Source organism: Mesorhizobium sp. M0062 (assembly GCF_040323125.1).
Lineage (GTDB): Bacteria > Pseudomonadota > Alphaproteobacteria > Rhizobiales > Rhizobiaceae > Mesorhizobium.
Map to the genome: position 1 here is coordinate 56,578 of NZ_JAMYUO010000013.1, position 53,038 is coordinate 109,615.

General features: G+C 61.4%; 69 protein-coding genes (1 of these 69 cut by a window edge). 26 read left to right on the top strand and 43 right to left on the bottom strand.

Annotation, left to right across the window (positions count from 1 at the left end; all coding sequences use genetic code 11):
- Nucleotides 1–112: 112 nt before the first annotated feature.
- A complete protein-coding gene (locus NKJ64_RS17050) occupies nt 113–721 on the bottom strand; it encodes a TetR/AcrR family transcriptional regulator (RefSeq protein ID WP_023697706.1) in 609 nt (202 codons plus the stop codon).
- A 101-nt stretch (nt 722–822) separates the two neighbouring features.
- Between NKJ64_RS17050 and NKJ64_RS17055 the strand changes: the two genes are divergently transcribed.
- From NKJ64_RS17055 to NKJ64_RS17065, 3 genes are read left to right on the top strand one after another with little or no spacing between them, the layout of a single operon-like run.
- A complete protein-coding gene (locus NKJ64_RS17055; RefSeq protein ID WP_352463011.1) occupies nt 823–1,833 on the top strand; it encodes a zinc-dependent alcohol dehydrogenase family protein in 1,011 nt (336 codons plus the stop codon).
- A gap of 41 nt (nt 1,834–1,874) precedes the next feature.
- Entirely contained in the window at nt 1,875–2,321 is a 447-nt protein-coding gene (locus tag NKJ64_RS17060) for an OsmC family peroxiredoxin (protein ID WP_023689922.1), read from the top strand.
- Nucleotides 2,322–2,336: 15 nt separating this feature from the next.
- Nucleotides 2,337–2,723 (top strand): nuclear transport factor 2 family protein, encoded by a 387-nt coding sequence (locus NKJ64_RS17065; protein WP_023828901.1) that lies wholly within the window; start codon nt 2,337–2,339, stop codon nt 2,721–2,723.
- A 71-nt stretch (nt 2,724–2,794) separates the two neighbouring features.
- Here the strand turns inward: NKJ64_RS17065 and NKJ64_RS17070 are convergent, their stop codons facing one another.
- Both NKJ64_RS17070 and NKJ64_RS17075 read right to left on the bottom strand, forming a co-directional pair.
- A complete protein-coding gene (locus NKJ64_RS17070; RefSeq protein WP_023684308.1) occupies nt 2,795–3,310 on the bottom strand; it encodes an OsmC family protein in 516 nt (171 codons plus the stop codon).
- Nucleotides 3,311–3,369: 59 nt separating this feature from the next.
- Nucleotides 3,370–3,795, bottom strand: a complete 426-nt coding sequence (locus NKJ64_RS17075) for a GFA family protein (RefSeq protein WP_023715197.1) — start codon at nt 3,793–3,795, stop codon at nt 3,370–3,372.
- 182 nt (nt 3,796–3,977) lie between these two features.
- On the opposite strand from NKJ64_RS17075, the gene NKJ64_RS17080 reads away from it, so the two are divergent.
- Entirely contained in the window at nt 3,978–4,970 is a 993-nt protein-coding gene (locus tag NKJ64_RS17080) for an AraC family transcriptional regulator (protein ID WP_023828900.1), read from the top strand.
- Nucleotides 4,971–4,993: 23 nt separating this feature from the next.
- Here NKJ64_RS17080 and NKJ64_RS17085 read toward each other — a convergent pair whose 3' ends face one another.
- The 8 genes from NKJ64_RS17085 to NKJ64_RS17120 form a co-directional block, all read right to left on the bottom strand.
- On the bottom strand, nt 4,994–5,605 hold the full coding sequence (locus NKJ64_RS17085) for a LysE family translocator (RefSeq protein ID WP_023689918.1): 612 nt from the start codon (nt 5,603–5,605) through the stop codon (nt 4,994–4,996).
- 69 nt (nt 5,606–5,674) lie between these two features.
- Nucleotides 5,675–6,055 carry a YkgJ family cysteine cluster protein gene (locus NKJ64_RS17090; RefSeq protein ID WP_023715196.1) on the bottom strand — a complete coding sequence of 127 codons (381 nt, stop codon included), beginning with the start codon at nt 6,053–6,055 and terminating at the stop codon, nt 5,675–5,677.
- A 4-nt stretch (nt 6,056–6,059) separates the two neighbouring features.
- Nucleotides 6,060–6,224 carry a hypothetical protein gene (locus NKJ64_RS17095; RefSeq protein WP_023671505.1) on the bottom strand — a complete coding sequence of 55 codons (165 nt, stop codon included), beginning with the start codon at nt 6,222–6,224 and terminating at the stop codon, nt 6,060–6,062.
- A gap of 1 nt (nt 6,225) precedes the next feature.
- Nucleotides 6,226–6,633, bottom strand: coding sequence for a hypothetical protein (locus NKJ64_RS17100; RefSeq protein WP_023671504.1), 408 nt, complete (start codon nt 6,631–6,633; stop codon nt 6,226–6,228).
- Nucleotides 6,633–6,857 (bottom strand): hypothetical protein, encoded by a 225-nt coding sequence (locus NKJ64_RS17105; RefSeq protein WP_023671503.1) that lies wholly within the window; start codon nt 6,855–6,857, stop codon nt 6,633–6,635. Before NKJ64_RS17105 ends, NKJ64_RS17100 begins: the two co-directional genes overlap by 1 nt.
- A 293-nt stretch (nt 6,858–7,150) precedes the next feature.
- Nucleotides 7,151–7,360 carry a cold-shock protein gene (locus tag NKJ64_RS17110; protein WP_023671502.1) on the bottom strand — a complete coding sequence of 70 codons (210 nt, stop codon included), beginning with the start codon at nt 7,358–7,360 and terminating at the stop codon, nt 7,151–7,153.
- Between the two features lie 464 nt (nt 7,361–7,824).
- The gene (locus NKJ64_RS17115) at nt 7,825–8,154 is read right to left on the bottom strand and encodes a YciI family protein (protein WP_023715194.1); all 330 of its coding nucleotides are present in this window, start codon (nt 8,152–8,154) and stop codon (nt 7,825–7,827) included.
- Between the two features lie 30 nt (nt 8,155–8,184).
- On the bottom strand, nt 8,185–8,838 hold the full coding sequence (locus tag NKJ64_RS17120; protein WP_023821198.1) for a glutathione S-transferase family protein: 654 nt from the start codon (nt 8,836–8,838) through the stop codon (nt 8,185–8,187).
- 173 nt (nt 8,839–9,011) lie between these two features.
- Between NKJ64_RS17120 and NKJ64_RS17125 the strand changes: the two genes are divergently transcribed.
- Nucleotides 9,012–9,191, top strand: coding sequence for a CsbD family protein (locus NKJ64_RS17125; protein ID WP_023671498.1), 180 nt, complete (start codon nt 9,012–9,014; stop codon nt 9,189–9,191).
- A gap of 50 nt (nt 9,192–9,241) precedes the next feature.
- Here the strand turns inward: NKJ64_RS17125 and NKJ64_RS17130 are convergent, their stop codons facing one another.
- Complete coding sequence (locus NKJ64_RS17130) at nt 9,242–10,366, bottom strand: metallophosphoesterase (RefSeq protein WP_352463012.1); 1,125 nt, start codon at nt 10,364–10,366, stop codon at nt 9,242–9,244.
- 129 nt (nt 10,367–10,495) lie between these two features.
- Between NKJ64_RS17130 and NKJ64_RS17135 the strand changes: the two genes are divergently transcribed.
- A complete protein-coding gene (locus NKJ64_RS17135; RefSeq protein WP_352463013.1) occupies nt 10,496–11,089 on the top strand; it encodes a hypothetical protein in 594 nt (197 codons plus the stop codon).
- Between the two features lie 18 nt (nt 11,090–11,107).
- On the opposite strand, the gene NKJ64_RS17140 is transcribed toward NKJ64_RS17135, so the two are convergent.
- Nucleotides 11,108–11,794: a TetR/AcrR family transcriptional regulator gene (locus NKJ64_RS17140; protein WP_023755902.1), complete on the bottom strand. Its 687-nt coding sequence runs from the start codon at nt 11,792–11,794 to the stop codon at nt 11,108–11,110.
- Between the two features lie 85 nt (nt 11,795–11,879).
- On the opposite strand from NKJ64_RS17140, the gene NKJ64_RS17145 reads away from it, so the two are divergent.
- The 6 genes from NKJ64_RS17145 (at nt 11,880) to NKJ64_RS17170 (ending at nt 17,831) form a co-directional block, all read left to right on the top strand.
- Nucleotides 11,880–12,641, top strand: coding sequence for an NIPSNAP family protein (locus NKJ64_RS17145; protein ID WP_023756413.1), 762 nt, complete (start codon nt 11,880–11,882; stop codon nt 12,639–12,641).
- 128 nt (nt 12,642–12,769) lie between these two features.
- Complete coding sequence (locus NKJ64_RS17150) at nt 12,770–13,606, top strand: SDR family NAD(P)-dependent oxidoreductase (protein WP_245270241.1); 837 nt, start codon at nt 12,770–12,772, stop codon at nt 13,604–13,606.
- Between the two features lie 26 nt (nt 13,607–13,632).
- On the top strand, nt 13,633–14,619 hold the full coding sequence (locus tag NKJ64_RS17155; protein ID WP_023828897.1) for a glycosyltransferase family 10 domain-containing protein: 987 nt from the start codon (nt 13,633–13,635) through the stop codon (nt 14,617–14,619).
- Nucleotides 14,620–15,206: 587 nt separating this feature from the next.
- Nucleotides 15,207–16,604: a class II fumarate hydratase gene (gene fumC, locus NKJ64_RS17160; protein WP_023828896.1), complete on the top strand. Its 1,398-nt coding sequence runs from the start codon at nt 15,207–15,209 to the stop codon at nt 16,602–16,604.
- A gap of 258 nt (nt 16,605–16,862) precedes the next feature.
- Complete coding sequence (locus NKJ64_RS17165) at nt 16,863–17,285, top strand: DoxX family protein (RefSeq protein ID WP_023827233.1); 423 nt, start codon at nt 16,863–16,865, stop codon at nt 17,283–17,285.
- Between the two features lie 138 nt (nt 17,286–17,423).
- Nucleotides 17,424–17,831 carry a DoxX family protein gene (locus NKJ64_RS17170; RefSeq protein ID WP_023828895.1) on the top strand — a complete coding sequence of 136 codons (408 nt, stop codon included), beginning with the start codon at nt 17,424–17,426 and terminating at the stop codon, nt 17,829–17,831.
- A gap of 258 nt (nt 17,832–18,089) precedes the next feature.
- On the opposite strand, the gene ppx is transcribed toward NKJ64_RS17170, so the two are convergent.
- Both ppx and NKJ64_RS17180 read right to left on the bottom strand, forming a co-directional pair.
- Nucleotides 18,090–19,622, bottom strand: coding sequence for an exopolyphosphatase (gene ppx / locus NKJ64_RS17175; RefSeq protein ID WP_023827231.1), 1,533 nt, complete (start codon nt 19,620–19,622; stop codon nt 18,090–18,092).
- Nucleotides 19,622–21,814 (bottom strand): RNA degradosome polyphosphate kinase, encoded by a 2,193-nt coding sequence (locus tag NKJ64_RS17180; RefSeq protein WP_023827230.1) that lies wholly within the window; start codon nt 21,812–21,814, stop codon nt 19,622–19,624. The genes ppx and NKJ64_RS17180 overlap by 1 nt, the downstream gene beginning before the upstream one ends.
- Nucleotides 21,815–22,047: 233 nt before the next feature.
- Here NKJ64_RS17180 and NKJ64_RS17185 point away from each other — a divergent pair, with 233 nt between their 5' ends.
- Nucleotides 22,048–22,293, top strand: coding sequence for a zinc-finger domain-containing protein (locus NKJ64_RS17185; protein WP_023705697.1), 246 nt, complete (start codon nt 22,048–22,050; stop codon nt 22,291–22,293).
- 19 nt (nt 22,294–22,312) lie between these two features.
- Nucleotides 22,313–23,551, top strand: coding sequence for an FAD-dependent monooxygenase (locus NKJ64_RS17190; protein WP_352463014.1), 1,239 nt, complete (start codon nt 22,313–22,315; stop codon nt 23,549–23,551).
- A 223-nt stretch (nt 23,552–23,774) separates the two neighbouring features.
- Here NKJ64_RS17190 and NKJ64_RS17195 read toward each other — a convergent pair whose 3' ends face one another.
- The 6 genes from NKJ64_RS17195 to NKJ64_RS17220 form a co-directional block, all read right to left on the bottom strand.
- Entirely contained in the window at nt 23,775–24,440 is a 666-nt protein-coding gene (locus tag NKJ64_RS17195; RefSeq protein ID WP_023820019.1) for a TIGR02117 family protein, read from the bottom strand.
- A 105-nt stretch (nt 24,441–24,545) separates the two neighbouring features.
- Complete coding sequence (locus NKJ64_RS17200; protein WP_023671483.1) at nt 24,546–25,349, bottom strand: amino acid ABC transporter ATP-binding protein; 804 nt, start codon at nt 25,347–25,349, stop codon at nt 24,546–24,548.
- Between the two features lie 22 nt (nt 25,350–25,371).
- A complete protein-coding gene (locus NKJ64_RS17205; RefSeq protein ID WP_023684325.1) occupies nt 25,372–26,529 on the bottom strand; it encodes an amino acid ABC transporter permease in 1,158 nt (385 codons plus the stop codon).
- A gap of 4 nt (nt 26,530–26,533) precedes the next feature.
- A complete protein-coding gene (locus NKJ64_RS17210) occupies nt 26,534–27,721 on the bottom strand; it encodes an amino acid ABC transporter permease (RefSeq protein ID WP_023684326.1) in 1,188 nt (395 codons plus the stop codon).
- A gap of 62 nt (nt 27,722–27,783) precedes the next feature.
- Nucleotides 27,784–28,812 (bottom strand): amino acid ABC transporter substrate-binding protein, encoded by a 1,029-nt coding sequence (locus tag NKJ64_RS17215; RefSeq protein WP_023684327.1) that lies wholly within the window; start codon nt 28,810–28,812, stop codon nt 27,784–27,786.
- Between the two features lie 89 nt (nt 28,813–28,901).
- Complete coding sequence (locus NKJ64_RS17220) at nt 28,902–29,093, bottom strand: hypothetical protein (RefSeq protein ID WP_352463015.1); 192 nt, start codon at nt 29,091–29,093, stop codon at nt 28,902–28,904.
- Between the two features lie 178 nt (nt 29,094–29,271).
- Between NKJ64_RS17220 and NKJ64_RS17225 the strand changes: the two genes are divergently transcribed.
- From NKJ64_RS17225 to NKJ64_RS17245, 5 genes are all read left to right on the top strand, one after another.
- Nucleotides 29,272–30,441, top strand: a complete 1,170-nt coding sequence (locus tag NKJ64_RS17225) for a cystathionine beta-lyase (RefSeq protein ID WP_023820021.1) — start codon at nt 29,272–29,274, stop codon at nt 30,439–30,441.
- A 226-nt stretch (nt 30,442–30,667) separates the two neighbouring features.
- Nucleotides 30,668–31,756 carry an HPP family protein gene (locus NKJ64_RS17230; protein WP_023727878.1) on the top strand — a complete coding sequence of 363 codons (1,089 nt, stop codon included), beginning with the start codon at nt 30,668–30,670 and terminating at the stop codon, nt 31,754–31,756.
- A 103-nt stretch (nt 31,757–31,859) separates the two neighbouring features.
- Nucleotides 31,860–32,528 carry an RNA polymerase sigma factor gene (locus NKJ64_RS17235; protein ID WP_050588467.1) on the top strand — a complete coding sequence of 223 codons (669 nt, stop codon included), beginning with the start codon at nt 31,860–31,862 and terminating at the stop codon, nt 32,526–32,528.
- 115 nt (nt 32,529–32,643) lie between these two features.
- Nucleotides 32,644–33,168: a DUF4142 domain-containing protein gene (locus NKJ64_RS17240; protein ID WP_023697729.1), complete on the top strand. Its 525-nt coding sequence runs from the start codon at nt 32,644–32,646 to the stop codon at nt 33,166–33,168.
- Nucleotides 33,169–33,178: 10 nt separating this feature from the next.
- Nucleotides 33,179–33,490 (top strand): cupredoxin domain-containing protein, encoded by a 312-nt coding sequence (locus NKJ64_RS17245; RefSeq protein WP_352463016.1) that lies wholly within the window; start codon nt 33,179–33,181, stop codon nt 33,488–33,490.
- Here NKJ64_RS17245 and NKJ64_RS17250 read toward each other — a convergent pair.
- Nucleotides 33,466–34,350, bottom strand: coding sequence for a crotonase/enoyl-CoA hydratase family protein (locus tag NKJ64_RS17250; protein ID WP_352463017.1), 885 nt, complete (start codon nt 34,348–34,350; stop codon nt 33,466–33,468). The two genes, NKJ64_RS17245 and NKJ64_RS17250, sit on opposite strands and share 25 nt — an antisense overlap.
- 81 nt (nt 34,351–34,431) lie before the next feature.
- On the opposite strand from NKJ64_RS17250, the gene NKJ64_RS17255 reads away from it, so the two are divergent.
- Nucleotides 34,432–35,022 carry a TetR/AcrR family transcriptional regulator gene (locus tag NKJ64_RS17255; protein ID WP_352463018.1) on the top strand — a complete coding sequence of 197 codons (591 nt, stop codon included), beginning with the start codon at nt 34,432–34,434 and terminating at the stop codon, nt 35,020–35,022.
- Nucleotides 35,023–35,120: 98 nt separating this feature from the next.
- On the opposite strand, the gene NKJ64_RS17260 is transcribed toward NKJ64_RS17255, so the two are convergent.
- Both NKJ64_RS17260 and NKJ64_RS17265 read right to left on the bottom strand, forming a co-directional pair.
- A complete protein-coding gene (locus tag NKJ64_RS17260; protein ID WP_352463019.1) occupies nt 35,121–36,347 on the bottom strand; it encodes an anion transporter in 1,227 nt (408 codons plus the stop codon).
- A gap of 767 nt (nt 36,348–37,114) precedes the next feature.
- The gene (locus NKJ64_RS17265; RefSeq protein WP_023671471.1) at nt 37,115–37,351 is read right to left on the bottom strand and encodes a hypothetical protein; all 237 of its coding nucleotides are present in this window, start codon (nt 37,349–37,351) and stop codon (nt 37,115–37,117) included.
- Nucleotides 37,352–37,621: 270 nt separating this feature from the next.
- On the opposite strand from NKJ64_RS17265, the gene NKJ64_RS17270 reads away from it, so the two are divergent.
- From NKJ64_RS17270 to NKJ64_RS17290, 5 genes are all read left to right on the top strand, one after another.
- Nucleotides 37,622–37,948 carry a hypothetical protein gene (locus NKJ64_RS17270; RefSeq protein ID WP_023727873.1) on the top strand — a complete coding sequence of 109 codons (327 nt, stop codon included), beginning with the start codon at nt 37,622–37,624 and terminating at the stop codon, nt 37,946–37,948.
- A gap of 767 nt (nt 37,949–38,715) precedes the next feature.
- Nucleotides 38,716–38,883, top strand: coding sequence for a Thivi_2564 family membrane protein (locus NKJ64_RS17275; protein ID WP_023694668.1), 168 nt, complete (start codon nt 38,716–38,718; stop codon nt 38,881–38,883).
- A 13-nt stretch (nt 38,884–38,896) separates the two neighbouring features.
- Nucleotides 38,897–39,190 (top strand): hypothetical protein, encoded by a 294-nt coding sequence (locus NKJ64_RS17280; RefSeq protein ID WP_352463020.1) that lies wholly within the window; start codon nt 38,897–38,899, stop codon nt 39,188–39,190.
- A 161-nt stretch (nt 39,191–39,351) separates the two neighbouring features.
- A complete protein-coding gene (locus NKJ64_RS17285) occupies nt 39,352–39,822 on the top strand; it encodes a GFA family protein (protein WP_023828889.1) in 471 nt (156 codons plus the stop codon).
- Nucleotides 39,823–40,392: 570 nt separating this feature from the next.
- The gene (locus NKJ64_RS17290) at nt 40,393–40,587 is read left to right on the top strand and encodes a hypothetical protein (protein ID WP_023697737.1); all 195 of its coding nucleotides are present in this window, start codon (nt 40,393–40,395) and stop codon (nt 40,585–40,587) included.
- A gap of 36 nt (nt 40,588–40,623) precedes the next feature.
- Here NKJ64_RS17290 and waaF read toward each other — a convergent pair whose 3' ends face one another.
- Nucleotides 40,624–41,673 (bottom strand): lipopolysaccharide heptosyltransferase II, encoded by a 1,050-nt coding sequence (waaF, locus tag NKJ64_RS17295; RefSeq protein ID WP_023697738.1) that lies wholly within the window; start codon nt 41,671–41,673, stop codon nt 40,624–40,626.
- Nucleotides 41,670–42,611, bottom strand: a complete 942-nt coding sequence (locus NKJ64_RS17300; protein WP_023808296.1) for a glycosyltransferase — start codon at nt 42,609–42,611, stop codon at nt 41,670–41,672. Before NKJ64_RS17300 ends, waaF begins: the two co-directional genes overlap by 4 nt.
- Nucleotides 42,612–43,104: 493 nt before the next feature.
- Here NKJ64_RS17300 and NKJ64_RS17305 point away from each other — a divergent pair, with 493 nt between their 5' ends.
- On the top strand, nt 43,105–43,941 hold the full coding sequence (locus NKJ64_RS17305; protein ID WP_023755885.1) for a glycosyltransferase family 25 protein: 837 nt from the start codon (nt 43,105–43,107) through the stop codon (nt 43,939–43,941).
- 19 nt (nt 43,942–43,960) lie between these two features.
- Here the strand turns inward: NKJ64_RS17305 and msrA are convergent, their stop codons facing one another.
- The 17 genes from msrA to NKJ64_RS17390 form a co-directional block, all read right to left on the bottom strand.
- A complete protein-coding gene (gene msrA, locus NKJ64_RS17310) occupies nt 43,961–44,479 on the bottom strand; it encodes a peptide-methionine (S)-S-oxide reductase MsrA (protein WP_023694663.1) in 519 nt (172 codons plus the stop codon).
- 68 nt (nt 44,480–44,547) lie between these two features.
- On the bottom strand, nt 44,548–44,871 hold the full coding sequence (locus NKJ64_RS17315) for a hypothetical protein (RefSeq protein ID WP_023671460.1): 324 nt from the start codon (nt 44,869–44,871) through the stop codon (nt 44,548–44,550).
- 3 nt (nt 44,872–44,874) lie between these two features.
- Complete coding sequence (locus NKJ64_RS17320) at nt 44,875–45,066, bottom strand: hypothetical protein (protein WP_023671459.1); 192 nt, start codon at nt 45,064–45,066, stop codon at nt 44,875–44,877.
- The gene (locus NKJ64_RS17325) at nt 45,051–45,290 is read right to left on the bottom strand and encodes a hypothetical protein (RefSeq protein ID WP_023684348.1); all 240 of its coding nucleotides are present in this window, start codon (nt 45,288–45,290) and stop codon (nt 45,051–45,053) included. Before NKJ64_RS17325 ends, NKJ64_RS17320 begins: the two co-directional genes overlap by 16 nt.
- 96 nt (nt 45,291–45,386) lie before the next feature.
- On the bottom strand, nt 45,387–45,590 hold the full coding sequence (locus tag NKJ64_RS17330) for a Pam3-gp28 family putative phage holin (protein WP_023755883.1): 204 nt from the start codon (nt 45,588–45,590) through the stop codon (nt 45,387–45,389).
- A 25-nt stretch (nt 45,591–45,615) separates the two neighbouring features.
- On the bottom strand, nt 45,616–46,275 hold the full coding sequence (locus NKJ64_RS17335) for a glycoside hydrolase family 108 protein (RefSeq protein ID WP_023755882.1): 660 nt from the start codon (nt 46,273–46,275) through the stop codon (nt 45,616–45,618).
- Nucleotides 46,276–46,648: 373 nt separating this feature from the next.
- On the bottom strand, nt 46,649–48,658 hold the full coding sequence (locus tag NKJ64_RS17340; protein ID WP_352463021.1) for a pyocin knob domain-containing protein: 2,010 nt from the start codon (nt 48,656–48,658) through the stop codon (nt 46,649–46,651).
- Nucleotides 48,659–48,767: 109 nt separating this feature from the next.
- The gene (locus NKJ64_RS17345) at nt 48,768–48,920 is read right to left on the bottom strand and encodes a hypothetical protein (protein ID WP_023734801.1); all 153 of its coding nucleotides are present in this window, start codon (nt 48,918–48,920) and stop codon (nt 48,768–48,770) included.
- A complete protein-coding gene (locus tag NKJ64_RS17350) occupies nt 48,911–49,213 on the bottom strand; it encodes a hypothetical protein (RefSeq protein WP_352463022.1) in 303 nt (100 codons plus the stop codon). The genes NKJ64_RS17345 and NKJ64_RS17350 overlap by 10 nt, the downstream gene beginning before the upstream one ends.
- Nucleotides 49,214–49,583: 370 nt before the next feature.
- Nucleotides 49,584–49,841, bottom strand: coding sequence for a hypothetical protein (locus tag NKJ64_RS17355; RefSeq protein ID WP_156936355.1), 258 nt, complete (start codon nt 49,839–49,841; stop codon nt 49,584–49,586).
- A gap of 453 nt (nt 49,842–50,294) precedes the next feature.
- A complete protein-coding gene (locus NKJ64_RS17360; RefSeq protein ID WP_023734799.1) occupies nt 50,295–50,501 on the bottom strand; it encodes a hypothetical protein in 207 nt (68 codons plus the stop codon).
- A complete protein-coding gene (locus tag NKJ64_RS17365; protein ID WP_352463023.1) occupies nt 50,498–50,929 on the bottom strand; it encodes an SMI1/KNR4 family protein in 432 nt (143 codons plus the stop codon). The genes NKJ64_RS17360 and NKJ64_RS17365 overlap by 4 nt, the downstream gene beginning before the upstream one ends.
- Nucleotides 50,930–51,074: 145 nt before the next feature.
- Entirely contained in the window at nt 51,075–51,311 is a 237-nt protein-coding gene (locus NKJ64_RS17370) for a hypothetical protein (protein WP_023734797.1), read from the bottom strand.
- A complete protein-coding gene (locus tag NKJ64_RS17375) occupies nt 51,308–51,541 on the bottom strand; it encodes a hypothetical protein (RefSeq protein WP_023694654.1) in 234 nt (77 codons plus the stop codon). Before NKJ64_RS17375 ends, NKJ64_RS17370 begins: the two co-directional genes overlap by 4 nt.
- A gap of 85 nt (nt 51,542–51,626) precedes the next feature.
- Complete coding sequence (locus NKJ64_RS17380) at nt 51,627–51,941, bottom strand: hypothetical protein (protein ID WP_084558240.1); 315 nt, start codon at nt 51,939–51,941, stop codon at nt 51,627–51,629.
- 3 nt (nt 51,942–51,944) lie between these two features.
- Nucleotides 51,945–52,232: a hypothetical protein gene (locus NKJ64_RS17385; protein WP_352463024.1), complete on the bottom strand. Its 288-nt coding sequence runs from the start codon at nt 52,230–52,232 to the stop codon at nt 51,945–51,947.
- A 417-nt stretch (nt 52,233–52,649) separates the two neighbouring features.
- A protein-coding gene (locus NKJ64_RS17390; protein WP_352463025.1) for a Coat protein crosses the window boundary here: on the bottom strand, nt 52,650–53,038 show its final stretch. The gene runs 439 nt beyond the window's last position; 389 of the gene's 828 nt are visible here — the last part of the coding sequence; its start codon lies off the right edge, out of view; the stop codon is at nt 52,650–52,652.

Genomic DNA, 53,038 nt, shown 5'->3' on the forward strand with positions numbered 1-53,038 from the left:
CAATCCCGCAAGCGGGCTTGAGTGGCGGCATCGATTTCTAATCCAAGCTATCTGGCTTATGCATACGGAAAGGGCGCCGAGAGGCGCCCTTTTTGTTTTGGAAAGCGGATGGTTAGGCGGCGCTGTCCGCCTGCCGCGCAACCTTGCCTGCAAGCACCGCCTGCTCGACAAGCGCCGCGACCTCGTCGGCCACCACCAGCACCGGGCCACGATCGCGGGTGGCCCTCGCAATCACCATCAGCCCTTCCAGCGAGGATTCGACCAGCAGTGCCAGGGCATGCGCCCGGCGTTCGGGCACTCCTGCCCTGACAAAGGCCTGTCGCAGCAAGCCGATCCATTGCTCGAAAGCCGATCGGCAGAGTTCCGCCAGTTCCGGCACATCGGTGGGTGAATCCAGCACCACCGGCGCGATGGGGCAACCCAGCGAAAAATCATTGTCCTCCAGCATGCGCCCGACCGACTGGTAGATGTGATGGACGGCCACTGCAGGATCGCTCTCGGCTGCCAGTGCTTCGCCCAGCCTTTTCGTGACGTCGGCAACGCTGTTGCGCGTCACCTCGATGACCAGTTGGTCCTTGCCGCCTGGGAAATGAAAATAGAGCGAGCCGCGCGGCGCCCCGCTGGCGCCCAGAATGTCGTTGAGCGAGGTGCCGTGATAGCCGCGCTGCCTGAGCAACAGGCCTGTGGTCTCGAGTATGCGGGTGCGGGTGTCGTTGGCCATGTCAACCTCTGTCAGCAGTGACGCATTATACGCCTTGCCAAGAATATGACAATCGGTCTATATAATATGTAGATCAGTCTATAGATTATAAGGAGAATGACATGCGCAGCTACCGTCTTGAAGGGTTTGGTGGAACCGAATCCCTGGCGATGCGCGACGAGGCGCGGACGGAACCGAAACCGCATGAGATCGTGGTGCGAGTCCGCGCCGCCTCGCTCAATCGGCGCGACACGATGATCCTTGGCGGCACCTATCCGTTGCCGCCGCGGCAAGGCATCGTGCCGCTGAGCGACGGCGCCGGTGACGTCGTCGCAATCGGCGATGCCGTCACCCGTTTTGCCGTCGGCGACCGCGTCACCGGCAGCTACTTCGCCCGCTGGATCGATGGCCGCATCAATGCCGGTCTGATCGACCAGCTCGGCTGTACGCTGGACGGCATGCTGACTGAGTTTGCCGTGCTCGACGAACAATGGGCGGCGCGACTGCCCGATCATCTGAGCTGGCACGAAGCGGCGACGCTGACCTGCGCCGGCGTGACGGCCTGGAACGCGGTGACCGGGACCCGGATTCCGAAGCCTGGTCAATGGGTTCTCACCATCGGTTCGGGTGGCGTTTCGCTGTTTGCTCTGCAGTTCGCCAAGTTGCTCGGCTGCCGGGTTATCGCCATCACATCGCGCGCGGAGAAGGCCGACAGGCTGCGGGCGCTGGGCGCCGACCTCGTTGTCTCCAGCACCGACATACCGGAATGGGGCGGCTGGGCGCGCGAGCAGACAGGCGGCATCGACCTCGTCGTCGAAACCGGCGGCCCGGCCACCTTCGCGCAGTCGCTGATTGCCAGCACGCTTTATGGACACATCGTGCTGCTGACGCTGCAGGACGCCAGTGGCAGATCGATCGAGATGCCGGCAGCGCTTTATCAGCGCAGCCTCGCCACCATCAGCCGCCTGTTCGTCGGCAGCCGCAGCAATCTCAAGGCCATGCTGCGCGCCGTGTCGCAGCATCGCCTCAAGCCCGTTGTCGACAGGGTCTTCCCCTTTGCCGAAGCCCCCGAAGCGTACCGCCACTTCCAGCAGGGCGACGTGTTCGGGAAGGTTGTCATCGACTGCGCCTGACCCAATTGCCCGCTTTTCAACCCCGAACCAGGAGAACGACCATGACCATCCGTGAAGCTTCCGCAGAATGGCAAGGCACGCTGAAGGAAGGCGGCGGCCGTCTGCGGCTTGGCAGCGGCGTCTTCGAAGGCGCCTATTCCTTTCCGTCGCGGTTCGAGAACGGTCCGGGCACCAATCCCGAAGAGCTGATCGGGGCAGCACATGCCGGCTGCTTCTCGATGGCGCTGACCTTCATCCTCGGCCAGGAAGGCCACGTCGCCCGCACCATCCGCACCGTCGCCAAGGTGCATCTCGGCGCGACCGCCGCCGGGCCGACGATCACCCGCATCGAGCTCGAAACGGAGGCGGAGGTCACGGATCTCGCCGAAGACGAGTTCGAACGCCTGGCGCAGTCGGCCAAGGCGACTTGCCTCGTCTCGCGCGCCTTGGCCGGCGTGCCTCAGATCACCCTAAAGGCCGTGCTGGTCAAAGCCGTCAAAGATCAATGAAACCGGGAGAATATGATGAAACAGGAGCTTATCATGGACGCAGCCGGGAATGATTTGTCCCGGCAGACGGCCGAGATCATGCATCGCTTCAACGATGTGTTCCAGCTGCACGATCCGTCCGCGCTTGCCGAGTTGGTGGCGCAGGATTGCGTTATCGAAAACACCGTGCCGGCGCCGGACGGCGCCCGCCATGCCGGCAAAGAGGCGTGCATTGACCTATGGTCGGCGATCGCCACCCAGCCCGGCACGCGCTTCGACCTCGAGGAAACCTTCGTCGCCGGTGAACGGGCGACGATCCGCTGGCGCTACTTCATGGCCGACGGCAACTCCATCCGCGGCGTCAACCTGATGCGTGTCGCGGACGAGCTGATCGTCGAGGCGATGGGTTACGTCAAAGGATAGAAGCGTTGCCCGGCACTCCCGTTCCCAGCCCGGAATCTCGCTCAAGTCGAGTTTCCGGGCCGGTTTTCTGGTCACTGGATGACGCGGTGCAGCTTCACCGTGGTGCTGGGACTGTTCTGGATGGTCTGGAAGATCACGCAATAGCGATCCGTGAGTTCGAGCAGTTGGTCGAGCTGACTTTGGGGAGCGTCGGTGTCGATGTCGAACCGCAAGCGGATTTCCTTGAAGCCGACTGGAACACCCGCAGTCACGCCGAGCGTGCCGCGAAGATCGACGTCACCTTCCGCGGAAACTTCGGCGGACCTGATCGGAATTTCGAGCACGGCCGCCGCCGCGCGCATCGAGACACCGGCGCATGCGATCAGCGCCTCCAGCAGCATGTCGCCGGAGCACAGTTCCTGGCCGCTGCCCCCGGCCATCGGATGGATGCCGGCAAGCGCCAGCCCGCGTCCGGTCTCGACCTGGCAGGTGACGGTGGACGCGTCGGCGACGCCTTTGGCCTTCAAGGTGAGGAACGCGGCCTTCGCATCCCTGCGATAGAGATCCTTGATCGGCTCCTGCGTGGCGCGAAATGTTGCGATTTCCATGAACAATCTCCTGTCTTGAATTGTCGTTGTCAAAAATGGCGAGCAGTGGCCGGGCACCCTTATTCCGGCACCGCGATGCCGGAGCCGCCGAGCTCAGCCGGAAAGTCCCTGAGCTTGGGCAGCCCGTCCTTCATCGGCAGCACGGTCTCAGCGTAGTTGACGTGAACCCCAGGCGTGAATTTCACGCCTGGTATCGTTGCCGCATAGACATCGACCAGGCCGAGCGGCGGATGAACGGTCATCAGATGACCACCGCATTTCGTGCAGAACTGGCGATCGCTCATTTCGGTCTTCTCGAACCCGGACAGGAACTCCGCGCCCCCGGTGACCTTGACGTTCTGAGGCTTCCACAGCGTGAATGCGTTCACGGGAGACGCCGACCACGATCGACAAGAACCGCAATGGCAATAGCCCATTGCCTCGGCGGCTCCGTGCACTTCGATTTCCACGGCGCCGCAAAAACACCCGCCCTTATGTACCGTCATGACTTTTGTCCCTGGTTGGTTTCGACAGCACTCAGCGCCCACTCTCGGCAGCGCTTGAGCACCGGTGCAGGTTTAGGAGTTCTGGCCGCGAACTGAATGATACGGCGTCCGCCTCGCTTGACAGCGCGTCCGGAACTCGAAAGGGATGGCTCACCGGCTAGCCGGGTGCGGGACGAAACGGAATGGCCGGGGATGCTCTGTCTGACCTGTTGAGGACGGTACGCCTTACCGGCGCGACGTTTTTTGACATTGAGGGCCACGAGCCGTGGGCCGTCTGCTCGCCGGCGCCATCGTCCATCCTGCCGAAGATCCTGCCCGGTGCGGACCATCTGATCTCCTACCATGTGGTAACGGCCGGTCGCTGCTTCGCGCGCATCGTCGGCCAGGAAGCGATCGCGCTGGAGGCCGGCGAAGTCGTCGTCTTCACCAGGAGCGACCCGCATATTATGTCCAGCAATCCGGCGCTGCGCGCCGATCCCCCGACAGCCGACGTTCTCGACATCGCAACAGCCGGCCGGATGCCGTTTTACATCAACTGCGCCGGCGACGGCGCGACCTCGGCCAGGCTGGTTTGCGGCTATCTCGCCTGTGATGCACAGCCTTTCAATCCACTGCTCGAGGCTTTGCCGCCGGTGATCAAGGCCGGAGATGCCAAAGGCGATGGCGGCTGGCTCAGCCAGTTCATCAACCTGGCTGTCACGGAGGTGGCGCAAAAGCGCGCAGGCAGTGAAACGGTGCTCACCAAACTGAGCGAACTGATGTTTGTCGACGTGTTGCGCCGTTACTTGGAATCGCTGCCGCCACAAACCACGGGATGGCTGGCTGGCCTGCGCGATCTGCACCTGGCGAGGGCACTGGCGCTGATCCACGACCGGCCGGCGCATAACTGGACGGTGGAGGCGCTGGCGAAGGACTCCGCGCTGTCGCGCAGCGTGCTCGCCGAACGCTTCACCAGGCTGGTCGGCATGCCGCCAATGCATTATCTCGCCAAATGGCGCATGCAGATCGCCTCGGAACTGCTCAGCGCCGGCTCCAGCAACATGGCCAGCATCGCCGCTGAAATCGGCTACGAATCCGAGGCAGCGTTCAGCCGCGCCTTCAAGAAGATGATCGGCCTTCCGCCCTCGGCCTGGCGTCTAGGCATCCGGACCGGATCCGGAACCGACGAAGAGTAGGCCGAGGCCTGGCAGCTCCTGTTCTATCGATCAGCCAGCGCCAGCTTGGCGCCGAGCATGACAAAGGCGCCGGCGAAGGTGCGGCGCATCCAGGTCAGCACCATCGGCCGCGACACGACATGGCTGCGGATCGAGGCCGCAAAGATCCCGTAAGCGACGAAGACGACGAAGGTCAGCAGCATGAAGACGCTCGAGAGTTCGAGCATCTTGGCAAATGCGTTCGGTTCGGTCGTGCTGACGAATTGCGGCAGGAAGGCAAAGAAGAAGATCGACAGCTTCGGGTTCAGGATGTTGATCAGGATACCGGAGGTGATGACCTTGGCTGCCGAGCGGGGTGCCGCGTTTTCATCGACGCTCAGGCCGCCCTTCTCCTTCAGCGTGTTCCAGGCCATGTAGAGGAGATAGGCGACGCCGAGATATTTCAGCGTCTCGAAGGCGACAGCACTTGTGTGCAGCAGCGCCGCCAGGCCGGTGATGGCGGCGGCCATATGCGGGATGATGCCAAGCGTGCAGCCGAATGCAGCAGTGATCGAGGCGCGCGCGCCTCGCGAAAGCCCGGCGCTCAGCGTGTAGAGAACGCCGGTGCCGGGCGAAGCCACGACGATCAGCGACGTCAACAGGAATTCGATGCTCATGGTTCCTCCAACGCCCTGCCCGTGGTGGAAGCTATCGGGGGATGTGGGATCAGGCAAGGTGGGCGTCGACTAGATCGTTGGCATCCCGTGCGCCTTGCGCGCCATCAGGCAATCGTCGCCGCCAGGCATGCAGGCGTGGCAGACGTCCGGGCGGATCTCGTAGATGCCGCAGGCCGTGTGCTTGCCGATCTCGCCCGTAAGCGCCGAACAGCGCACGCCTTCGCAGCGCATCCCGGACAGGTCGGCGGACACGAACTTTTCCGGAATCCGGTCAAGTTGCGCATCGTCCTCGGTCGAGAAGCGCGGCCATTCGGCCGAGTAGGAGCAGCAGGCGCCGCAGCTCTGGCAATCGAAAACCGGCTGGTCGTCCTGTTTTGACGACCGGATATCCCTGGCGGCCAACGCGACCAGCCCAGGCGCTGCGAGATTGCGATCGGCTTGGTGCGGCAAGGCGCTATTTCTTCTTGCCTGCCTTGCCCTTGGGCGTGGCGGCTGGCGCCTCGAACAGATCGGTCGCCGACGGTTCGGCGGCCTTCGGCGCGGCAGCGGGCTTGGCCTGCTTTGCTGTGGCAGCAGCCGGCGCTGCCGGCTGGTCCTTGGTGGAAAACTTTATGGCCATGTCAGTCCTCGTCGGAAAAGCGGGATGATGGTGCGCGCGGATTGCGCAAGCGGCCGATCAGCGCCGAGACCGCTGTGATGTTCATTTCCTCGGGCGACCAGTTCCTCGCCTCGGCAATGTGGTGCGCCGCCAGTTCGCGATGCGTGCTGCCGCTATAGGCGGCATCCTGGTAGGTCACGCGCTCCTGGGTCTTTTTGTCCTCGCGGACATATTCGACCAGATAGTTCGGGGCTTCGGCACGGCCGCGCACGCCGACGCGCACCTGGGCATCGCCATGCGCGCGCTTGCAGCGCTCGAGCTTTTCCAGCACACGGCGGACATATTCGACCGGCTTGTCCAGGCCCGGGACCATGGACGCTATGGTCGCATCGGCATCGATCGGCGTCGGCGGTACGCGCTTGGTGGCCATCAGCGTTTGCCTGCCCGCTTCGGCAGCGCCGCAAGGGCTGCGGCCGCTGCCATGTCGTCGGCTTCCTTTTCCTTGCGCAGTTCGCGCAAGCGCGCGGTCTTGGCTTCGCGAGCCTCGCTGACGGCATCACGCTCGGACAGGATGCGGTTGAGTGACATCGACTGGGTTTGCGTCTTGCTGAACAGCGAGCCGGCCTGGTCGGCAGTCTTGGATTGAGTGGTCAAAACTTTCTCCTGTCGGGAGCCTGGTGCCGATAGAGCGAGAGCGGTCTTCGATTACGACCAAAGCAATACGGCAGCGGGGCAGTATGGGCGGTTCAGATTGCTGGATCGTCCCTTAGCACGTTCCGGCCGGCGTGCGGCGCACTTTTAGCGGCATGACGCACAAAATGAAAAAGGCCAGGCACCGCCTGACCTTCCATGAAAGCGCCGCGCATCCAGTTGGATGCGCAAGGCGCTCCTTTCAGCCTTTCATCGGTGCCAGTACATCCGTGGTCACCGGAAGGCCGAATTCCTTATCAGGCCGCCTTCAACTGGTCGGCGGACATCTTGCCCGACTTGTTGTCGCGGGTCATCTCGTAGCCGAGCTTCTGGCCCTCGACGATGTCACGCATGCCGGCGCGCTCTACGGCCGAGATGTGGACAAAAACGTCGGCGGAGCCGTCGTCAGGCTGAATAAAACCAAAACCTTTGGTGGCGTTGAACCATTTCACTGTGCCGGTGGCCATGAAGAACCCTTTCCCTGGCAAATATTCGTTCACCATCGTGCGACTGCACAACAGCGTTTTGTCTCGATTTTTGATGGGGAAGTTCGTCAAAGGCGCGCATCATGCGCGGATAACAAAAGTCGGTCAAACAAATATCGACATGTTTCTTATAGACTTCTTTTAGCGCCGAGTCAATTTCTGGTTGGCCGGAGCCCAAATTCAACCTGAGGTGCCTGAGGCATAAGCCTCAACTGACGAGGTGGCGGAGCTCGAGGCGTTCCAAAAAATATTCCACGCCCCGGAACCAGTCGCAAGCCGGCGCATTTCCGTGGTGTCAGCAATTCAGAGAGCAATCTCGGTAATGCTGGCAAAAGAACGCCTCCCGCACATTAAACGGTGCGAGAGGCGTTCTTGTAAGTGCCGTTGTCTGACGCAATTCCCAAGGGAAAACCGTTTCACACTTTCCTTAAACTCACGCTGGCGGCCTACAGGATCGCGCTGATCAGCGGCAGGATCTCGTAGTGGAAACCGCGGCCGGAGCTCGACACCGGATCGCCGTCGGTGACCGCTCTTGCCTCGGCTTCGCTGCCGACACGCAGGATCAGCAGACTCCAAGGGCCGGCCGGGTCGGCGACCGGCCCGGCGAGGATCATGGTGCCCTCGGCAAGCTTGCCGCGCAGATAGTCGGCATGCCGGCCCATCAACTCCCTCTCCTCCTCCGTCAGGGTGAAGGCGAAGTCCGGCCGAGGCGGGATCAGCCGGCAGTGGAAGATTGTTGGCGCGGTAGTCTCACGCGGTCCATCATTGCTGGCCATCGGTCACTCACCGTGATGTCATTAGTGGTCCTATTCGTCCGGGCCGGGTTCCGGCCAGGTCTCCTTCGCTGCTTCCGCATACCAGTGCCGCATCGCCGGCGTTGCCAACACGGCGTCGACATAGGCGCGTGTATCCGGCGCCAGTTCGCCGCCATAGGTGTCGAATCGGGTGACAACAGGTGCATACATGGCATCGGCCGCGGTGAAATGACCGAACAGGAAGGGGCCGCCCTTGCCGTATTGTTCCCGGCACTGGCGCCAGATCGTTTCGATGCGCGCGCGCTGCATTTCGCCTTCGGCGTCGAGCGGCTTGTGGGCCTTCGGCCGGCGCAAATTCATCGGCCAGCCATAGCGCACCTCGCGAAAGCCGGAATGCATCTCGGTCGCCACCGAGCGGGCCAGCGCTCGGGCGCCGATATCCTGAGGCCAAAGCTTTTTCTCCGGAAACAGGTCGGCCAGATATTCAAGGATGGCAAGGGTTTCCCAGACAATCCTGCCATTGTGATTCAACACTGGCACAAGGCCGGTGGGCGAGACTTTCGCCAGAGCGGCAAAGGTTTCGGGCGTGCGCAGGCGCACGAAACCTTCCTCGAAAGGGATCTCCAGATGCTTCATCGCCACCCATGGCCTCAGCGACCAGGACGAAAAGCACTTGTTGGCGATGATGAGCGTAAATTCAGCCAAGGCGGTCTCCCCAAAATTTCGTCACACTAGTCACACGATACGACGCGGCAAAGCGTTTCGGCGACCATATAAGCGACCATATGCGACGATGATCGGCCGCCCAGGGAACCTAAGCCAAGCCGGCCCGTTTGCCTCCTGCGAAGGGATCCCCGGAAACCCCAGGAGATGTAAAGATGGTGAACAAGGATCAGGTTGCCGGCGTGGCCAAGCAGGTCAAGGGCTCGGTCAAGGAGGCCGGCGGCAAGGCGACCGGCAACAGGCAGACCCAGGCCGAAGGCACGGCCGACAAGACCGCCGGCAAGGTGCAGAAGGTCTATGGCGACGTGAAGGACAAGATCAAAAAGGCGCTCTGATTCGATCTTGCAGGCAATGAGGAAGGCGGCTCAAGGCCGCCTTTTTCTTGTCAGAGGCTGAGGCTTTTGCTGAAGGCGCTGGTGAACTTGACCTCGCCGTGGTCGCCGGCCGCCTCGCCCAGCACCACGTCCATGCTGTCCCCGGTTACCCTCACCAGCGCGAAGCCACCCAAATAGGCAGCCTTCGGCTTGAACAGGTCGAGGCCATCGCTGTTGTAGATCATCGGCACTTCGTGCTGATGGCCATGGAAGATGGCGATGACATTGTAGCCCTTCAGCGCCGCCAGCATCGCCTGGCGGTCGGCCTCGCTCCACCAATGCGGCGCGCCTGCGCCGTCATCGTCATAGGTGCGCTTGGCCGGGTCCCAGCGCTCGACCGAGAAAGTGTCCCAGCCATAGTGCTGGAACAGGATGACGGGACGGCCATCCGCCGCGTAGGTCGCCAGATCCTGCTTCAGCCACGGCAGGCTGCTCACCGCGCCATGGCCGGTGTCGCCGGCAAAGCGGTGGGTCTGGACGAGATGCAGGCCGCCCCAGTCCCAGGAATAGCAGTCGGTGTCGACATCGTATTCGGTGGCCGGCACCGGGGGCTTGAAGAACACGCCGGGGCGGTGGTTGACCTCGACATAGTCGCGCAGTTCACGCCGATACCAGTCGATATGGGGCGGCGAGCCGTTCTGGTCGAGATCGTGGTTGCCGAGGCCGACATAGACCGGCATGTGCACGCGGTCCGGCCCGACGCCCTGTTGATAGCGCTGGCTGAACTGCAACAGTTGCGTGCCTTCGCTGGGCTCGGTGATCTGGCCGCCGCCATCGTCGGTGATGTCGCCGCCGACAAAGAGGCCGAGCGGCGCATCGATGCGGCTGCCGGCCGAACGCAGGCGGGTTGCAACGCCATCGATCTCGACTGGCCATTGCCGGCCGGCCAAGCCATTGAGAACAGCGACATTGCGCAACAGCGCGGCATCGGTCTTGCCTTCCTCCAGGCAGTTGGGGCTGAGGCCGCTCGACATGCGGCAGGCATGGACATCGGCGATGAACAGAAAGGTGGCGTCGATGGGCTGGATGCGCTTGCCGGTCTGGCCAAGCGCGGCGCGCGGCAGCATACCAGCCATGGCAAGGCCGGCTGCCTGTGCGAGTAAATTGCGACGGGAGAGGACGAGCTCGCGATTCATGACCTGAAATTCAGCACAGCCGGCGCCCCACCGTCCAGTTGCCAGGAATGGCAGGTCGACACGGTACACTGGCTCTGGCATTTCTTGGGTCATGCTGGCGCGCGGCAAATACAAGCACAGGGGGATTTCATGAGAGCCGTTTCGATAGGCGTGGTGCTGGCTGGGTTGCTGCCGGCGGCTGCGGTGCATGCCGCCGATTGTGTCGACGCAAAAACGGCCAAGGCCGGCTTCGTTCTGGAAATGCCTGGCGTCCGCAGCGAGTTTCGGTCGGTGGCCGGCGGCATGGTGTCCGTCGCCAACACCTACGAATCGCAATCGCCGCAGACACAGTTCCTGTTTGCCGGCCTGGTCGAAGTGTTTCGCGACAGCGATACCGGACGGGTGGCGACGATCCCGTTTTCCGATCTGCGAAAACTGTTTCCGCTGAAGACTGGAGCCAAGAGCACGATCGAATTCGTCGAGCTGTCGCCGAACAAGCAGCCGAAGAGCACCAAGACGCTGAGCCTGGTCGTCAAGGGCAAGGAGACGTTCAGTGTCGGCGGCTGCAAATACAACGTGCTGGCGGTCACGGAGACCTTCAAGAACGGCGCCGGCGAAACGCTGGACACATTTACCGCACTTTATGCGCCCGATCTGCAAGCGTCCCTCGCCCGGCGCTACGACGAAGGGACCAGCGCGGAATCGGTGAACGGTTACGAGACGATCAAGCCGCTTTCCAACTAGAACAGCGCAGTTCCGGCCTCAAGGTTTTCCCGGCCGCAGCAGGATCCTGCTACGCCGCTTCGCTCTGCTCGGGAATGGCGGCGTTGAGCTACCCTGAAGTTCGGCCAGGCAATCGCGCAGCACGCTGGCATCCTGTGCCGCCTTGGCCATCGACATGGCGCCGGAATAGGCGGCGATGGCGAGTGCCGCAAAGCGCTCGGGGTCGGTGCCCTGCTCCCTCCCCGACTGCTGGTCGGCTCGCACCTTGTCGGCAACCGCCTGACGCCATCCGGCAAAGATATCGTCCAGAGCGGCGCGGAAATCCGGGTCAGCGAGCGACAGTTCATGCGCCAGATTGTTGAGCGGACAGCCGCGCACGAAGCCTTGCTGCTCAAGCTCGGTCGCCACCGCCTCGAACACCGCGCGCACGCCTTCGCGCGCCGAGCCTGCCGCCCGTACAGGGTTGATCCAGGTTTCATCGAGGGCCGCTGCCACGCGCTCCTCGATCACCGCCAGAGCGAGCGCCTTCTTGGTCGGGAAATGATGATGCAGCGCGCCGCCGCTGACGCCTGCGGTCGTCATCAACTCGCCAAGAGCGGATGCATGATAGCCACGCGCCTGGAACGACGCTTCGGCGATATCGAGCACCTTGTTGCGCAGCCCTTCGGGATCGTTGGTGCGTTTTCGCGGCGGCCCTTTCGGAGCCCGAGCAATCTCTGCTGACATTTGCCAACGATAGCAGATTGACAAAACAGGACAACCGGTCTGTTTTATAAACCGGATGATCATCCTGTTTTTTGGAGACGACACAATGACCGTACCCCTGAATGCGCCTGCGACGGCAAGCCTGCTCGCTTCGCCTGTCGTAGAGTTGCGGCAGTACACGCTGAAGCCGGGCCGGCGCGAGACGCTGATCGACATCTTCGACAGTCGGTTCATCGAAGGCCAGGAACACGCCGGCATGACCATCATCGGTCAATTCCGCGACCTCGACCGCCCCGACATATTCGTCTGGCTGCGCAGCTTCGATGGCATGGAAGCGCGGAAGCAGGCGCTCACCGCCTTCTATGACGGGCCGGTGTGGACGGCGCACCGCGACGCCGCCAATGCGACGATGATCGATTCCGACGATGTGCTGCTCTTGAAGCCGGCATGGCCAGGCGCCGGCTTCGATCTGTCAGGCGCGCAGCGAGGCGCCATGCCGGCGGATGGAAAGCTGAGAGCAGACAATCGCTTGACCGGTGTTGTTGTCATCCAGATTCATCATCTGCGGTCTGGCGCCGAAGCCGATTTCGCCGGCAATTTCGACACATATGCCCTTCCGGTCCTTATCGGCGCCGGCGGACGGTTGCTTGGCGCCTTCATCACCGAGCACGCCGAAAACAGCTTTCCCCGCCTGCCGGTGCGCTTGAGCGAAGACGTCTTTATCGCGGTGACGGGTTTCAACAGTCCCGAGGCGCATGCCAATTACGAAGCCGCAGTTGCCGCTTCGCCCCAATGGCAAGCGGCCGATGTGACCTGGCGGACCGAAACCTTGCGCCTGACGCCGACGTCGCAGTCGCTGCTGCGGTAACCGGATCGGCACGCGGCCAACCGAAGTTCATACTGAGCGATAGGCCGGCGGCTTGACCGCCCTCGCCGATCGGCATTGCCTTCGTGACGCGGGCAACAGCGAGAGCATTCGATGCGACTTGGCCTTCAATGAGACTTTCTGGCAAGCGAGCACTGGTGACCGGCGGCTCGGACGGCATCGGCCTGGCGATATCGGAAGCTTTCTTGCGCGAGGGCGCCGACGTGCTGATCGTCGGTCGCGACACCAGCAAGCTCGAGACCGCCCGCGAGACACTTGCGGCGGCGGGCAACGTCGGCACCCAGTCGGCCGATCTCTCGACCTCTTCCGGCATCGATGCCGTGGTCGATCGCGCGAAAGCAACCGGCCCACTCGACATCCTCGTCAACAATGCCGGCGTCGCTTATCTGGTGCCTTTCGAGACCGTCACCGAGCACCAATTCCAGCAATCCTTCGCGCTCAATGTGACGGCGGCGTTCTTCCTTACCCAGCGGCTGCTGCTGCATCTCGGCGCCAACGCCTCCGTCATCAACATCTCGTCCTACTTCGCCGACAAGATGATCCCGAAGCGGCCGTCGAGCCTGTATTCCTTGTCCAAGGGCGCGCTGAATTCGCTGACCAAGTCGCTGGCCTTCGAGCTTGGTCCGGGCGGCATCAGGGTCAATGCGATTGCGCCCGGCACGGTCGATACCGCCATGCGGCGCAAGTCGATCGACAACCTGCCGGCGGCAGCGCAGGCCGAGCTGAAAACCTATGTCGAGCGCAGCTACCCGCTCGGCCGCATCGGCCAGACCAGCGATCTTCCGGCATCGCCGTCTATCTCGCCAGCGACGAGGCGGCGTGGACCAGCGGCGGCATTTTCGCGATCGATGGCGGGTATACGGCGGGGTGACCGTTTGGACGGCCCTCTGCCTCGAACAAGCGGGCACTTGACCAAACTTCCGATACCGCGTCTGTCTGCAGATTGAGCAATGCTTCAGACATTCGTGGTGCCATGCTGTCTATCGATCCACTGATCCTCTTCTACACAACGTTCTTCAGCAAACCCGTCGATATCGCGTCGATACAGTGCGAAATGCCCGGGCGGTGGACACTGGACAAACGACGGATTTCCGAGGCCGCGGCAGTCGTCTTCCATATTCCGAACTTTCGCGAAGTTGGCGATGCCTACAAATACCCTGGTCAATATTGGGTCGCCTGGTCGATGGAATGCGGCCAAAACTACAAGCGACTTGCTGACCCCAAAATCATGCGGCACTTCGATATCATCATGACGCATGAATCCCGGTCCGATGTCTGGGTACCCTACCTTCCGCGTGCGGTGTGGTGGAAAGATGCGCTGGCCAGACCAATCGTGCCGAAAACGGAAGAAGCGCCGGTCGCACTCTTCCAGTCGGCCGGCCTGAATTATAGCGGCCGTGTCGATTTGGCGAACGAACTGGCGCGCCACATCAAGATCGATTCTTATGGCCGATATCGCAACAACCGATCGGTCTCTGGCCCCGATCTGGGCTCGAAGACCAAGATCGAAACCATTGCGCGGCACAAATTCTGCCTGGCCATGGAGAACTCGATCGAGGCCGACTATGTCACCGAGAAAATCTATGACGCGTTCATGGCGGGCACGGTGCCGATCTACCTTGGCGCTCCCAATGTGGACGAGTTCGTTCCGGAGCACTCCTTTATTGACGCCAGTGCCTTCGCCAGCGCCAGCGATCTTGCAGCCTATCTCCAGCACCTGATCGCAACGCCGCAAGACTACGAGGCTTATTTCGACTGGCGCTCAAAGCCATTGCCCGACAACCTCGTCAAACGGGTGCAATCATTGGAAACACCCGCGTTCTGCAGACTGATGAGCGTCGTGCGCCAGCGTCTGGAGGCGCGGACAAGCAAGCCTTCCGGACGGCGAACACTTCCGTTCGGCTATAGATCCTATCTCAGGACAAAGCTGCGCCGTTGGAGGAAAAAGGTTCCGAGCTGACGGTCCGCGATCAGGCGCGCTTTCAGCAAAATACGGAGAACAAAGAGCGTCTCTTGCGACGTCGAGACGGCTTCGACCTTGCCGCCATGCATCTTGGAAATCTCCGAGGCTATGTGGAGGCGCTCCCAGGGTGGACTTGAAATTCTCGGTTTCGCGATCCGAAGCTCGATCCGGATGCGATGCCGGATTTTGGTCGGGAAACTGAACAGAAGGACAAGTGCATAAGCTACCTCATCGCTGCTGTTGCCAGTGAGACGCCGGCACGGATGGTAGTTTGTGTGGCAGTGTCGCTCGTAGGTAGAGTAGGTAGACATGAATTGCGCATTGCTGATCCTGGGGGAAGTTTGCGTAGAGCAATCCGCCAGCTCGACATGATCTTATCGAGCTAAATCCGCAAGTTTCCGTCCACTTCATGGGATCAAGCCGCACTGAGGAGCAATTTCCTTCACACGAAAGTGGAGGGTGCAGGATCCCGAAGGCCGGCGCTACTGCTTCAACCGATTTACTGCCTGCCGGCCGCAATCTCTGCTTGAAGGCCATTGTGCAACGCGATACGCCGTTGCCGAATTCGATCGTCGGAGAGATAAGTGACCGCTGCCAGTACCAGAACCGAAACCGACACGTTCGGCCCCATCGAGGTTGCCGCCGACCGTTACTGGGGCGCGCAGGCGCAGCGTTCCCTCGGCAATTTCAGGATAGGCTGGGAAAAGCAGCCGGCCTCGATCGTGCGTGCGCTCGGCATCGTCAAGCGAGCGGCGGCGGAAGCCAATATGGAGTTGAAGCGGCTCGATCCGGCAGTCGGCAAGGCGATCATCGAGGCGGCGCAAGAGGTGATCGACGGCAAGCTGAACGATCATTTCCCGCTGGTCGTCTGGCAGACCGGCTCGGGCACGCAGTCCAACATGAACGCCAACGAGGTGATCTCCAACCGGGCGATCGAACTTCTGGGCGGCGTCATGGGCTCGAAGAAGCCGGTGCACCCTAACGACCACGTCAATATGAGCCAGTCGTCGAACGACACCTACCCGACAGCCATGCACATCGCGTGCGCCGAGCGCATCGTGCACGATCTGCTGCCGGCGCTGAAGCATCTGCACGCTGCGCTCGAGGTCAAGACGAAGGCCTTCGCCCACATCATCAAGATCGGCCGCACCCATACGCAGGACGCGACACCCCTCACGCTGGGCCAGGAATTTTCCGGCTACGCCGCGCAGGTGGCCTCTTCGATCAAGCGCATCGAGATGACGCTGCCCGGCCTGCAGGAACTGGCGCAGGGCGGCACCGCCGTCGGCACCGGCCTCAACGCGCCGGTCGGCTTTGCGGAAAAGGTGGCGGCGCGCATCGCCGAAATCACCGGCATTGCCTTCGTCACCGCGCCGAACAAGTTCGAGGCGCTCGCCGCGCACGATTCCATGGTGTTCTCGCATGGCGCCATCAACGCGGCGGCCGCCGCCCTCTTCAAGATCGCCAACGACATCCGCTTCCTCGGCTCCGGCCCGCGCTCGGGCCTCGGCGAACTGTCGCTGCCGGAAAACGAGCCGGGTTCCTCGATCATGCCTGGCAAGGTCAACCCGACGCAGTGCGAGGCTCTGACGCAGGTCTGCGTGCAGGTGTTCGGCAACAACGCCTCGCTGACCTTCGCCGGCAGCCAAGGTCATTTCGAGCTCAACGTCTACAACCCGCTGATGGCCTACAACTTCCTGCAGTCGGTGCAGTTGCTGGCCGACGCCTCGATCTCCTTCACCGACAATTGCGTCGTCGGTATCGAGGCTCGCGAAGACAACATCAAAGCCGCGCTTGACCGCTCGCTGATGCTGGTGACGGCGCTGGCGCCGACGATCGGGTACGACAATGCCGCCAAGATCGCCAAGACCGCGCACAAGAAGGGCACCACCTTGCGCGAGGAAGCACTGGCTACTGGGCTGGTCAGCGAGGCAGACTACGACCGCCTGGTACGGCCCGAAGACATGACGCATCCGGGTTAAAGCGATTCCAGGGAAAGTGCCTTGCGTTTCCTCGGGAAGCGCGCAGCCCTTCCTCTTGGGAATTGCGTCAACTAGAAATCCGAATCGTGTGGCGGGACAATTTGCTCCCGCCGCTGCTGGCAGCGACAAGAATTTTGCGTCGGTCGAACGATCCCGAAATGTACGTGCTGTGAACAATGTGTCGCCGGACTGGCGGCTTTGGTGAACAGTCGGCTTGGTCTATCTGACGAGGCATCAACCCTTTTTCGGAGAGCCACCATGTCCATCAACACTTCCGCTGCCGGCGCCGGCATCGCGTCCAACAGCTCCACCACCGTCCTGCTCGGCCGCATCCTGCTCGCCGCCATCTTCCTGCTTTCCGGCTTCGGCAAGCTCACCGCCATTTCCGGCACCGCCGGCTATTTCGGCGCCATGGGCCTGCCGGTGCCGACCATAACGGCCATTGTCGTCGGCGTGATCGAATTGCTCGGCGGCCTTGCCGTGCTCGTTGGCTTTCAGACCCGCATCGCCGCCTGGGTGCTCGCGGTCTTCACCATCGCCTCGGCCTTTGTCGCCCATACCGGCTGGGCCGACCAGAACCAGATGATCCATTTCCTGAAGAACGTCGCCATCACCGGCGGCTTCCTGCTGCTGGCTTCCTCAGGCCCTGGCACCTACTCGATCGACGCCAAGCGCGGCTGAGCTTTCCCTTCCCAAGCCTGAAAAAAGCGGCGTGGAATTTTCCACGCCGCTTTTTCGTTGTCTGCCCAAGCGCACGCTCGACCCATCCCTGCTAGGATCGGTCTCGAAACAGCCGGCGGACAGACAACGGAGATGACCATGCCCCGCGATGCATTGCTTCTGATTTCCCGGCTGCTGCTCGCCGTCCTGCTCGTTCCCTCCGGCTACCACGCGCTCGCCGACATTGCCGGGACGACCGGCTATTTCGCCGGCCTCGGCATGCCATTGCCGATGCTTGCCGCCTGGGGCACCGGGCTGTTCGAGTTGATTGCCGGTCTCTTGATACTGGTCGGCTTTCAGACGCCGGTCGTTGCGATACTTCTTGCCGCTTTCTGCATCGTTGCAGGCTCCATCGGCCACTACGGCCAGGGCGGCGATGACCCGATGCTCACCTTCCTGCACCAGCAGATGCTGATGAAGGATATTGCTATCGCCGGTGGATTCCTGGCGCTAGCCATGGCCGGCGCCGGGGCCTTGTCGATCGACGGGCGCCGCGCCGCGGTCTGATATCGTCAAATATCGTCCCAGGTTGATCCCTCGCCGAGGCAGGTCGACCCCCACTCCGTCTCGGCTCCGCCGAGCCACCTCTCCCCCGATCGACGGGGTAGAGGAAGGGCTCGAGCCTATTGCCGCCAACGCTTTCCAACGAGGCTCCCTTCCTTTCCCTCCGGAGGGGGAGGTGGCGGTGCGAAGCAGCGACGGATTGAGGAAGCCGGTCCTCGAACGCGAGGCCGACGACGACATGGTTTTGCTGTCAGGCCGCGCCTACTTCACCGACACGCTCTGCCCACCCTCGACCGCCAGCACCAGCCGGCGGTTGGTGATCCGCGCCAGTTGCGCCAGCCGTCCGGCCGGGCGTTCGCCGTAAAGATCGGAAAGTGAGGCCGGCAGCACCAGCGCCAACGTGCCATTGCCGCGGTTTTCCCATTTCAGCCGCGGCATGACGCCGGGCATGGCCGCAGTCAGCAGATAGACGACGCGCAGCACCGCCGCCAGGATGCGGGCTCGCTCGAGATAGCGCGGCGTCGCCAGGCCGCGGATTTCCGGCGCCGCATCGTTGAACACGCCTTCGTGGCGGAACAGGCCGACCAGCGCCAGGAAGGCACGGCCGGGGTGATCGACGCCAATGAAGGAGGCGTGGGCAATGATGTTGAGCGACTGCTTGCCGCGATATTCCGGGTGTGCGCGCCAGCCTATATCGGCCAGCAGACAGGCAGCGTGGCGATAGCGCGCCTCATCCTCCGTCTCGTCGATGCCGAAGGCGGCAAAGGTCTTGTCCGTCCATTCGACAAGCTCATGCGCATGGGTGACCGAGCGCGACCGCAGCCGCGCCAGTTCCTCCGAAGCGGAGACCAGCGGATCGGCCTTCTGCTCGGCCGGGTCGAGCAGCGAATAGAGAAAGCCTTCGCGCACTCCCAATGCCGAGACGATGATCTTCGACGGCTGCATCGCCGCCATGATCTCCTGCAGCACGACCGCGCCATAGGGCAGCAGTGAACGGCGGTTCTTCGACACGCCTTCGATGCCCTTGACCTTCTCGATCTCGCCTTTCGCCACCTGCTTCAGGAAATTGGCGGCGCTGTCGACACCGATCTCATAGTGGTGCATGACGCCAAGCGGGTAGTTGGTCATTTCCATGTGCAGCCGGGCAAGGTTTCGCCAGGTGCCGCCAACGGCGTAGAAGGGCCGTCCCTGCCCGCCCTTCAACATTTTGGCGCGCGCCAGTTCGTCGCGGGTGATCTTTGCCGCCTGGGCGAGCGAATTCCTGGCCATGTCCTGCAGCCGCAGGCCACCCAACGGCAGCGTGATGCCGTCGCCGATCGCCTCGCCATTGATGTCGATAAGCTCCAGGCTGCCGCCGCCAAGATCGCCGGCAATGCCATCGGCGGGGTGGAAGCCCGAAATGACGCCAAGCGCCGAATAATGGGCCTCCTGCCGGCCAGTGAGCACGCGGATCTCGGTCTTGAGCACATCCTGGGCGCGATGGATGAAGTCGGGTCCGTTGATCGCTTCGCGGGCCGCGGCCGTTGCCAGCACAAACATGTGCTCCGCACCCGCCTGGTCGGAGAGCGCGCGGAAACGGCGGAACTCCTCCATCGAGCGCGTCACCGCCTCGGGGTCGAGCTTGCCGGTCGAAACGATGCCGCGGCCGAGGCCGGCCAGCATCTTTTCGTTGAACAGCAAGGTCGGCGAGCGCGCCAACCCTTCATAGACGACAAGGCGGATCGAGTTCGAGCCGATGTCGATGATGGACAGCGGCCGGCGATCCTGCAGCCGGCCTTGGGACGTTGAAATCATCAGCCGGTGTTCTTCTTGCGACGCTTGAACTGCGCGATGCGCTTGGGCGCATGCGACTTCAGCGCGTCACCCCGTCCCGACAGGCTCGGATTGGTCATGAAATATTCCTGCGCGTTGAACGGTTCCTCACCCTCCTCCAGCACGACGCGCCGGGAGGTTCCGTCAGCCAATACGTCGAAACTTTGCTGGTTGTCCATGATGTTGCCCAGCATGATCTGGCCAAGGATCTGTTCATGCACCGTTGGATTGGTGATCGGCACCATGGTCTCGACGCGGCGGTCGAGATTACGTGGCATCAAGTCGGCCGAGGCGATGTAGACGATCGCCTCGTCCGACGGCAGGCCATGGCCGTTGCCGAAGCAATAGATGCGGCTGTGTTCGAGGAAGCGGCCGACGATCGACTTGACCCTGATGTTTTCCGACAGGCCGGGCACATGCGGCCGCAGGCAGCAGATGCCGCGCACGACGAGATCGATCTCGACGCCGGCACGGCTGGCGTCATAGAGCGCGTCGATGATGTTGGGGTCGACGAGCGCGTTCATCTTCATCCAGATGCGCGCCGGACGGCCAGCCAGCGCGTAGGCGACCTCGTCGGCAATGTGCTTGAGGATACGGCTGCGCAGCGTAAACGGCGAGATGGCGATCCGCATCTCATCCGTCGGCTCGGCATAGCCGGTGATGAAGTTGAACAGCTGGGCGACATCGCGCGCGATCGTCGGATCGGTGGTGAAGAAGGACAGGTCGGTGTAGATGCGCGCGGTCACCGGATGGTAGTTGCCGGTGCCGAGATGGACATAGTTGCGCAGCTTGCCGTCCTCGCGCCGCACCACAAGCGACATTTTCGCATGGGTTTTGAGTTCGAGGAAGCCGAACACGACCTGGACGCCGGCGCGTTCGAGGTCGCGCGCCCAGCGGATGTTGGCTTCCTCGTCAAAGCGCGCCTTGAGCTCGACCAGGGCGGTTACCGATTTGCCGGCCTCGGCCGCGTCGACCAAGGCGCGCACGATCGGGCTGTCGTTGGAGGTGCGGTAGAGCGTCTGCTTGATCGCCACCACCTCCGGGTCGGCCATCGCCTGGCGCAGGAACTGGACCACCACGTCAAAGGATTCATAGGGGTGGTGGACGACGATGTCCTTCTCGCGGATGGCCGCGAAACAGTCGCCGCCATGCTCGCGAATGCGCTCGGGAAAGCGTGGATTGTAGGGGGTGAACTTCAGGTCGTCGCGCGGCACGGCGACGATCTCGGAAATCTGGCTGAGCGCCAGCGGGCCGGTCAGAACGCTGATGCGGCTCGAAGAGACGCCAAGCTCGCCGGCGACGAACTCGCGCAATTCGCCGGGCATCGACTTGTCGAATTCGATGCGGATGACCGAACCGCGGCGGCGCCGCTTCAGCGCCGTCTCGAACAGGCGCACGAGATCTTCCGACTCTTCCTCGACCTCGATATCGCTGTCCCGGATGATGCGGAACGTGCCGGAACCCTTGACCTCATAGCCGGGGAACAGCTTGCCGATATAGAGGCCGACAGCCTCCTCCAACGGAATGAAGCGAACGTGCTGCTTGCGGTCGGGCAGACGGATGAAGCGCTTCAGCGCCACCGGCAGGCGCAGAAGCGCGCTCATCTCCTCGCCATTCTTGCGATGGCGCAATTGCAGCGCCATCGAGAAGCCGAGATTGGGAATGAACGGAAACGGATGCGCCGGGTCGATCGACAGTGGAGTCAGCACCGGGAAAACCTGGTCCTGGAAATGGTCTTCCAGCCAGACTTTTTCATCCTTGGTCAGTGCGTCGCGGGTGATGCTCTCAATGCCTTCCTTGTTGAGCAGCAACATCAGCGCCGAAAGGCTGTTCTGCTGGTCCTCCTGCAGCCGCTCGACCTCGCGCAGCAATTGTTCCAGCTGCTGCTCCGGCGTGCGGCCGTCGGGGCTCTTGAGCGCAATGCCTTCGCGCACCTGGCCCGCAAGGCCGGCGACGCGGACCATGAAGAATTCATCGAGATTGGCGGCCGAAATCGACAGGAAACGGACGCGTTCGAGCAGCGGATGGTGCTCGTTCTGCGATTCCTCGAGCACACGCCGGTTGAACTGCAGCCAGGAGAACTCACGGTTGACGAACCTATCGGGGTTGCCGCCGTCGGGGCTCGCCACCTCGACATTGATGAATTCGCTCTGCACCGGCTTCAGTTCGTTCATGGTTCCTGCTCTTCCCCGCCAACCGTCCCTTGGAGCGCCGCTGGACGTGCCATGCCTCTAACACGCTTTTGTAACGCATGACCCTTCGGCGAAAACCATTCCGATTTCAGGGACATGCACTTAACCGGCTCACCGTATCCTCTGACAGGCTTTTGCGACAGTTTCATTTCATCGATCTTGCAAACAGGCCTGTTATGTTCCAGATGCTTTTCGACGAGATCAAGGAGACGACGATGGCAGGCGGTTCCATTCCCCATTTCCAGAACGATGCGGGCCATCCGGCAATCGACATCGGCGTCAAGGAATTCATGTGCACCGGCGCCAACCCGCCCTTCGACCACCCACATGTGTTCCTCGACATGGGCGACGACAATGAAAAGGTCTGCCCGTATTGCTCGACGCTCTACCGCTATTCGGCGAAGCTGAGGGCGACGGAAACGCTGCCGGCTGGTTGCCTTTATATCGACCAGGCCGCCTGATCCTTCCGCGACAAGCCCGATGGAAGACATAAGGTCCCGGCAGGTCATAATCGCCGGGGCCGGCATCGCCGGGCTGACCGCCGCCCTTGCCTTCGCCGGACGGGGTTATCCGGTAAAGCTTATCGAACAGGCACAGCACCTAGAAGCGGCCGGCGCCGGCATCCAGCTTTCGCCCAACGCAACACGCATTCTTCGAAAACTCGGCGCGCTCGACCGGCTGTTGCCGGCAGCGTTGCGGTCGGAAGCGGTCGTGCTCAAGGACGCCCGGACGCTGCGCGAACTGGCGCGGGTACCGCTCGGGCACGCCGCCGAAGCGCGCTGGCAGGCGCCCTATCTTGTCGCCCATCGCGCAGATGTGCAGGCAGCGCTGTTGGCGCAAATGGCTGAACGGCCGCAGATTGAGCTCATCACCGGCGCCCGCGTGACCGGCATCGTCAAAGACGCGCAATATGTCGCCGTGACCGCCGAAGTGGACGGCCGCGAGATCGAGGCACGCGGCAAACTGCTGGTCGGCGCCGACGGCGTCTGGTCGGCGGTCAGGGCGCAACTCGCAGGCGAGGACTTCGTCAAAAGCCGTTTTTCGGGCGAACTCGCCTGGCGAGTCACGATCGCGGCCGAGAGCGCCTCCGGCGAAGCCTTTGTCGCGATCGGCGCCGCCGACTGCGTCACCACGTTCCTGCATCCAGGCTTCCACATGGTCGCCTATCCCGTCAGCAAAGGCCGGGCCTTCAATCTCGCCGCCTTCACCAAGGGCGAGCGCATGGCCGAAGGTTGGTCGGACCATGCCGATCCCGCGATCCTCACGGCTGCCCTGCGCGGCACCGCGCCGGGCCTGACGAAGCTTGTGGCACTGGCCGGCCCATGGACGGCCTTTCCGATCCACACCGTCGAACAACAGCGGTGGACGAGCCCGCAGGGCATCGCGCTGATCGGCGACGCCGCGCATGCGATGACGCCGTTTGCCGCACAGGGCGCGGCAATGGCGATCGAAGATGCCATCACGCTTGCCGACGCTATCGCCGATTTCCCTGGCGATCTGCCCAGAAGTTTTCAAATCTGGGAAAATCTTCGGCGGCCGCGTGTCGCCAAGGCCGCGCGTCGTGGGGCCGTAAACCGCCTCGCCTGGCATGCTGCCGGCCCGGTGGCAATCGCCCGCAATCTGTTCCTGGCCATGCGCTCGCCCGACAAGCTCGCCGCCGACCTCGACTGGCTCTATGGATGGCGAGCGGACGCTCGGCAGTCTAGATCGTCGACTTAGCGATCCTTCCCACCGCCCTCTGTCCTGCCGGACATCTCCCCCGCAAGGGGGGAGATTGGATGTCGCCGTCGCCTTCGCCAAAATCGCCGGCGTCGCAGCAGGAGCGCCGCGGGCAAAACGGCTGATCTCCCCCCTTGCGGGGGCGATGGCCGGCAGGCCAGAGGGGGGTGCTGTCCCGCTGACTTCAAAAGATCCAACACTGTCGCGGTGCGATGAAGGACTGCTAGTTATAAAACCGCATCGACAAGCCCAGCGAGGCCGGCAGCGGGTTCCACCAGCCGGTGCGCAGGCCGGCGGTGCGCAGGCCGGCGGCTGTCCAGGTGTTACAGCCGACAAGCGCGTTGAAATGGCCGTTCGCCTCGAAGAAGCGGTCGAAGCTGGAATAGGCGGCGTTCTCGATGACGACCGGACCATGCGGCCCTTGCTGGAAACTCGCGTCGATATAGTCGAGCAGCGCTGCAAAACGTTCCTCATCGATGTCGAAACCGGTGACAGCAGGGTGCGGCTCGGCGATGGCCCCGGCGATATCGACATGCATGACCGAGGCGTCCAGTGTCAGCGCCTTGAGGACGGGCACTGCTTTCAGCTGCGACCAGCTCGGCGTCTCCAGATAGAAGGCCCGGCCGCCCCAGCCAAAGACGATGTAGCTCACTTCCGGGGCGTCGACAGGGATGCCGGCAGCGACCAGGAAATGGAAGCGCCGGCGCACCTCGTCATCGACGGGAATGGCGATGTCGGTGTGGATCGGATTCTCCAGCACCAGAATATGGCGCGTGCCCTCACCCGCCGCTGACGCCGGCCACAGCGGACGCGGCACCAGCGTGCCGAGCGTGGCAGCGAGCGCGACCACGATAATCAGCATGGCCACGAAACGCAGGGCTTTTCTCATGCGGCGGCGGCTTTGTGTTTCAATGGAGAAGATCAACCCCGACCCCAGATAGCAAAAGAGCCCGGCCGCATTACGGCCGGGCTCTTTTGGTTCGCATGAAAATGCTCAGTGCAGGATCTGCGACAGAAACAGCTTCGTGCGCTCGTGGCGCGGATGGTCGAAGAACTCGGCCGGCGTGTTCTGTTCGACGATCTGGCCCTGATCCATGAAGATCACCCGGTTGGCGACCTTGCGGGCAAAGCCCATTTCGTGAGTGACGCACAGCATGGTCATGCCTTCCTCGGCCAGGCCCACCATCGTCTCCAGCACTTCCTTGATCATTTCTGGATCGAGCGCCGAGGTCGGCTCATCGAACAGCATGATGCGCGGGTTCATGCACAGCGAACGCGCGATCGCCACGCGCTGCTGCTGGCCGCCCGACAGCTGGCCCGGATATTTGTTGGCCTGTTCGGGGATCTTGACGCGCTTGAGGAAGTGCATCGCGATTTCCTCGGCCTGCTTCTTCGGCGTCTTGCGCACCCAGATCGGCGCCAGCGTGCAGTTCTCCAGGATGGTCAGATGCGGGAACAGGTTGAAGTGCTGGAACACCATGCCGACCTCGCGGCGCACCTCGTCGATCTTCTTGAGATCGTTGGTGAGTTCCTTGCCGTCGACGATGATCTTGCCCTTCTGGTGCTCTTCCAGCCGGTTGATGCAGCGGATCATGGTCGACTTGCCCGAGCCCGAAGGACCGCAGATGACGATGCGCTCGCCGCGCATCACCTTGAGGTTGATGTCCTTCAGCACATGGAACTCGCCATACCATTTGTGCATGCCGATGATGTCGATTGCGACATCGGTGGTCGAGATGTGCATCTTCTTGGCATCGACCTTGATCTCTTCGGCGCTGACGGCGTTTTCTATGACCATGGCAGGTTCCCCTTTTTTGTTTTTAACGTTTGTGGCCGGTGTCCAGCCGGCGTTCCGTATACATCGAATAGCGCGACATGCCGAAGCAGAACAGCCAGAAGACGAAGGCAGCGAAAATCAGGCCGGACTTGGTGGTCTGCGGCGTCGCCCAGTTGGGATCGGAGAAGTTCTGCTTGACGACACCGAGCAGGTCGAACATCGAGATGATGATAACCAGGCTTGTGTCTTTCAACATGCCGATGAAGGTGTTGACGATGCCGGGTATGACCAGCTTCAGCGCTTGCGGCAGCACGATAAGGTTCATCTTCTGCCAGTAACCGAGACCAAGCGAATCCGCACCCTCATACTGGCCCTTGGGGATCGCCTGCAGACCGCCGCGCACCACCTCCGCCATGTAGGCGGCGGCAAACAACGAGAAGCCGATCAGCGCCCTGAGGAACTTGTCGAACGAAACGCCGGGGGGCAGGAACAGCGGCAGCATGACGCTGGCAAAGAACAGGACGGTGATCAGCGGGATGCCGCGAACGAATTCGATGAAGATAACGCACAGCATCTTGACTATCGGCATCTTCGAGCGCCGACCGAGCGCCAGCACGATGCCGAACGGCAGCGACACTGCAATGCCGACGAAGGCCAGGCTGAGCGTCACCAGCAGGCCGCCCCATAGCTGCGTCTCCACATGCGGCAGGCCGAACATGCCGCCGACCAGCAGCACGAAAGCGACGATCGGCAGCACCAGGAAAAGCAGGATCGCGTTCAGCCCCTTGCGCGGCACGCGCGGGATCAGCAGCGGCACCAGCAGCGCCACGAACAGTATGGCGACCAGGATCGGCCGCCAGCGCTCCTCAATAGGATAGCGGCCGAGCATGAATTGGCCGAACTTGGCGTTGACGAACGCCCAGCAAGCGCCGGACCAGCCATCCGGCTGAACGCCGCCTTGCGCCGCCGTGGCGCATACCGAGCGATCGGACCCTACCCACTGGGCGCTGATGAAGGCCCAGTTGATGATTGGCGGCAGGATCATCACCACCAGTGCGATGCCCAGTACGGTCAGGATGGTGTCGCCCACCGAACCGATCAGGTTCTTGCGGACCCAGGCGATAGGCCCCCGCACGCCGGCCGGCGCCTGTTGCGCCAGTGCCATTTCGGTCCGCACCCAAGCGGTATCATGTTCCTGCATGGCCTTACCTCTCCACCAGCGCCATCCTGGCGTTGACCACATTCATGACCGCCGACGTCACCAGGCTGATGACGAGATAGACGACCATCATGATCAGCACGTTTTCGACCGCCTGCCCCGTCTGGTTGAGCACTGTGCCGGCGGTCGCCGTCAGGTCCGGGTAAGCAATAGCGATGGCCAGCGACGAGTTCTTGGTCAGGTTCAAATACTGGCTGGTCAGCGGCGGGATGACGATGCGCATGGCTTGCGGCACGACGACTAGCCGCAGGATCGATCCCGGCCGCAGCCCCAGAGCGCCAGCCGCTTCCGACTGGCCCTTCGAGACGCCGAGAATGCCGGCACGCACGATCTCGGCGATGAAGGAGGCTGTGTAGCAGGACAGCGCCAGATAGAGCGACAGGAATTCCGGCCCGATGTGGAAACCGCCGGCCAGGTTGAAGGTCGATTGCTTCGGAAAATCGAAGGTCAGGGGAAAGCCGCTCAGCGCATAGGCCAGAATCGGCAGGCCGACGATCAGCGCCAGGGACGTCCAGAATACGGGAAACTGCTGACCGGTCGCCATCTGCCGCTGGCGCGCCGTGCGGGCGACGAACCATGCCATGGCGATGCCGACAAGCAAGGCGACAAAGATCAGCCAGGAGCCATCACCCCAGATGGCACGAGGAAGATAGAAGCCGCGCTGGTTGAGAAACGAGCCGAATGGCAGGTTGATGCTTTCACGCACCACGGGCAAGACCGCCAGCACGCCCGAATACCAGAAGAAGATCACCAGCAGCGGCGGGATGTTGCGGAAAATCTCGACATAGACCGTGCAGATCTTGCGGATCAGCCAGTTGTGCGACAAGCGGCCGATGCCGACGATGAAGCCGATGATGGTTGCGGTGATGATGCCGGCAACGGCGACGATGAGGGTGTTGATCAGCCCGACGACAATGGCTTTGCCATAGGTGTCGTCCGAGTTGTAGGGGATGGCGCTGACCGAGATATCGAAGCCGGCACGGCTTTTCAGGTAGCCGAACCCGGAAGAAATGTGCAGGCGCTGCAGATTGTCGATGACGTTGTGGACAATCCACCAGACGCTCGCCACCAGCAAGACGACAACCACCGCCTGGAAGACAACTCCACGGACTTTTGGATCGTTGATGAAGGAACCGCGGCTCGGCTCCTCGCGTAGGACTTCCTGCGACGCCATTGCCCATCCCCTGCAAAAAGAAACCGGAAGGCAGACAATCTGCCTTCCGGATCGCATTTCGATCAGCGGATCGGTGGCGCGTATTGCAGGCCGCCCTTGGTCCACAGCGCATTGATGCCGCGCGCGATCTTCAGCGGGCTGCCGGTGCCGACATTGCGCTCGAACATCTCACCGTAATTGCCGACTGCCTTGACGATGTTGACGACCCAGTCATTGCTAACGCCGAGATCGGTGCCGATCTTGGTTTCGGGTTCCTGGCCGAGCACGCGCTTGATCTCCGGGTTGTCCGAGGTCTTCATCTCGTCGACATTGGCCTGGGTGATGCCCAGTTCCTCTGCCTGCAGCAGCGCGAAATAGGTCCACTTGACAATGTGGTACCACTGGTCGTCCCCCTGGCGCACGGCCGGGCCGAGCGGTTCCTTGGAGATGATCTCGGGCAACACGACATGGTCGGCCGGCGCGCTGAGCGTCAGGCGGATGCCGTAGAGACCCGACTGGTCGGTGGTGTAGACATCGCAACGGCCCGCGTCATAGGCGGCGTTGACCTCTTCAAGCTTTTCGAAGACGACCGGGTTGTACTCCATCTTGTTCGCCTTGAAGTAGTCGGCGAGGTTGAGCTCGGTCGTGGTGCCGCTCTGCACGCAGACTGCCGCACCCGAAAGCTGCAGCGCCGAATTGACGCCCGGCAGCTTCTTGGCGTTGATCATGAAGCCCTGGCCGTCATAATAGGTGACGCCGACGAAGTTCAGGCCAAGTGCCGTATCGCGATTGATGGTCCAGGTGGTGTTGCGCGACAGGATGTCGACTTCGCCCGACTGCAGCGCGGTGAAGCGCTCCTTGGCGCTGAGCGGCGTGAACTTGACCTTGGTGCCGTCGCCGAAGACGGCGGCCGCGACCGCGCGGCAGAAATCCACATCGATGCCTTTCCATTCACCCTTGTCGTCAGGCGCAGCGAAGCCGGCAAGACCTGTGTTGGTACCGCACTGGATGAAGCCTTTCGCCTTGACGTCGTCGAGCGTGCTCGCCGACGCGGCCGAAGCCATCCATCCAAGCGCAGCGGCGCCGAGAATGCCAATTGCAATGTGTTTCATAACCCACAGACCCTTTTCTGTTTTCAGGTAAACCCTGATCCTCAGGCAAATCCTGATCTTTTCCCGCGTGAACCCGGCTCCCATCCGGCTCATTCCCGGAACCCCGCGTCGTAACCGACGCCCGGCCCCTCCCATTCACGAACTGCATCGAAGGCGATTATCTCTTTGAGGTCAAGGGAAATGACCGTTTCACGACAGCTTTGAAAACCAATTGCCGCAAATGCCTGAATTGCAGACAACAGCATCAGGAAAGCAGCGAGCCCCGCAAATAAAACCGGCAAAGTCCGTCGACGCTAATCCACATCCACTCATGAAATCCGCGGCTCTGGATCGCCACGCATTCCAGACTATTCATGGGGGAATTGGCCTATGCAAAGGGCACCGCCTGGCGGGCGCCCGCTGTTGCACGGCCAATGCCGCCGCTCTATGGCTAGCGCTTTCACCACAAGGCGAAGAGCAATGGCGACTGACGGCAACGAAATGGGTAGAAACACGCGGCTTGCCCATTCGGGCAACAATCCGCACGACTATTTCGGCTTCGTCAATCCGCCGATCGTGCATGCCTCGACCGTGCTCTATCCCAATGCGTCGGCGATGGCGGCTCGCAGCCAGAAATACACCTATGGCACACGCGGCACGCCGACCACCGATGCGTTGGCGCATGCGATCGACGCGCTGGAAGGCTCCGCCGGCACCATAATCGTGCCGTCGGGCCTGGCGGCGGTGACCGTCCCGTTGCTGGCGTTTCTCTCGGCAGGCGATCACATCCTGATTGTCGATTCCGTCTACCATCCGACCCGCAATTTCGCCGACACGATGCTGAAGCGGCTGGGTGTCGAGGTCGAGTATTACGCTCCGCATGCCGGCGCCGGCATCGCCAGCTTGATCAAGCCGAACACCAAAGTCGTGTTTACGGAATCACCGGCCTCCAACACCTTCGAGGTGCAGGACGTTCCGGCGATCGCCAAGGCCGCGCATGAAACGGGCGCCATCGTCATGATGGACAACACCTGGGCAACGCCGCTCTATTTCCGCCCGCTCGACCACGGCGTCGATATCTCGATCCATGCGGCGACGAAATATCCGGCCGGGCATTCGGACGTGCTGCTGGGCACAGTGTCTGCCAATGCCAACTGCTGGAAGCAGCTTTGCGAGACGTTCTACACGATGGGCTGCTGCGCCGGCCCCGACGACGTCTACCAAGTCCTGCGCGGCCTGCGCACGATGGGCGTTCGGCTGGATCACCATCAAAAGAGCGCGCTTGCCATTGCCGTCTGGCTTGAAGGCCAGCCCGGCGTGGCCCGCGTGCTGCACCCGGCGCTCCCCAGCCACCCCGACCACGCGGTGTGGAAGCGTGATTTTTCCGGCTCGAGCGGCATCTTTTCCATCGTGCTCAAAGGCGGCGGCCAGAGACAGCAGCATGCCTTCCTCGATGCGTTGAAAATCTTCGGTCTCGGCTATTCCTGGGGCGGCTATGAGAGCCTTGCCGTGCCGGTCTTCCTCGGCGACCGTACCGTCGCCAAGGGCCCCTATGACGGCCCGCTGATCCGGCTGCAGATCGGGCTCGAGGATGTCGAGGACCTCAAGGCCGATATCCTGCGCGGGCTGGAAGCGGCCGCTGCGGCATGACACCAGCAAACTTGCCAAGCTGATTCCGCTAGCCGGCTTAACCCGTTGAAAGGATTGGCGAGCGACTTTCGTAGGACGATCGACCTCGCAAAGCCGCTCATCGGTCAACCAAGCGCAATGTTATTTCCCCAACGCGCGCATTTTCGGATCGGTTTGACTTTCAAAATCGTCGGTCCAACGCCATTGCAGGCGCTGCGCGCACAATTCCAGCCGGACTGAGCTTGCCATGGCCTTTCGTCTCTTTGTCCCCATTCTCGCCGGCGCGACGCTGCGCGAGCGCCTCATCGCCTGCATCGGGGCGATGATCGGCATTGCGCTGACCGGCGCGATCGGCGCGCTGGTGCTTGGCAACGGCCCGCATGTGCCGCTGCTGGTGGCGCCGATGGGGGCGTCGGCGGTGCTGCTGTTTGCGGTGCCTGCAAGCCCGCTGGCGCAGCCATGGTCGATCATCGGCGGCAATACAATATCGGCGCTGGTCGGCGTGATCGTGGCCCATTTCGTCCATCAGCCCGTTCTCGCCACGGGCATTGCCGTGGCGATGGCGATCGCCGCCATGTCGTTCTCGCGCTGCCTGCATCCGCCGGGCGGAGCCGCCGCACTGACCGCCGTGCTCGGCGGGCCGGCCGTGATCGGTGCGGGCTTCCTGTTTCCGTTCGTGCCGGTGGCGCTGAACTCCATGATGCTGGTCGCGCTCGGCTATGCTTTCCACAGGCTGTCGCGACGCAGCTACCCGCATGTGCCGGCCCCTGCCCCGAAAAGCACGCACGGAACCATCGATCCGCCGGCTCAGGAGCGCATCGGCTTCCGGGCCGAGGACATCGATGCCGCGCTGGCTGCGCTCGACGAGACCTTCGACATCGACCGCAACGATCTCGAACAGCTGCTGCGACAGGTCGAACTGCAAGCGACGATGCGCGCACACCGAACCATGTTGTGCGAGGACATCATGTCCCGCGACGTGATTTCGGTCGATGAACACGCGTCCGCCGATCGGGCGCGTCATCTGCTGCTCGACCACAATATCCGCACGCTGCCGGTTGTCGACAAGGACGCCAGGCTGGTCGGCACCGTTGGATTGAGGGAATTGGCGCGAGCCGACGAAGCCGTCGGAAGCGTTACGTCGACAGCGTCGACCGCCGCCGCCGGTACGCCCGCCATGGCCCTGCTACCGGTGCTCACCGACGGCCGCACCCATGCAGTCATCATCGTGGACGGGGACAGCCGCATCCTTGGCCTGATCACGCAGACCGACCTGCTTGCGGCCACGGCGCGAGTGCAGGCTGCTGACAAGCCGCTGGCGGAAGCAGTATTCTAGGCGCCGTCGGAGCCGGGCGAAAATGGCCGGGAACCTTTTGCCGGCGATGTCATCCAATGTCTTGATCGAGGTTTCGGACGGGGATTGGATCGAGGAACTGGCCATGCCTGCTATATCTGTACCAATGCCCACGGCTGCTTCAAGCGAGATGCTTCTCGTGCGCCGCGCGCTGGCACGCGAAGGCAACGCCTTCTGCATCATCATGAAGACCCATAATCAGCGGCTCTATCGCATCGCTCGCGGGGTGGTGCGCAACGATGCCGAAGCCGAGGACATCGTCCAGGAGGCCTATGTCAGAGCCTTTGCCCATCTCGATGCCTTTCGCGGGGAGTCCTCATTGGCCACCTGGCTGTCGCGCATCGTCATCAACGAGGCGCTCGGCCGTCTGCGCAAAAGGCGGCGGACGGTGGCGAAAAACCCGCAAGCCGAAATCATCCAGTTCCCCCTCAATCCCAGCGACGATCCGGAGCGGACGATGGCGCAGCGGCAGATCCTCGAGTTGGTGGAACGGGCGACCGACAGCCTGCCCGATGTTTATCGGACGGTGTTCGTGGCGCGGGTTATCGAGGGGCTCAGTATCGAGGAGACCGCCGAGCTGCTTGGCGTGCGGCCGGAAACCGTCAAGACAAGGCTACACCGCGCCCGCGCCCTGGTACGCAAGGCACTCGACGACCAGATCGGGCCGGTGCTGCTCGACGCCTTCCCGTTTGCCGGCCGGCGCTGCGACAGGCTGACCAGCGCCGTCATGCAGCGGCTCGGCCTGGAGAGCTGATCATCGGCTGATTTGGCCGATTTCCCCGGGAACGTTTGCCGCCGCTGCGCATCCAATGACCGTCAACTGAAAAACATGGCCCGGCGCGATCCCGCGTCCGGGCGAAGGAGATGCCATGCTTACCCGACACACCGCCGCCCTCGCTGCCTTGCTGCTGCTTGGCGCTGCCCCGCTCGCACAAGCCGCCGACAAGCCGACGGACCCGCAGATCGCCCACATCGCCTACACGGCAGGCGTCATCGATGTGGAAGCCGCCAAGCAGGCGATCAAGAAATCGAAGACCAAGGAGGTCGTGGATTTCGCCAACGACATGGTGCGCGACCACGAAGCGGTCAACGCGCAGGCACTGGAACTGGTAAAGAAGCTGAAGGTGACGCCGGAAGACAACGCAACCAGCCAGGCGCTGACCAAGGCTGCGGCCGAGGAGCGGGCGAAGCTCGCCAAACTCGACGGCGCAGCCTTTGACAAAGCCTATGTCGACAACGAGATCGCCTACCACAAACAGGTCGACGGCGCGCTTGAAACCCTTTTGATCCCATCGGCCAGCAATGCCGAGTTGAAGAGCCTGCTGCAGACCGGCCTGAAGATTTTCCAGGGCCATGAACAGCACGCCGAGCATGTTGCAGGTATGCTGAAGTAAGGACCAGGCCATGTCGAAACGGCTGCTATGGATTGCACTGGCGCTGGTCTTCGGGACCTCACCCGTGCAGGCCGAAACCATCCAGGTCACCGTCGACAAGCTTGTCTTTTCGCCGACCACCGTCGAGGCGAAGGTCGGCGACACGATCAAGTGGGTGAACAATGACGTGTTCGCCCACACGGCTACCGTCAAGGGCGGCTGGGAAGTGATGATCCCGCCGAAGTCAACAGCGAGCCTGACCCTGCAGAAGGCGGAAGCGGTCGACTATTTCTGCCGCTTCCACCCCAACATGAAAGGTCATCTGGCCGTGACGGCGCCTTGATCGCGGTCCGCAAGCCCGTCCTGCTGCGTTGAGGCTCGCCTGGCTTCATCCGGCCGGGTGATGTGCGTCCACGAGCCGTGACAGCCCGGCTGGCGGCGTGCGATCCAGGCATCCAGCCCTTCGCGCAGATCAGCGGTCGGAGCCATGCGGGCGAACTGCTCGGCCTCGACAGCCAAGCCATCCGCGATGCTCTGGTTCAGGCCGCGCGCCACTGCTGTGAGGATCGAGGCAATTGCTGCAGGAGAATGCCTGGTCACGCGCCGGGCGAGATCAATTGCGGCGGGCATCAGCTCCTCATGCGGCACCACCTGATTGACGAGGCCGAGTTCGAGGGCGCGCGGCGGCGGGAACCAATCGCCGGTCAACAGCAGCTCGAGCGCCCGCTTGCGCCCTGCCAGTCTCGGAAGCCGCTGCGTGCCGCCGAAAGCAGGCGGCATTGCAAGGTTGATCTCAGGCTTGGCGAACAAGGCGCGGTCGCTGGCGATAGCGAGCGGCACGGCTTCGGTGATCTCGCAGCCGCCGCCGAAGGCGATGCCGTTGACGGCGGCGATGACGGGCTTGCGGAACGCCTCCAGCCTTGCCGTCAGCCGCTGTCCGCGCATGACGAAGTCGCGCAGGGCAACGTCGACGCCGATGGCCACGCTGCCTGAGAATTCATGGATGTCGCCGCCGGCGGAGAAGGCGCGCTCTCCTGCTCCAGTGAGGATGACGACGCGGATGGCATCGTCGGTTTCGGCGGCATCGAGGAGCACAAGCAGGCGATCAATCAGCGCGTAGCTCAAGGCGTTGAGCTTTTCCGGCCGATTAAGTGTGAGGATGGCGATCCCGTTGCGGGCCTCGGTGAGCACAAGCTCGGTCATGTCTTTTCCTTCCCTGTGTTTGTCGACGGAGAGGATCAGGCTTTCGGTTGTATGTATATTCACTAGTCGGTATACTTGCGTATGAGCGAAGCACCAAGCCCTACCCGCAAACGCATTGTCGATGCCGCAACGAAGCTGTTCTATGCCGAGGGGATCGGCCGCGTCAGCGTCGATGCAGTGGCGGAAAAAGCCGGGCTGACCAAGCGCACGCTCTACTATCATTTCAAGAGCAAGGACGATTTGATCGCGGCCTATCTCGACGGTCGCGACCAGCCGAACCTCAAGCAGATGGCCGGCTGGTTCGAGATGGCCGAAGGCGATGTCGAGCGCAAGGTCGAGGCGATTTTCACCAATCTGGCGCGCGTGGCGAAGCACCCGAAATGGAGAGGCTGCGGCTTCCTGCGCACGGCAGCCGAACTCGCTTCCATGCCCGGACACCCCGCCGTTAAAGCGGGGGCGCGGCATAAGCAGAATTTCGAGACCTGGTTGGCCGGCGAACTCTCAGGCCACGGCGTCGACGAGCCGCGGACCCTGGCGCGCGAAATCGTGCTTTTGATGGACGGCGCGTTCTCGATCATGCTGATCCACCGCAACCCCGACTATGTCGAGGCCGCCGGACATGCCGCTGCAACGCTGGTTCGGGCAAGGTCAGGATCGGCGACTATCCGCTAGACGTTCACCGTTTAGTGGAGACGGCGAAACACGCTATCTCTTTGTTTTGACGCAATTCCGGACCGAAAAACCGCTTCACACTTTTTCCTGGAATTGCTCTAGAATCCAGCCGCCAGCCATGCCGTCCCGACGGCAAGGGTCAGCAGCGTCAGTGGCAGGCCGACCTTGAAGAAGGCTGAGAAGGACAGCTGCGTGCCGGCCGCCCGCGCCTGTTCGGCGACGATCAGGTTGGCGACCGAGCCAAGCAAGGTGAAGTTGCCGGCCAGCGTCGAGCTCATCGCCACCACCAGCCAGGCACGCCCGGGGTTCTCAAGGCCGGGTATGAATGGCCGCAGCGCCAGCACGGCCGGAACATTGCTCATGATGTTGGAAAGCACCGCGGTGAAGCCCGATAGACGCCAGACGTCGTCCAGCCCGAGGTTCTTGGCCGAGGCGATGATGTCGGGCGTCAGCAGCGTCTTTTCGGCGCCGGCGACAACGATGAACAGGCCGGCGAACATGAACAGCAGCGGGCCGTCGATCTCGCGGTAGATGCGTGCCGGCTTGATGGCGCGGGTGAGCAGCAGGATGGCGCCGCCGATGAGCGCTGCCTTGGCAACCGGAACGCCGGCGAAGAAGGCGATGGCCAGGCCGATGCAGACAACCACCGCCTTCAGCACCTGTCCCGGCAGCATGCGGCCGCGATAGACTTCCGGGTTGAGATCGGCGGTGCGGGCGAATTCGGCGTGGTAGACGATGCGCACGATGACGATGACCGCGACGAGGCCGAAGAGGGCAACCGGCGCCAGGGCGGCCGAAAAGGCCGGGTAGGAAATTCCCGACAGCGCGCCGATGACCATGTTCTGCGGGTTGCCGGTGATGGTAGCGACGCTGCCGCAGTTGGACGCGGTGGCGGTGGCGATCAGATAGGGAATGGGATTGCGGTTGATGACACGGGTGACGTGGACGACGATCGGCGCCATGACCAGGCAGATGGCGTCGTTGACCAGGAACGCCGACAGCACGCCGGTCAAAAGCGTCACCATCACCAGCAGCACGAAAGGCGCGTGCGCATGCTCGATAGCGTAGGCGCCAAGCGCCCGGAAGGCGCCGGACACCTTCAGATGCGCCACCACGATCATCATCCCGAGCAGCAGCGTAATGGTGTCGAAATTGATGGCGCGATAGGCATCTTCCATACTGAGTGCGCCGATGGCGATCATCGCCGCACCCCCCAGCAAGGCGATCCCTGCCCGGTCGAGACGGAGGCCTGGAATACGCCCGATTGCGACGCCGGCATAAGTCAGGACAAGGATCAAAAGTGCCGCTGCGCCCATCAATGTCATTGGCAGACATCCTTGTCCAAACGAACCGACGCAGGAACGGACTGTTCCCGCTCAGGCATTTGCCGGGCAGCTTTAACGCCGCTCCAGCAAAGCGAAAGCCTATAACGATCCGAATGCGAAAATCGGTGGGCAAAATCGCGGGTCGACCGATGCCGGGAGCAACCGGAGCTTGATCTTGAGACGGCCGAAATTGGGAATGAGACACGCGCGGCGGACTGCCGGTGGCCTGAGATTGCCATCCGCGAAACTTCCCCCTCGGGAGGCTCGTGGCTTATGTAATTAAATTCTAATTTAAGCTTTCCGGGTATGGATAGCTTAGCTATATTTCGGCCGTGGGGTTTCAGATGGTCCAGGTTCTTGAGAGGGAATGCCGTGTCTCGGAAAACGAGGCTCTGCTGGCCCGCCCGATGGAATGTCCACAATGCCACGGAACCCGCAAGGTGTTTGTCTGTGCCCGGTGGGCGAGCTCGAACGGCCATTGCTGCCCCGGAGGAACACACCGGCTCAGTTGCCCCGGTCACAGCGTCGCGTGCATGGAGTGCGAAGAGAACCTTGAGCCTATCTGAAAGCGATCGCGACTATTTCCTGTTCGGAAAACGCAAAAAGCCCGCTCCGGCGAACCGGAGCGGGCTTTGCAACCATACGCCAAGAGTACCCTGCTGAGACCAGTACCCTGCCGAGAGCCGACCCGCTTTGCGTTTCCGCCACCGCAATAAATTGGTAGCGGCACTTCCAGAAAAAGCGATTGTAGGCTAACCGCCGTCGAATTACTCGCCCGACTGGCCGTCGCCAGTCACACTGCTGCCCAGAATTCCAAAGTCCTGAGACTTAGTTCCTTGTCCCGCAGTCAGGAATCCATCCGCATCCAGGCCGCGCCGCAGCAGTTCCCGCACTGCCGCGGACCGGCTTGGCATGCGCTTTTCGAAGCGCCAGTTTTCCAAGGCAGCCAATTCCTCGGCTGTCAGCATGATCTGCAGTCGCTCGGGTCGTTCCAGCTCGGCCATTCGCGCCTCCAACCGTCAAGACCAAAATGGTGAGTTAGTATGTGTCTCAATTGCAGTACAGGTAGGGGTCCCCGTGCAGCGCGTCAAGAGAGGCTGATGAGTGACTCACATACAAGACCAACGATGAGGAAGACACGCCGATAGCACAACCCGCGTAGTCTGCTAACTAGTTGATTTACTTAAGAGTATTTTATATTCTTCTTGCCATCTGAAGGTCGTTGGCGCATCTTGATCACGACGGGACAACCGGCTCCTGAAAGGAAGGTTTCCATGCGCTACGGATATTCGGCTCGGCTACGGGAGGATCTCAATTCACGGGTCCTGGGCGCGCTGCGCTCGCGCGGAATGGTCAATATTGCGGTGGTTGCCGAGGACATACGATTGCGTAACCTGGACGAGAACGTCGCCCTTGAAGACGTCGAGCGGCTTGTGATGCAGACGGCCCAACTCTACGGCGCGGTGATGGAATTGGACGGACTGACCTCCGTCGAGGCGGGGAGATTGACTTCGCTTGCCGACGATAAGCACGAACTGTCTGGCATCGGCAATTCCGACACCACAGGCGGTCAAACCGCTCCCCTGCTGGGATTGTCCTAAGCGCGACCCTCTCTTTCAATCGACAAAATCCGCGAGAGAGATTTGGACCGAACTCGGCGGCGCTTTGAGCGTCCAGACGACGCCTTGTCCCCAAATTCCAGTTGTCCGGTGCCGCTAAGCGCTTGTGGCGCAACCCGCTGGAGGACGACGGAGCCAAAGCGGCGCGTCGTCCCACTCAAGTTCGGCGGCCTCGTTGTAGAACGTGATGCGGCCCTGTGTGTCGATGGTGTAGGCTGCAACGGGCAACGCTTCCAACAAACTGGCGGGCCTGACACCTGGGATTCCAATCCCCGCATGTTGGATGACGTTTCCCCTACCCCAAATTCCCCACCTGCTCGATTTGCCCGTTCCGCGGTAGCTGAGATGCACGTGCGAGGTTTCGGTTCCCGTCGTCCCCTTGGGACGGCAATTGTTCTCCTGCGAAAAGGCGATTACCCGCCGGGCGGCGGCGGATCTCAGGGCTTGCGCAAATGTCGACAACGAAGCGCAACTCAGGCCGTTTTTGTCGGAACCCCGTCAACCCGAGGCGGTTCTCCCGTTAGCCCAGCCTGACGCCAGCAACAAGTCGCCTGGAAACCGTGTCGCCGATGGCAAACGACAACCATTGCGGCAAACAGGCCCTGATCGGCGTTCAGCTTCAAAGGCCGCGGAACGCTGTTTCGCAGCCTTTACGTTCCCGATGGCTTCGCATCGACAGGAACCAATCAAGGGCCAGAGCGTTTGCCGCTGCGTACTCTTCTCAGACGTAGCCAGACGGAGTGAGGGACATGGCTTCATCGGTACTTATCGGCATTCTAATCACTTTCCTGGTGATCATCCTGGTGCTCTATCTCGTCCAGCGTCTGCCGCTCGATGGCCGCACGAGGCAGATCGCGCAGATCGTTGTCATCATTATCGGCATCATTTCGCTGTTGAAATACCTGGCCGTATTTTAGGATAAGGATCGCCATGACATCCCAAACAATCGCATGGATCATTGGGACGGCGTTGTTTGCAGCAACAAGCACGGCCTACGCCCGACCCGACACGCGTTCGATGACCTGCGAGGAGACGCAGCGCCTGATCCAGAGCCATCACTCGGCGGTGTTGACGACCGGCCGGAATACTTACGATCGCTATGTCCGCCAATACGGCAACGAGTGCGACTGGCCGGAGGTGCCGGTCGCTGCCTCCGTTCCGACACGTGATGGCCAGTGCCGTGTCTATTGGTGCCGGGAACCGGTGTTCGATTTCCCGAACTGACATATCCAGCAGCCTTGCGGCGGTCGTTGCCATGGCGCTCCCGGGTTCAGACGATGCATTGCGCGAGGCGACATGGAACCCTTGCGCCGCGCGTGAATTGATTGTGCGCATGGCGCTGCAAGATGTAGCGGTGTGATGCCCAACCAGATGGAGGAGCGGTCATGCCCAATGATACAAGGCGGAGCGGCAGCTGCCTGTGCGGCGGCATCCAGTTTTCGGTGACGGGAGATCCCTTTCGGATTGGCCTTTGCCATTGCAAGGACTGCCGCAAGGCTAGCGGGTCGGCTTTTTCGACGTTCGCAGTGTGGCCGCTCGAGGCGTTCGAAACGACGGGTATCGTCAACAGCTACGGCGACAGAAGTTTTTGTCCCACCTGCGGCGGCCGGGTCCCTTTGGTTCGTGAGAATGAGGTGGAAGTGACGATTGGCAGCCTCGATGAGGTGCCCACGGAAGGGCTGGAGCCCAGCTATGAACTCTGGGTCAATCGCCGTGAGCACTGGTTGCAACCCTTGCCTGCCGCCCGGCAATTCGAGCACGACCGGGTCGATGACGAGCCGACAAACCGGACAGCCGGACCGATTTCTGACGGTGTCGAGACGGCGTCAAGCTTGCCGCAACGCAAGTCGGCCTAGCGCGAGCGGCGCAGACAGCCGGCTGGCAGGAAATTCATTCTCGAAACCGCCCGATGCCGACAGGACCGGGTCCGACAACATTTCACCCGGTAGAAGCCAAACGCAAAAAAGCCCGCCTTGGCGTCAAGCCAAGGCGGGCGGTAGATCGTCCGGCCTGCGCTGCCGTGGAACGACGGGTTGGCCAAAGCGCTGGGCTGAGACCCGGTGCCGTTTGTAACCGGCGATTGACTACGGAGCGGCCCGGTCAGCTGGAATTCGTCTTGTGGTTGCAAGGATGCTACATTTGTTTGGAAACGAGAGCTTAAGACCACGCAATATCGTTACGTCAACTACGCTGCCCAAGTATCTCGTGGTGTGAACTGGAGGAACCTTCCTGACTCGTACAAAAGAACGCTTTGTTTATTTTGTTTCCGTCACATAGTGTAGCGAATCTTGAAGCCGGATGGGGCGGCTGTCATGCAGCCAGCGCCTTCGCAGGATCGCGGTCCGCACGTGCAATATCCACTTCACGGCAATCTTCATGCAAGCATAGCCAGCGCAAAGTTCATACGCAGACGTTGGGGGGCACCGATGGACCAGCCGAGCAAAATGGAGAACCTGCAGTTCGCGCAAGGGATACTGCGGGAGCTTAGGCAGAAAGCCGAAGCCGACGGCGAGAAGCTTCTGACTTATCTCATCGACATGGCCTACCTTGAAGTCAGCGACCGCATCCGTGCACATTGGGTCGGCAATCACGAGCCCGAAAGCCGCAGGGCCATGGGGTAACCGAAACGCGGCGATGGTTGCCCCCACGGGGCGTTTTTAACCAGACGCCTGGGGCCGGCGAGACCATTGGGCGATACCGGCTGAGAGGTCAGCCAGAACCTCGCTCACCCGAGTTTCGCTGATGCCCCGCGTGTCCTTGACCCAGCTGGGCGTCGAAAGCGGCGGTTCGATAAAGCGAACATGGTTGTTTACGGGCCCATGCACATAGGGGCGATTCAGCCCGTAGATGAGCGCGCATGGGACGTTCAGGGCAGCGGCGGCGTGGGAAATGCCGCCATCAACCCCGAGGAACATGGTCGACGCAGCGATCTGGCACATCGCGTCAGCAATCGACGGGGTCGAGGTGAAGTCGATTGCCTCAGGAATGGCGGCGCGGATTTTTGCGGCACCGGCGTGCTCGCGCGGTCCGCCTACAATCCAGATTGCCCAGCCGCGATCATGATGGTCTCTGGCGATCGAAATGAAGCGCTCGACGGGCCATGAGCGGAAATTCTCAATGTCGGCAGTATAGAGCGCCAGTGCCGGTCGGTCGGCATCGATCTTCTTGTGCTGGCGCCATTCGTCCAGTTCGGCCGGATCGACCACAAGCCGGGGCGCCGGCCACTCTGCGCCCGCAGCCGGCTTTTCGCCAAGCGAGGCAATCGAGCAGACCTCCTCGAACAGCCGCGTCTTGCGGGGTCCGAAGGCCCATAGATGGGCCAACCAGCCGGCGGGGAAGCGATTGAGGAGGCCGAATTGCAACTCCTGCGGATAGCCGATGCGCTCCTCTATTCCGGCCATGAACGCCATCAGCGCCGCCTTGGTGCTGCTGGTCATCAGATAGGCCGTACGGTAATTTTCCTTGCGCAACTCGCCAACCAGGCGGCTGCGCTCGCCAAAACCGGGGCGCTGATGACGCTTGGCAAGCGCCCAGCCCTTCCTGACATGCGGCATCAGGCGCGCCAGCGGCGCTGCAACGGGCGAGGTGACGACATCTATGGGGCGATCAGGAAATCGCGCGGCAATGATCTGGATGGCGGAATGGCAACGGACGAAGTCGCCGACCGCGGGGAAGCCGACGAAGAGGATTGGATCGCCGGTCGTCAAGGAAGCGCTTCGCCGTCAAGGATGCGGGCATAGAGATCCAGATAGCCGCGCGCCGCTTTTTGGATGGGAAATCTCGTCGCGGCCGATTCGCGGCATTGCTGAGGCGTAAGGTCGGCGACGGCCTCGAAAGCGGCCGCAAATTCTTCATCGGTCTCAAAGAAGCGCCCGCTGTCGGCATCGACCGTCTCGGGCAATGCGCCTCGCGTCGTCGTCAGCACCGGAGTGCCGCACAACATGGCTTCGACCGGTGCGTTGCCGAACGGCTCCTCCCAGGCGATGGGGTTGAGGAAGGCTCGCGCTTCGCCGAGAAGGCGAAGCTTCGGCTCGCCGTCAACGATTCCGTGGAAACGGTATCGCCTGCCAAGGCTCTTGAAAAACAACCCTTCGCGGCGGGTCTGACTTCGGCCCAGCAGTTTCCAACGCGAGCCACCGGCGATATCGAGACCGAAATCGAATTTTTTGGCGAGATCGACGGCGCGGTTGAGGCCTTTGCTTGATCGTGCAATGCCGGCGAGAAATAGCAGGCGGTCGCCCTTTGCAGCCGACAAACGATAGGCGTCCACCGGAAAGCCATTGTAGACGAATGTCTCGCGCCCATGCTGGCGGGCATGATTGGCGCTGATAAAGCTCCAGTTCGCAACTGGCATGGGCTGGTCCGGCATAAAGCCGCGCTGCGTATTCAGCGTTGGAAATGGCACCTCGACGGGCCAACTATGGGTGTGGACGATTTGCGTGTCGCGCGGAATGGCTGCCCGGCATTCGGCATCGGTCGAAGCGTGCCGGACTTCGAAGAGCGGGTGGCTGGAGCCAGGGCCAGCGATCACCACGACTTCGTGTCCGAGACGAACCATCTCCGTGGCCAGCCATTCGACCTGACGCTGAATCCCACCGTAACCTCGGCAGGGTATTACGCCCTTCAAAACGAGCGTCACCCGCATTGACCTTGCCTCACAATGCTCTCAAAGACGGCCCAGTTGCGTCACGGGCTGGGCATTGTCAAGGTCGCGCCAGAAACGCAAAAAGCCGCGGCGGCCTCGATCGGGTTACGGAATCGTTAATCAGCGCTTGCTACTATACCGGATGACCAAGAATCTCGGCAATGCACCCAGGACCATCTCCAGGCAACAGCCAAAGACCTCCGCTCTTGGTGGGCTGACGCCCGCCCTGTTTCCCCTTGTGGTCGTCGCGCTCGGATACATGATCGGTCGGCAATTTTTCGGCTTCTAGGGCGACTCGTCTAGGCGCGCACGGTAAAGGCTCGCGCCACGCGGGGGACGCCGTCAATGTCCACCCAACCTCCAAAACCAACCGGCGGCACCGTACGCCGCTACCCACTGCCCCGCACGTAAGCAAATTTTGTGCAATCACGGGAACGTGATATTCACTGATCACCGGACAAGGGGGCGCTGATGAGGTGTCTGGTGATCAATCTTGATCGTTCTCGCGATCGGCTGGCGCATGTCGCGTCCGAGTTCGGCCGGATCGGAGTACCATTTTGAGCGTGTCTCCGCCATCGATTGCCCCGATTGCTGCTCTGTCGCCAAAAGCCCGCTAAGCGCTGCTGAGGTTTGCTGTTTCCTGAGCCACCGCTCGTGTTGGGAGATCGTTGCGAACGGCGCGGATCAATATGGCGCGGTTTTCGAGGACGACGTCGTTTTCGGCGCGGGCGCCGGCTCGCTGCTTGCTTCCGATCGATGGGTGCCGCGCGATGCCGATGTGATCAAGCTGGAAACGCATTTTGCCAAAGTGAGGGTCGGACGCAAGGAAGTCGCTCTCGATGATGGGTTTTCGCTTGCCAGACTTTATGGCCTGCACGCGGGCGCCGCAGGCTATGTCATCTCCAGATCGGCAGCGCAAAGATTGCTGCGCAGGACCATGCATCTGAGAGGAGAGGTCGACTTCGTTCTTTTTCACCCAGGATTCATGACCTGCTCGCTCAACCGAATCTATCAGATCATGCCGGCGCTTTGCGCACAGCACCATTTTGTTTCGGGACGAGAGCGCTTTCCAAGCCTCGTGCGACGGCCCGGGAGGCGGCCAAAACCGTTTCTCGATCGAATTGTCGGAGAAGCGGTGCGAACCTTCGCCTATCTTCGAAACCAGAGCCTGACCGGAACAAAGAAGATCGAGGCCGTCGCGTTCTCAGGCTCTGAGGTCGACGGCAAACCCGTCCACGGCGCGTTCATCTATGGGCAGCCCGAGCACGGCCACCTCAACAAGGCGGCCGGCATACCGATCGCGCGGAAGAATAGTTCGACCGCCAGATAAGCAGACGATAGCGGCTGCGTTACGAAACAGCCTTTTCGCGGACCGGAAGCTTCCAGCCCGGCCTGACAAAGTGGCAGGTATAGCCGTTGGGGTATTTCTCGAGATAGTCCTGATGCTCTGGCTCCGCCTCCCAGAAATCGCCCGCCGGCGCAAGCTCGGTGACGACCTTGCCCGGCCACAGTCCAGAGGCATCGACATCGGCGATGGTGTCTTCGGCGACGCGCTTCTGCTCGTCGCTGGTGTAGAAGATCGCCGAGCGATAGCTCATTCCGACATCGTTGCCCTGGCGGTTTCTGGTGGTCGGATCGTGGATCTGGAAAAAGGATTCGAGCAATGTGCGAAAGCTGATCCTGGCCGGATCGAAAACGATCTCGATGGCTTCGGCATGGCTGCCGTGGTTGCGATACGTGGCGTTGGGCACATCGCCACCGCTATAGCCGACGCGGGTAGAGATCACGCCGGGATAGCGCCGGATCAAATCCTGCATGCCCCAGAAACAGCCGCCGGCAAGGACTGCACGTTCGGTGGACGTCGCCATATCATACCTCCATTGGATTGCTCCTTAGGTAGGCATTGTCGCTGGCTTCTTCCAGCATCTCAAGTGCATCACTCGTTGCCGGCCGAGCCGAACCGCCGCACGATGACCTCGAAGACGATGTCGGAAATCCACATGGCCGAGACGCCGATCAAAAAGGCGGCGGCGAGCGTCGTGGTATCGTCGGCCGGATCGGGGATAGGCATGCCGGTTGCCCTGACCCAGGCGACGGCAGGCAGCGTCAGATACGCAGCCGCCAGCGCCCCGCAGATCGGCGAGGCAATCATCTCGCGCAGCTTGTAGCGATGGCGCGACAGTGCTCGCAGCACGCCGCCGGCTAGCCCGGCGGCGACGACCGGCCCCTTGATGCCGAGCATGTCGAAGAGGTCGTGCATCGGCTAAGGCCTCCATCCGCAGAGCTTTTGTCCCTTGCGGTTGTGCGCCAGGAGCGCTCTCGCCTCGGCGTCCGACAGGACGTCGACGGCTTCGGCCGACAGGCGCAGCGGGCTCGAAATCGCGCAGAAGCCGCCCGAAGCAGTCGTGCACCCGGCAAGCGCCACAAGCAGCGCAAGCATCAGTCCCTTGCCCATGATTTCAGCTCCTTTCGAACAGCGTCCGCCGGCAATGCGCCGACGTCGTTCTGCACCTGCTCAGCGACCGCGCGCGCCGCGGCCTCAGCGGCCGCCAGTTTGCCGCGCTCGGCCCTGGCGCCGGCCAGCCGCTGGTGAGCGCCCCAGCAAAGGGCGGCGATGACCGATGCCAGGAAGCCCAGCAGCGCTTTGTTGCCAAGCAGGACGGCGAGGAGCGCGCTCACAGCAGCCACCCGGCGACAAGCCCGGCGGCAAAGCCGATAGCATAGGGTTTCGCGGCTTCGAGATAGGCGACGAGCAGTTGTTGAAACCCTTCCATGTCAGTGCTCCCAGCCGGATTTGCAGGCCAGCCAGTGCCAGGTCTCGGTGACCGAGGCGATGGCGAGACCGGCGGCGATCTCCAGACCAGCTTGAATGTCGGGGTCGGAAGAAAATGCCGCCGCGTCGTCGGCGCCGAGCAGGCCACGCGCGACCAGAACACCGGCGCCGTAACGCAAGCCGATGCGGATGAAGACGGCGATCATGTCGAACTCCTTGCGAAAATCGATTTCAGGATTTGAAGCAGCGCACGCCAGAACGGCAGGCGTTCGACGGGGCTGACGCGCCCGCCGGTAGACACCGGCGGCATCGCACTGCCGGGCTTCGGCGAGAGCGCTGATGGCTGGGGCGGGGTGCCCGGCAAGGTGCCGCGGGCTGTAGTGCCGACATCAACAGCGCCTGGGAACGGACCGACCGGATGCGATCGCTCCAACCCTTGCCGAAAACCGGCCAGGTCGGCAGCCGCCGCAGGAATGCCAGGCGGGCATCGCAAAGATCGTCGATGACTGCGCCCGGTGGCCTGGCGCCGACAGCTTTGAGCGTGGCCGGGCCGATCCTGCCGTCCTGTGCGGTGCCAACTGCCGCCTGCAGATATTTAGCCGCCCTGCCCGGCCCACTGTTCACGGCGAAGTCGAAGACGGCATAGTCGACACCGCCGGGAAGCTCGGCGCCCGCAGCGGCATCCCAATAGAAGCGGCGATAGACCGTGGCCACCTGAGCATCCGTGATATGGCGAAGGTCGTCCTTCGTCGCATCCGCCTTCACGTAGCGGCGGAAGTTGGCCAGCGTCACGCCCTTCATGGTTGCGCCGCCGGGATCGGCCGGATTGTCGGACCAGCCGCCTTCCGATTTGAGGACGAGCGCAAGCGCCCGCGCGAAGTTGCGGTCCATTGGGGTTTTCCTTTCTGCCCGCGAAAGGCAGGTTGTCGATTTGCGAAGCTGCTTGCGGCTAGGCGTCGATCATCGAGACAACGTCGCTGGAGACCTTGGCGGGGCGGTATTTGGTGGCGTCGGCCGGAAAGGAGATCGGAACGGCGAACCGAGCGACGGCACCATTGCCGTCGTCGCCGCTGCGATGGTGATCGAAGATGCACCTCCGTATGCAGTGTTAGGAAGAATTCCGGCAAAGGTGATCAAGAAGCGCTTCGACGACGAAAATAGCCGAGGCTTATTGAGATTCGGTGGTGGATTGGGCAGACGCCATATCTCGAAAAGAGAGAGCGGCCTTTTGATCTTTCTTTTGAAGAATTCACTGGAATTTATGCTAGGCCCATGCCCTAATGACAAGCCGCCAGCTTGCATTGGTAATATTTAGAAATCCACCAGTGTCTTTGCGTGTAATCTGAACGGCACTAGAAGCCTGCGACCCAAATCTAACGACCATATTTGTAGCATCGGGAACGACACTTAGGCCTCGATTGGTGCTCGCTTCGTGCGATCCAATCGAGACAGGTTCTTCGTCTCCAATAGAATAGCCACCCTCAGCAGTGGTGCACTGTAAGAATGCAAGGTAATTTTTCGGCTTCACCCCCAGCCCATGAGCCAACGTCAGCGACCCGCCGGATGTGATGGTCTGTTGCGGGCTTTCATAAAACTTCTGAAGCAACGCCGTGGACGACTGGACATAGCGTGCATCCTGTTCGGCCTGCGACCATTGCAGCTTGATCCATCCTCCCCAGGCACCGCCAGCCTGCCTGCGCCGCCATAGCTTTTGGTCTGCCGCCGTAGTGTCGTTGACGAAATCATGCACCGTCTGCGTCCGGTAGCCAGTGCTTCCGTGCGCTTCCACAAACCCCAGGAACCAATTTACGCCGTCTGGCGCATTAGCCGCCGCCGAGGCCATATACCAGCCGTTGTCCAGGGCGTTGTTCCAATCGGTGATCGTCTGCGCGACGACACCAAGGTTGGGTCGGCTATCAAGTTTCAGATCAAACCCAGCCTTGACGAACCCCGTTGTAGCCAATTGCGTGGTATTCGTTCCAGGCGCTGCGGTCGGCCCCGTTGGCGTCCCGGTAAATGTCGGGCTGGCCTTCGGCGCCAGGCTGGACACCGCGATCCCACTATCCTTCCCCACCTTGCCCGTGGTGCCCGCGAAAGTGACAATATTGTCGGTTGCCGAAGACGCAGGCCCCAAAAAATCTCCTACTCCCGTCCCGTCGGCGCCTCTGTCGCCGGCACGGTCGAACATCAGCCAGATGCCGTTGGCCACCGTCGGCAAAGTGCCGGCGCCGCTGACATAGGCGAGCGTCAGTTTGCGGTAGCCGCTACCATCCACAACTGCGCCACTGACGTTATAGACATAGTAGATAGCGGTGGAGGCTTTCGAGCGCAGGGTCAACTGGCCCTTGATGGGGTTCGTGCTGTCATCAAAGCCATCGAGGATGCCACTCACGGTGGCGCCGCCGGCATCGAGATTATCGATATAGGCCGCGGTCACCAACGCGGCGCTCGCATTGTTCAGCCGCAAGGTGCCGTTGCCCGGATCGGCGTCGGCTGTGGTCGTGGAAAAGGTGTAGCCGAGCGCCGCCACCGAGGTTGATGCCGCCGCAGCACTGGCCGCCGCATTGGAAGCGGAGGTCGCAGCATTGGTGGCTGAGGTGGAAGCCGCGGTTGCCGAGCCCGAGGCAGCGCTCGCCGAACCGGCTGCAGCTGTAGCCGAGTTGCCTGCGTTGGTGGCGCTGGTCGCCGCGCCCGATGCCGAGCCGGAAGCCGCCGTTGCCGAATTGCCGGCATTGGTGGCGCTGGTCGCGGCTGTTGTGGCGGAGCCGGCGGCGGCCGTGGCCGAACCCGCGGCGGCGCCGGCCGAGGTGCCGGCATTGGTGGCGCTGGTGGCGGCAGCGTTCTTCGAGGTGAGCGCCGCAGCGGCACTGGCGGCAGCAGCGCTGGCCGCGCCCACCGCATCGCCCAGCGTGTCCTCCGACAGGTAAAAGGCGATCGTGACCGCGTCGGTGCCGATCACCGGATCGAGCGTTTCGAAAACATAGACGAAGTCGGCCGAGACCGCGCCCTGCTGAACATGCACCGTCGTGCCCTTCTGCATGGTGCGGCTGGTGCGGGCATCGGCGGCACGGAACCATTGGCCTTCGCTGGCGGTATAAATGCCGTTGTCGCGGGCGTCGGCCTGGTTCTTGACCAGCACGCGGTCGCCCACCTCGGCCGGCACGCCGTCGATGGTCTGCAGGCCGTAAAGGGTGATGTTGCCCGTCGTCGCCAGGCGCACGGGTTCGCGTTCGCCGGTCAACAGACGAACGGCGGCAGTTGCAGGTCGGGCCATAAGGCTTGCTCCATGAAAAAAACCCCGCGAAGCGAGGCTTGAAAGAAGTTCCAATTTGGTGCGCGACGATCAGCGCTGTGATGAAGGCCGAAGAGTTAGACGCGGCGCATCACCCCTCCTCAGGGTGCTTGCGCAGGTAGCGCAGCCGCTTGCGCTGCGCAGGCGTCACATAGCCATCCCCGGCCTCGGCCAGAATACGCTCTTCTTCGGTCGGCACTTTCTCCGGTTCAGCCGGCAGCCCAAGCTCGATCCTCAGCGCCATTGCCTCGGCGTCGCCCTCTGCATGACTGTGCGACCGATGTCATCAACGTCCAGCAAGGGGTAAAAGCTGCGGTGTTCCCAACCCTTGGCATTCCGCTTTTTCTCTTCGTGGAGTTGATTCCATTCTTCGTATTTGGCCAGTAGCTCTGGCCTTTCCGAAGGATCACATGTCTCCAGCCGCCACAACCAGGCTATGGTCGGGTGTTGCCGCCGCTTGTTCAGTTCGATGTCGTCGTCATAGGAAACGTTCCACCGAGAAGTATCTTCCTGCCCATGTTCATTGCGGCGAGCCAAGGCCGCCGTCCCATGCGATTTTCAAGGTGACCGCTGGCCAGCCCTTCAGATGTAAGTGGGCGCCAGCGCAGCGAATCTAATAGACATTGCTGTTCTCCTCAACGGGTCCGTCCATACTGGAGCCACTTTGTCCGCTGGACAAGTATAACCCGGCAGTTCCTCCAACGCCCACGATCATGCTGTCCAGCTGAATTATGCGTCTCAATGCTTCGGAATTACGGTGACAGTGCACTCTTTTCGATTTGTCAGCTTTAGAGCTTTCGCTCTACCTCGCACTGGTGCGGACCTCTAGAAATACGCTGTCACCGTAATCCATCATTCTCGAAATTTTCATCTACGAACATCTCGGCAAATTTCTGAGGCGAAAGCGTTACGTCGTTGTCGCGAGCGATTTCGAGGTTCCTCGCCCATAGACCCCGGATTTCCGCCGGTATTCCTCGGAAAAATGAACAGATGCGGCAATTGCGCCCTGCCACTGTCCATCGCCGCCATAGAGAGTGTGCAGTTTGGGAGCTATCGCCTTCAAGGATTTATCCACCTCTTCGGGCAGCTCACCAATTACCCACAAAACATAAAATTCCAATAGTTTAAGCAGCGGCTTTCCGTCATAGCGCGGGTTATGTTCCACTCTATCTCTCCTATGCGTCATTGATGGCGTATTCGATAAGCCTTTGACAAACCCCCGCTAGGCTAGGTTTTTCTTTTATTGAGGCAAGCCAACCCTCGATGACTTCTCGACAGATATGTATCTCAAGAAAATATTCCAAACCGGCTTCGACGGCCTCCGGTGGCGATCTTCCCGTGTCCGGCCCGGTAGCAACCATCGCATCGGAATCCTCGGTCCAAGGCTCCGACGCATAAATCGTGTCGTACTCGTCAAACTCCGACAGCCTTGCAACTATGTCTATCAGCCTGCCTACTTGCCCCAAAGAGAAACCCTCCGCCACGATTCGGATGCAAAACCTCCTGGAAGATGGTACCATTATTATGTTGGGATCTAGGGACGAGTTGCTTGCGCCGGCGGTTCGGTGGATTTGCAAATGATCGTCCGACGCTGGTCATGGCTCGTGCTCCTTGCACTCTATTCCCCGTTTCGTCCCGCCTTTTCCAGTGCCGCCTTACGCTGAACTTCGATAGTTCGATTCCAAAAGCGCACCACTTGAAAATGCTCTTGCCTGGTCAACCAGATCTTGTTCTCCATGCTAACTGGATCGCCGCCAACCGCTACCGGTTTGATCTCGAACAATTCCATGCCTTTGGAACGCGAATCTGTACCTTGGACGCTCATTTCAAGTCCTCCAACGCAGCAAATAGACCGGCGAGGTCACGCGCTATCGTCTCGGCGGATTGCCGTTCCATAAATATGAATGGGATGCGCACGATCGGCATTTCCACATCGTGGGTGTCGAAGCCATAGGCTTCCCCTCCTCCATTCGACGCAAACAAGAGGATGCCTGGTGCGTATTTCTCAACCTCATATTCTCGATTGAAGTCTACCAACTCTTCAGCCTTGAAAAAAATTATATAGCTGTCGCCGATGAAGCCTTCACCTCCATTATGCTCCCTAAGGAAATTGGCGTAATCCTTCGGCAACGTCACTCCCAGGCTTGCGGGCAGGCCATCGACAACTGCAGCTTGAGCCGGTGGGTCGAAACGTCCCTTAGTTAGTGCATATCCCACTGCTATTCTCCAATGTCTTTTAGTAATTTGTTCCATCAGGGCGTAACCTGCTGCTGATGAACTTCTCGGGGCAGAATGACCTTGTTGGACGGATCGGTCGGACTCCCGCCAAACTTCACTGGCTTAATTTCATGCACATCCACGGGCTGGCCGACAAGTCGTCGCTGCACGCTTCTTGGCATCACCCTTGAAGCAACGGCAGAATCCTCTCATCGAGGAACTCGAGGCGACTTGCCAGCATCTCGGCATTGGCAGGAGTCGCATCGACATTGACTGGTATCAACTTCGCCACGGATTTTCCCTGACGCGCGGCCTCAACCCAATCTTCAAGCGCACCGATGTAGCCATCCAGAGCCTCGAAAGGGGTTTTGGTGTCGTCAGCCGGGTTATATGTCGTTGGCACATCGCCGACGATCACCCAAATCCATCCTGGTATGTCCGGCCTTCCAGGCTCGATCTCGAACAGAAAGATATGATGCCTTCGGCGCCGTAGCCGAGATACTCGCCCTTGATGGACAAAACCCAATCGAAGAATTCGAGGTGTTCGCGAGCCTCGACGCGGGCAGAGTCAAGTTCGCTTTCACCGGTGCCGACATTGGCTGGAGGCAACCTTACAACGGTGGACAGGTCCGGAATTGCGTTGTTCATTTCTCTCCCGCGCCTTCACTCACGCGTTGAGCTTCAAATTATAAAATCCGTCCCATTCGAACCTATCCCATTCGGGATGATGGAACTAACTCAGCGTCGACCCTGGAACCTCGTCAGGCATTTTGGCTCGCTTCCATGGCGAGGTTTTTGCATCGCGCCAAGCATGCCAGCCCAATGGCAAATCCGCCAGCTGTGCAACTGTTTCATCAAGCTCCACCACCTCAACCAAGCCTACCAAAATCAAGTCGTTCTGATCGACTTCAGCTTCATTTCCGTAGAACTGCCACGACTCGTCGTCAGCATCATGTGACGCGTATGCAATCCAGCCGCCGCCACGAAATATTTTACGCGTCGATATGACAGCCAAGTTTCTGGGGTCCTCGAATTTCCATTCGCCCATATTTTAGGCCCTTCTGCCTCGCTTCCATGGCGACGATTTCGTCTCACGCCAAGCATGCCACCCATAAGGCAGGTCGGCCAACTGCATGATAGTATTATCTTTTTCCACAATGTTTCTTAAGCTTAGAATGATAATATCTACATCATCGATATCTTCAGATACATGCGCATGAAACTTCCATGCCCCATCATCATCATCATGCACTACACGGGCAATCCAGCCTCCAACCTGTATGGCCTTTCTATTTACGAAAACAGCTACGTTCTGCGGATCTTCAAATTTCCATTTCATTGTCGCCAACCCTATTTGTTGGATTTTTTTCTATTTCGTCTTCTTGCTGCCAGACTTGCGTTTCTATAGCTGTTGGTTCCTGGAGATTTGGTCGGATCTGCTGGGTTGAGGGGATTTATGTGATCAAATTGTGCGTCGTTTGGTGGAGGCGTTACACCTTTTTTACTCTTCTGAGGCGGTATCAATTCCTGCCCGTCCTCGTCGTCTCTTAAGACCCCTCGGTTCCATTTTCTATTCTCCTCCGCCATTTTAAACTTCTGCGCCCTTGTAAAATCCTTGCCAGGCGCAACGTTAGGAGGGTCTTCCAAATGTGCATAGGGCCTCCTTATTTCGGGTGCCTGGTCGGTTGAGACTGGAATCTCTTCCGCTTTGACGGGAGGAACCGGGGTTGGATCATTATCTGGGACGGTCGTGGGCTTAGCAACTGCCGCGCGTGACGCCGCCGCCATGGCCCTGGCGCGGCTTGCGGTCGAACTCCAGCAGGCCGCCTTCCGTGTTGACCGGAAGCTCGTTCCACAGGATCGCCTTGTCCTTGAACATGAAGGCGGTGTAGACGCCGGCCGCGACCGGAATGTCGTCATCGACCACGCAGCGCAGCCCCATGTAGTAGGGGATGAGCGGCCCGCCCTGCTCTGACGACGGAACATAGTCGATGAGATCGGCGAGCTTCAGTGCCTTCATCTGCTTGGAGTGCATCCAGATCGTCTTGAACTTGTCCGCGCGGTCGCCCATCAGATAGGCGGCCTCGATGATGTCGGTGTCGACGATGGAGGCGCCGGTGACGCGCACCAGGTCGCTGCCGTCAT

Bases quoted from the DNA above. Each gene is read 5' to 3' on its own strand.
- NKJ64_RS17235 (WP_050588467.1), top strand. From the start codon at position 31,860: ATGCCTGCTATATCTGTACCAATGCCCACGGCTGCTTCAAGCGAGATG.
- NKJ64_RS17365 (WP_352463023.1), bottom strand. From the start codon at position 50,929: ATGGAACAAATTACTAAAAGACATTGGAGAATAGCAGTGGGATATGCA.
- NKJ64_RS17345 (WP_023734801.1), bottom strand. From the start codon at position 48,920: ATGGCGCTGAGGATCGAGCTTGGGCTGCCGGCTGAACCGGAGAAAGTG.
- NKJ64_RS17080 (WP_023828900.1), top strand. From the start codon at position 3,978: ATGGCCGGGGATGCTCTGTCTGACCTGTTGAGGACGGTACGCCTTACC.
- NKJ64_RS17060 (WP_023689922.1), top strand. From the start codon at position 1,875: ATGACCATCCGTGAAGCTTCCGCAGAATGGCAAGGCACGCTGAAGGAA.
- NKJ64_RS17125 (WP_023671498.1), top strand. From the start codon at position 9,012: ATGGTGAACAAGGATCAGGTTGCCGGCGTGGCCAAGCAGGTCAAGGGC.
- NKJ64_RS17165 (WP_023827233.1), top strand. From the start codon at position 16,863: ATGTCCATCAACACTTCCGCTGCCGGCGCCGGCATCGCGTCCAACAGC.
- NKJ64_RS17205 (WP_023684325.1), bottom strand. From the start codon at position 26,529: ATGCAGGAACATGATACCGCTTGGGTGCGGACCGAAATGGCACTGGCG.
- NKJ64_RS17180 (WP_023827230.1), bottom strand. From the start codon at position 21,814: ATGAACGAACTGAAGCCGGTGCAGAGCGAATTCATCAATGTCGAGGTG.
- NKJ64_RS17110 (WP_023671502.1), bottom strand. From the start codon at position 7,360: ATGGCCACCGGCACAGTGAAATGGTTCAACGCCACCAAAGGTTTTGGT.
- NKJ64_RS17265 (WP_023671471.1), bottom strand. From the start codon at position 37,351: ATGGCCGAGCTGGAACGACCCGAGCGACTGCAGATCATGCTGACAGCC.
- NKJ64_RS17200 (WP_023671483.1), bottom strand. From the start codon at position 25,349: ATGGTCATAGAAAACGCCGTCAGCGCCGAAGAGATCAAGGTCGATGCC.
- ppx (WP_023827231.1), bottom strand. From the start codon at position 19,622: ATGATTTCAACGTCCCAAGGCCGGCTGCAGGATCGCCGGCCGCTGTCC.
- NKJ64_RS17170 (WP_023828895.1), top strand. From the start codon at position 17,424: ATGCCCCGCGATGCATTGCTTCTGATTTCCCGGCTGCTGCTCGCCGTC.
- NKJ64_RS17210 (WP_023684326.1), bottom strand. From the start codon at position 27,721: ATGGCGTCGCAGGAAGTCCTACGCGAGGAGCCGAGCCGCGGTTCCTTC.
- NKJ64_RS17290 (WP_023697737.1), top strand. From the start codon at position 40,393: ATGGACCAGCCGAGCAAAATGGAGAACCTGCAGTTCGCGCAAGGGATA.
- NKJ64_RS17225 (WP_023820021.1), top strand. From the start codon at position 29,272: ATGGCGACTGACGGCAACGAAATGGGTAGAAACACGCGGCTTGCCCAT.
- NKJ64_RS17075 (WP_023715197.1), bottom strand. From the start codon at position 3,795: ATGACGGTACATAAGGGCGGGTGTTTTTGCGGCGCCGTGGAAATCGAA.
- NKJ64_RS17150 (WP_245270241.1), top strand. From the start codon at position 12,770: ATGAGACTTTCTGGCAAGCGAGCACTGGTGACCGGCGGCTCGGACGGC.
- NKJ64_RS17245 (WP_352463016.1), top strand. From the start codon at position 33,179: ATGTCGAAACGGCTGCTATGGATTGCACTGGCGCTGGTCTTCGGGACC.
- NKJ64_RS17145 (WP_023756413.1), top strand. From the start codon at position 11,880: ATGACCGTACCCCTGAATGCGCCTGCGACGGCAAGCCTGCTCGCTTCG.
- msrA (WP_023694663.1), bottom strand. From the start codon at position 44,479: ATGGCGACGTCCACCGAACGTGCAGTCCTTGCCGGCGGCTGTTTCTGG.
- NKJ64_RS17095 (WP_023671505.1), bottom strand. From the start codon at position 6,224: ATGGCCATAAAGTTTTCCACCAAGGACCAGCCGGCAGCGCCGGCTGCT.
- NKJ64_RS17155 (WP_023828897.1), top strand. From the start codon at position 13,633: ATGCTGTCTATCGATCCACTGATCCTCTTCTACACAACGTTCTTCAGC.
- NKJ64_RS17380 (WP_084558240.1), bottom strand. From the start codon at position 51,941: ATGGGCGAATGGAAATTCGAGGACCCCAGAAACTTGGCTGTCATATCG.
- NKJ64_RS17270 (WP_023727873.1), top strand. From the start codon at position 37,622: ATGCGCTACGGATATTCGGCTCGGCTACGGGAGGATCTCAATTCACGG.
- NKJ64_RS17340 (WP_352463021.1), bottom strand. From the start codon at position 48,658: ATGGCCCGACCTGCAACTGCCGCCGTTCGTCTGTTGACCGGCGAACGC.
- NKJ64_RS17085 (WP_023689918.1), bottom strand. From the start codon at position 5,605: ATGAGCATCGAATTCCTGTTGACGTCGCTGATCGTCGTGGCTTCGCCC.
- NKJ64_RS17050 (WP_023697706.1), bottom strand. From the start codon at position 721: ATGGCCAACGACACCCGCACCCGCATACTCGAGACCACAGGCCTGTTG.
- NKJ64_RS17115 (WP_023715194.1), bottom strand. From the start codon at position 8,154: ATGGCCAGCAATGATGGACCGCGTGAGACTACCGCGCCAACAATCTTC.
- NKJ64_RS17260 (WP_352463019.1), bottom strand. From the start codon at position 36,347: ATGACATTGATGGGCGCAGCGGCACTTTTGATCCTTGTCCTGACTTAT.
- NKJ64_RS17255 (WP_352463018.1), top strand. From the start codon at position 34,432: ATGAGCGAAGCACCAAGCCCTACCCGCAAACGCATTGTCGATGCCGCA.
- NKJ64_RS17135 (WP_352463013.1), top strand. From the start codon at position 10,496: ATGAGAGCCGTTTCGATAGGCGTGGTGCTGGCTGGGTTGCTGCCGGCG.
- NKJ64_RS17315 (WP_023671460.1), bottom strand. From the start codon at position 44,871: ATGCACGACCTCTTCGACATGCTCGGCATCAAGGGGCCGGTCGTCGCC.
- NKJ64_RS17285 (WP_023828889.1), top strand. From the start codon at position 39,352: ATGCCCAATGATACAAGGCGGAGCGGCAGCTGCCTGTGCGGCGGCATC.
- NKJ64_RS17385 (WP_352463024.1), bottom strand. From the start codon at position 52,232: ATGAAATGGAAATTTGAAGATCCGCAGAACGTAGCTGTTTTCGTAAAT.
- NKJ64_RS17280 (WP_352463020.1), top strand. From the start codon at position 38,897: ATGACATCCCAAACAATCGCATGGATCATTGGGACGGCGTTGTTTGCA.
- NKJ64_RS17240 (WP_023697729.1), top strand. From the start codon at position 32,644: ATGCTTACCCGACACACCGCCGCCCTCGCTGCCTTGCTGCTGCTTGGC.
- NKJ64_RS17185 (WP_023705697.1), top strand. From the start codon at position 22,048: ATGGCAGGCGGTTCCATTCCCCATTTCCAGAACGATGCGGGCCATCCG.
- NKJ64_RS17055 (WP_352463011.1), top strand. From the start codon at position 823: ATGCGCAGCTACCGTCTTGAAGGGTTTGGTGGAACCGAATCCCTGGCG.
- NKJ64_RS17230 (WP_023727878.1), top strand. From the start codon at position 30,668: ATGGCCTTTCGTCTCTTTGTCCCCATTCTCGCCGGCGCGACGCTGCGC.
- NKJ64_RS17190 (WP_352463014.1), top strand. From the start codon at position 22,313: ATGGAAGACATAAGGTCCCGGCAGGTCATAATCGCCGGGGCCGGCATC.
- NKJ64_RS17140 (WP_023755902.1), bottom strand. From the start codon at position 11,794: ATGTCAGCAGAGATTGCTCGGGCTCCGAAAGGGCCGCCGCGAAAACGC.
- NKJ64_RS17300 (WP_023808296.1), bottom strand. From the start codon at position 42,611: ATGCGGGTGACGCTCGTTTTGAAGGGCGTAATACCCTGCCGAGGTTAC.
- NKJ64_RS17275 (WP_023694668.1), top strand. From the start codon at position 38,716: ATGGCTTCATCGGTACTTATCGGCATTCTAATCACTTTCCTGGTGATC.
- NKJ64_RS17130 (WP_352463012.1), bottom strand. From the start codon at position 10,366: ATGAATCGCGAGCTCGTCCTCTCCCGTCGCAATTTACTCGCACAGGCA.
- NKJ64_RS17375 (WP_023694654.1), bottom strand. From the start codon at position 51,541: ATGAACAACGCAATTCCGGACCTGTCCACCGTTGTAAGGTTGCCTCCA.
- NKJ64_RS17250 (WP_352463017.1), bottom strand. From the start codon at position 34,350: ATGACCGAGCTTGTGCTCACCGAGGCCCGCAACGGGATCGCCATCCTC.
- NKJ64_RS17360 (WP_023734799.1), bottom strand. From the start codon at position 50,501: ATGAGCGTCCAAGGTACAGATTCGCGTTCCAAAGGCATGGAATTGTTC.
- NKJ64_RS17215 (WP_023684327.1), bottom strand. From the start codon at position 28,812: ATGAAACACATTGCAATTGGCATTCTCGGCGCCGCTGCGCTTGGATGG.
- NKJ64_RS17330 (WP_023755883.1), bottom strand. From the start codon at position 45,590: ATGATCGCCGTCTTCATCCGCATCGGCTTGCGTTACGGCGCCGGTGTT.
- NKJ64_RS17065 (WP_023828901.1), top strand. From the start codon at position 2,337: ATGAAACAGGAGCTTATCATGGACGCAGCCGGGAATGATTTGTCCCGG.
- NKJ64_RS17070 (WP_023684308.1), bottom strand. From the start codon at position 3,310: ATGGAAATCGCAACATTTCGCGCCACGCAGGAGCCGATCAAGGATCTC.
- NKJ64_RS17100 (WP_023671504.1), bottom strand. From the start codon at position 6,633: ATGGCCACCAAGCGCGTACCGCCGACGCCGATCGATGCCGATGCGACC.
- NKJ64_RS17335 (WP_023755882.1), bottom strand. From the start codon at position 46,275: ATGGACCGCAACTTCGCGCGGGCGCTTGCGCTCGTCCTCAAATCGGAA.
- NKJ64_RS17320 (WP_023671459.1), bottom strand. From the start codon at position 45,066: ATGGGCAAGGGACTGATGCTTGCGCTGCTTGTGGCGCTTGCCGGGTGC.
- NKJ64_RS17195 (WP_023820019.1), bottom strand. From the start codon at position 24,440: ATGAGAAAAGCCCTGCGTTTCGTGGCCATGCTGATTATCGTGGTCGCG.